The sequence below is a fragment of the Enterobacter sp. 237C8 genome (assembly GCF_034106865.1).
Lineage (GTDB): Bacteria > Pseudomonadota > Gammaproteobacteria > Enterobacterales > Enterobacteriaceae > Enterobacter > Enterobacter asburiae_B.
Genome location: NZ_JAWNDF010000004.1, coordinates 1 through 57,671, shown reverse-complemented (window position 1 = coordinate 57,671; position 57,671 = coordinate 1). Strand labels below are relative to the sequence as shown.

Annotated in this window: 51 protein-coding genes (1 of these 51 running past the window's edge); 35 read left to right on the top strand and 16 right to left on the bottom strand. The window is 55.5% G+C overall.

Annotation, left to right across the window (positions count from 1 at the left end; genetic code table 11):
- From hrpB to fhuB, 6 genes are all read left to right on the top strand, one after another.
- Positions 1-723 carry the 3' end of an ATP-dependent helicase HrpB gene (gene hrpB, locus USF70_RS13760; protein WP_320735706.1) on the top strand. The gene continues 1,707 nt to the left of window position 1, outside the view, so the window shows 723 of its 2,430 coding nt (coding positions 1,708-2,430); its start codon lies off the left edge, out of view; its stop codon occupies positions 721-723.
- A 188-nt stretch (positions 724-911) separates the two neighbouring features.
- A complete protein-coding gene (gene mrcB, locus USF70_RS13755) occupies positions 912-3,437 on the top strand; it encodes a bifunctional glycosyl transferase/transpeptidase (protein WP_033144661.1) in 2,526 nt (841 codons plus the stop codon).
- Between the two features lie 235 nt (positions 3,438-3,672).
- Entirely contained in the window at positions 3,673-5,922 is a 2,250-nt protein-coding gene (gene fhuA, locus USF70_RS13750; protein ID WP_033144662.1) for a ferrichrome porin FhuA, read from the top strand.
- A 50-nt stretch (positions 5,923-5,972) separates the two neighbouring features.
- Positions 5,973-6,770: a Fe3+-hydroxamate ABC transporter ATP-binding protein FhuC gene (gene fhuC / locus USF70_RS13745; RefSeq protein WP_033144663.1), complete on the top strand. Its 798-nt coding sequence runs from the start codon at positions 5,973-5,975 to the stop codon at positions 6,768-6,770.
- A complete protein-coding gene (gene fhuD / locus USF70_RS13740; protein WP_033144664.1) occupies positions 6,770-7,660 on the top strand; it encodes a Fe(3+)-hydroxamate ABC transporter substrate-binding protein FhuD in 891 nt (296 codons plus the stop codon). Before fhuC ends, fhuD begins: the two co-directional genes overlap by 1 nt.
- Entirely contained in the window at positions 7,657-9,639 is a 1,983-nt protein-coding gene (fhuB, locus tag USF70_RS13735; RefSeq protein WP_033144665.1) for a Fe(3+)-hydroxamate ABC transporter permease FhuB, read from the top strand. Before fhuD ends, fhuB begins: the two co-directional genes overlap by 4 nt.
- 96 nt (positions 9,640-9,735) lie before the next feature.
- Here fhuB and hemL read toward each other — a convergent pair whose 3' ends face one another.
- The gene (gene hemL / locus USF70_RS13730; RefSeq protein WP_320735705.1) at positions 9,736-11,016 is read right to left on the bottom strand and encodes a glutamate-1-semialdehyde 2,1-aminomutase; all 1,281 of its coding nucleotides are present in this window, start codon (positions 11,014-11,016) and stop codon (positions 9,736-9,738) included.
- Positions 11,017-11,193: 177 nt separating this feature from the next.
- On the opposite strand from hemL, the gene clcA reads away from it, so the two are divergent.
- Positions 11,194-12,594 (top strand): H(+)/Cl(-) exchange transporter ClcA, encoded by a 1,401-nt coding sequence (gene clcA / locus USF70_RS13725; RefSeq protein ID WP_033144667.1) that lies wholly within the window; start codon positions 11,194-11,196, stop codon positions 12,592-12,594.
- Between the two features lie 79 nt (positions 12,595-12,673).
- A complete protein-coding gene (gene erpA / locus USF70_RS13720) occupies positions 12,674-13,021 on the top strand; it encodes an iron-sulfur cluster insertion protein ErpA (protein ID WP_023310446.1) in 348 nt (115 codons plus the stop codon).
- Positions 13,022-13,114: 93 nt separating this feature from the next.
- Here the strand turns inward: erpA and USF70_RS13715 are convergent, their stop codons facing one another.
- From USF70_RS13715 to mtnN, 3 genes are read right to left on the bottom strand one after another with little or no spacing between them, the layout of a single operon-like run.
- On the bottom strand, positions 13,115-13,738 hold the full coding sequence (locus tag USF70_RS13715) for a TRIC cation channel family protein (RefSeq protein WP_023310447.1): 624 nt from the start codon (positions 13,736-13,738) through the stop codon (positions 13,115-13,117).
- 27 nt (positions 13,739-13,765) lie between these two features.
- A complete protein-coding gene (gene btuF / locus USF70_RS13710; protein ID WP_232938607.1) occupies positions 13,766-14,566 on the bottom strand; it encodes a vitamin B12 ABC transporter substrate-binding protein BtuF in 801 nt (266 codons plus the stop codon).
- Entirely contained in the window at positions 14,559-15,257 is a 699-nt protein-coding gene (mtnN, locus tag USF70_RS13705; RefSeq protein WP_069303677.1) for a 5'-methylthioadenosine/S-adenosylhomocysteine nucleosidase, read from the bottom strand. Before mtnN ends, btuF begins: the two co-directional genes overlap by 8 nt.
- A gap of 82 nt (positions 15,258-15,339) precedes the next feature.
- On the opposite strand from mtnN, the gene dgt reads away from it, so the two are divergent.
- From dgt to cdaR, 3 genes are all read left to right on the top strand, one after another.
- Complete coding sequence (gene dgt, locus USF70_RS13700; protein ID WP_214579969.1) at positions 15,340-16,854, top strand: dGTPase; 1,515 nt, start codon at positions 15,340-15,342, stop codon at positions 16,852-16,854.
- 131 nt (positions 16,855-16,985) lie between these two features.
- Positions 16,986-18,422, top strand: coding sequence for a serine endoprotease DegP (gene degP, locus USF70_RS13695; protein ID WP_024907518.1), 1,437 nt, complete (start codon positions 16,986-16,988; stop codon positions 18,420-18,422).
- A gap of 146 nt (positions 18,423-18,568) precedes the next feature.
- Positions 18,569-19,726 (top strand): DNA-binding transcriptional regulator CdaR, encoded by a 1,158-nt coding sequence (cdaR, locus tag USF70_RS13690; protein ID WP_023310452.1) that lies wholly within the window; start codon positions 18,569-18,571, stop codon positions 19,724-19,726.
- Between the two features lie 92 nt (positions 19,727-19,818).
- On the opposite strand, the gene USF70_RS13685 is transcribed toward cdaR, so the two are convergent.
- From USF70_RS13685 to map, 4 genes are all read right to left on the bottom strand, one after another.
- The gene (locus tag USF70_RS13685) at positions 19,819-20,205 is read right to left on the bottom strand and encodes a DUF3461 family protein (protein WP_014168696.1); all 387 of its coding nucleotides are present in this window, start codon (positions 20,203-20,205) and stop codon (positions 19,819-19,821) included.
- Positions 20,206-20,316: 111 nt separating this feature from the next.
- On the bottom strand, positions 20,317-21,141 hold the full coding sequence (gene dapD / locus USF70_RS13680; protein ID WP_119915990.1) for a 2,3,4,5-tetrahydropyridine-2,6-dicarboxylate N-succinyltransferase: 825 nt from the start codon (positions 21,139-21,141) through the stop codon (positions 20,317-20,319).
- 32 nt (positions 21,142-21,173) lie between these two features.
- Positions 21,174-23,849, bottom strand: a complete 2,676-nt coding sequence (gene glnD / locus USF70_RS13675; RefSeq protein WP_029741204.1) for a bifunctional uridylyltransferase/uridylyl-removing protein GlnD — start codon at positions 23,847-23,849, stop codon at positions 21,174-21,176.
- Between the two features lie 63 nt (positions 23,850-23,912).
- Positions 23,913-24,707 carry a type I methionyl aminopeptidase gene (gene map, locus USF70_RS13670; RefSeq protein WP_033144670.1) on the bottom strand — a complete coding sequence of 265 codons (795 nt, stop codon included), beginning with the start codon at positions 24,705-24,707 and terminating at the stop codon, positions 23,913-23,915.
- A gap of 321 nt (positions 24,708-25,028) precedes the next feature.
- Between map and rpsB the strand changes: the two genes are divergently transcribed.
- From rpsB to tilS, 20 genes are all read left to right on the top strand, one after another.
- Positions 25,029-25,754: a 30S ribosomal protein S2 gene (gene rpsB / locus USF70_RS13665; protein ID WP_003856207.1), complete on the top strand. Its 726-nt coding sequence runs from the start codon at positions 25,029-25,031 to the stop codon at positions 25,752-25,754.
- A 117-nt stretch (positions 25,755-25,871) separates the two neighbouring features.
- Entirely contained in the window at positions 25,872-26,723 is an 852-nt protein-coding gene (gene tsf / locus USF70_RS13660; RefSeq protein WP_014882627.1) for a translation elongation factor Ts, read from the top strand.
- Between the two features lie 150 nt (positions 26,724-26,873).
- Positions 26,874-27,599, top strand: coding sequence for a UMP kinase (gene pyrH / locus USF70_RS13655; protein WP_008501910.1), 726 nt, complete (start codon positions 26,874-26,876; stop codon positions 27,597-27,599).
- A 167-nt stretch (positions 27,600-27,766) separates the two neighbouring features.
- Positions 27,767-28,324 carry a ribosome recycling factor gene (frr, locus tag USF70_RS13650; RefSeq protein WP_003856180.1) on the top strand — a complete coding sequence of 186 codons (558 nt, stop codon included), beginning with the start codon at positions 27,767-27,769 and terminating at the stop codon, positions 28,322-28,324.
- Between the two features lie 95 nt (positions 28,325-28,419).
- The gene (gene ispC / locus USF70_RS13645) at positions 28,420-29,619 is read left to right on the top strand and encodes a 1-deoxy-D-xylulose-5-phosphate reductoisomerase (RefSeq protein WP_069303680.1); all 1,200 of its coding nucleotides are present in this window, start codon (positions 28,420-28,422) and stop codon (positions 29,617-29,619) included.
- Between the two features lie 186 nt (positions 29,620-29,805).
- Positions 29,806-30,564 carry a (2E,6E)-farnesyl-diphosphate-specific ditrans,polycis-undecaprenyl-diphosphate synthase gene (ispU, locus tag USF70_RS13640; protein ID WP_024907522.1) on the top strand — a complete coding sequence of 253 codons (759 nt, stop codon included), beginning with the start codon at positions 29,806-29,808 and terminating at the stop codon, positions 30,562-30,564.
- A gap of 12 nt (positions 30,565-30,576) precedes the next feature.
- Complete coding sequence (gene cdsA / locus USF70_RS13635) at positions 30,577-31,434, top strand: phosphatidate cytidylyltransferase (RefSeq protein ID WP_023310457.1); 858 nt, start codon at positions 30,577-30,579, stop codon at positions 31,432-31,434.
- Positions 31,435-31,445: 11 nt separating this feature from the next.
- Positions 31,446-32,798 carry a sigma E protease regulator RseP gene (gene rseP, locus USF70_RS13630; RefSeq protein ID WP_320735704.1) on the top strand — a complete coding sequence of 451 codons (1,353 nt, stop codon included), beginning with the start codon at positions 31,446-31,448 and terminating at the stop codon, positions 32,796-32,798.
- Between the two features lie 29 nt (positions 32,799-32,827).
- Positions 32,828-35,245, top strand: a complete 2,418-nt coding sequence (gene bamA, locus USF70_RS13625; RefSeq protein WP_033144673.1) for an outer membrane protein assembly factor BamA — start codon at positions 32,828-32,830, stop codon at positions 35,243-35,245.
- 122 nt (positions 35,246-35,367) lie between these two features.
- Entirely contained in the window at positions 35,368-35,862 is a 495-nt protein-coding gene (gene skp / locus USF70_RS13620; protein ID WP_032644135.1) for a molecular chaperone Skp, read from the top strand.
- Positions 35,863-35,865: 3 nt separating this feature from the next.
- Positions 35,866-36,891 carry a UDP-3-O-(3-hydroxymyristoyl)glucosamine N-acyltransferase gene (gene lpxD, locus USF70_RS13615; protein ID WP_032644136.1) on the top strand — a complete coding sequence of 342 codons (1,026 nt, stop codon included), beginning with the start codon at positions 35,866-35,868 and terminating at the stop codon, positions 36,889-36,891.
- A 102-nt stretch (positions 36,892-36,993) separates the two neighbouring features.
- On the top strand, positions 36,994-37,449 hold the full coding sequence (gene fabZ / locus USF70_RS13610; protein WP_010426706.1) for a 3-hydroxyacyl-ACP dehydratase FabZ: 456 nt from the start codon (positions 36,994-36,996) through the stop codon (positions 37,447-37,449).
- Between the two features lie 3 nt (positions 37,450-37,452).
- Positions 37,453-38,241: an acyl-ACP--UDP-N-acetylglucosamine O-acyltransferase gene (lpxA, locus tag USF70_RS13605; protein WP_023310462.1), complete on the top strand. Its 789-nt coding sequence runs from the start codon at positions 37,453-37,455 to the stop codon at positions 38,239-38,241.
- Positions 38,241-39,389 carry a lipid-A-disaccharide synthase gene (gene lpxB / locus USF70_RS13600; protein ID WP_023334578.1) on the top strand — a complete coding sequence of 383 codons (1,149 nt, stop codon included), beginning with the start codon at positions 38,241-38,243 and terminating at the stop codon, positions 39,387-39,389. Before lpxA ends, lpxB begins: the two co-directional genes overlap by 1 nt.
- Entirely contained in the window at positions 39,386-39,982 is a 597-nt protein-coding gene (rnhB, locus tag USF70_RS13595) for a ribonuclease HII (RefSeq protein WP_024907528.1), read from the top strand. Before lpxB ends, rnhB begins: the two co-directional genes overlap by 4 nt.
- A gap of 38 nt (positions 39,983-40,020) precedes the next feature.
- Positions 40,021-43,503, top strand: a complete 3,483-nt coding sequence (gene dnaE, locus USF70_RS13590; RefSeq protein ID WP_033144674.1) for a DNA polymerase III subunit alpha — start codon at positions 40,021-40,023, stop codon at positions 43,501-43,503.
- A gap of 12 nt (positions 43,504-43,515) precedes the next feature.
- Entirely contained in the window at positions 43,516-44,475 is a 960-nt protein-coding gene (gene accA / locus USF70_RS13585; protein ID WP_023310466.1) for an acetyl-CoA carboxylase carboxyl transferase subunit alpha, read from the top strand.
- 100 nt (positions 44,476-44,575) lie between these two features.
- Complete coding sequence (locus tag USF70_RS13580) at positions 44,576-46,708, top strand: lysine decarboxylase LdcC (protein WP_320735703.1); 2,133 nt, start codon at positions 44,576-44,578, stop codon at positions 46,706-46,708.
- Between the two features lie 65 nt (positions 46,709-46,773).
- Positions 46,774-47,163 (top strand): VOC family protein, encoded by a 390-nt coding sequence (locus tag USF70_RS13575; RefSeq protein WP_023334583.1) that lies wholly within the window; start codon positions 46,774-46,776, stop codon positions 47,161-47,163.
- Between the two features lie 58 nt (positions 47,164-47,221).
- Positions 47,222-48,511 carry a tRNA lysidine(34) synthetase TilS gene (gene tilS / locus USF70_RS13570; protein ID WP_087823347.1) on the top strand — a complete coding sequence of 430 codons (1,290 nt, stop codon included), beginning with the start codon at positions 47,222-47,224 and terminating at the stop codon, positions 48,509-48,511.
- A gap of 28 nt (positions 48,512-48,539) precedes the next feature.
- Here the strand turns inward: tilS and rof are convergent, their stop codons facing one another.
- Entirely contained in the window at positions 48,540-48,800 is a 261-nt protein-coding gene (rof, locus tag USF70_RS13565; RefSeq protein ID WP_008501890.1) for a Rho-binding antiterminator, read from the bottom strand.
- Positions 48,787-48,987, bottom strand: coding sequence for a YaeP family protein (locus tag USF70_RS13560; protein WP_006173580.1), 201 nt, complete (start codon positions 48,985-48,987; stop codon positions 48,787-48,789). Before USF70_RS13560 ends, rof begins: the two co-directional genes overlap by 14 nt.
- A gap of 196 nt (positions 48,988-49,183) precedes the next feature.
- Here USF70_RS13560 and USF70_RS13555 point away from each other — a divergent pair, with 196 nt between their 5' ends.
- The 3 genes from USF70_RS13555 to nlpE are packed head-to-tail and all read left to right on the top strand — an operon-like array spanning position 49,184 to position 50,881.
- Positions 49,184-49,729 carry a YaeQ family protein gene (locus USF70_RS13555; protein ID WP_033144678.1) on the top strand — a complete coding sequence of 182 codons (546 nt, stop codon included), beginning with the start codon at positions 49,184-49,186 and terminating at the stop codon, positions 49,727-49,729.
- Positions 49,726-50,148 carry an alternative ribosome rescue aminoacyl-tRNA hydrolase ArfB gene (gene arfB / locus USF70_RS13550; RefSeq protein WP_048978981.1) on the top strand — a complete coding sequence of 141 codons (423 nt, stop codon included), beginning with the start codon at positions 49,726-49,728 and terminating at the stop codon, positions 50,146-50,148. Before USF70_RS13555 ends, arfB begins: the two co-directional genes overlap by 4 nt.
- Positions 50,149-50,182: 34 nt before the next feature.
- Positions 50,183-50,881, top strand: a complete 699-nt coding sequence (gene nlpE, locus USF70_RS13545; protein WP_069303685.1) for an envelope stress response activation lipoprotein NlpE — start codon at positions 50,183-50,185, stop codon at positions 50,879-50,881.
- A gap of 46 nt (positions 50,882-50,927) precedes the next feature.
- Here nlpE and proS read toward each other — a convergent pair whose 3' ends face one another.
- From proS to metN, 6 genes are all read right to left on the bottom strand, one after another.
- Entirely contained in the window at positions 50,928-52,646 is a 1,719-nt protein-coding gene (proS, locus tag USF70_RS13540) for a proline--tRNA ligase (protein WP_087823345.1), read from the bottom strand.
- Between the two features lie 112 nt (positions 52,647-52,758).
- Entirely contained in the window at positions 52,759-53,466 is a 708-nt protein-coding gene (gene tsaA / locus USF70_RS13535; RefSeq protein ID WP_023310474.1) for a tRNA (N6-threonylcarbamoyladenosine(37)-N6)-methyltransferase TrmO, read from the bottom strand.
- Positions 53,463-53,867: an Rcs stress response system protein RcsF gene (gene rcsF / locus USF70_RS13530; protein WP_008501883.1), complete on the bottom strand. Its 405-nt coding sequence runs from the start codon at positions 53,865-53,867 to the stop codon at positions 53,463-53,465. Before rcsF ends, tsaA begins: the two co-directional genes overlap by 4 nt.
- 106 nt (positions 53,868-53,973) lie before the next feature.
- A complete protein-coding gene (gene metQ / locus USF70_RS13525) occupies positions 53,974-54,789 on the bottom strand; it encodes a methionine ABC transporter substrate-binding lipoprotein MetQ (RefSeq protein ID WP_014168729.1) in 816 nt (271 codons plus the stop codon).
- 40 nt (positions 54,790-54,829) lie between these two features.
- Complete coding sequence (locus USF70_RS13520; RefSeq protein WP_014168730.1) at positions 54,830-55,483, bottom strand: methionine ABC transporter permease MetI; 654 nt, start codon at positions 55,481-55,483, stop codon at positions 54,830-54,832.
- Complete coding sequence (gene metN, locus USF70_RS13515) at positions 55,476-56,507, bottom strand: methionine ABC transporter ATP-binding protein MetN (protein ID WP_023310475.1); 1,032 nt, start codon at positions 56,505-56,507, stop codon at positions 55,476-55,478. Before metN ends, USF70_RS13520 begins: the two co-directional genes overlap by 8 nt.
- 188 nt (positions 56,508-56,695) lie before the next feature.
- Here metN and gmhB point away from each other — a divergent pair, with 188 nt between their 5' ends.
- A complete protein-coding gene (gene gmhB, locus USF70_RS13510) occupies positions 56,696-57,262 on the top strand; it encodes a D-glycero-beta-D-manno-heptose 1,7-bisphosphate 7-phosphatase (RefSeq protein ID WP_029741186.1) in 567 nt (188 codons plus the stop codon).
- The last annotated feature ends 409 nt before the right edge of the window (positions 57,263-57,671 follow it).

Sequence of the window (57,671 nt, the reverse complement as noted above, 5' to 3'; positions counted from 1 at the left end):
TCTGATACCGTGGAATGGGATGACGCCCAGGGCACGCTGAAGGCCTTTCGTCGCAGCCAGATTGGCAAGTTGACGCTTGGGACGAAGCCGCTGGCGAAGCCGTCGGAAGACGAGCTTCATCAGGCGATGCTGAACGGAATTCGGGAAAAAGGGCTGAGCGCCCTGAACTGGACGCCGGAAGCGGAGCAGTACCGCATTCGTCTGCACTGCGCCGCGAAGTGGCTACCGGAATACGGTTGGCCTGCGGTGGATGACGAGACGCTGCTCGCTACGCTTGAGCGCTGGCTACTGCCGCAAATGAGCGGCGTACACTCTCTGCGAGCCCTTAAGGCGCTTGATGTTAAGACCGCGTTACAGAATTTACTGGACTGGTCATTACGTCAACGTCTGGATAGTGAACTGCCAGGGCATTACACTGTGCCGACCGGAAGCCGGATTGCCATCCGTTATCATGAGGATAATCCGCCGGCGCTGGCGGTTCGGATGCAGGAGATGTTTGGTGAAGCCACCACGCCGTCCATTGCGGAAGGGCGTGTGCCGTTAGTGCTTGAGCTGCTGTCGCCTGCGCATCGTCCATTACAAATCACCCGAGATTTGGGAGCGTTCTGGGCGGGAAGCTACCGTGAAGTGCAGAAAGAGATGAAGGGGCGATATCCCAAACATGTCTGGCCGGACGATCCGGCGAATACGGCGCCGACGCGGCGAACGAAGAAATATTCGTAGGTTAGGTGAAAGAGGGAGTGCGGCCTGATGCCCTCACCCCGGCCCTCTCCCACGGGGAGAGGGAGAAAACACTAAAGACTTTCCTGACAGGAAAGTCTTGCTGTTTATTTTGAGAGATTTCTTCTTTCACAGGCCTGTGAAAGAAAAGAAAATCTGGCCTTTGCGCCTGAAAGTTGCGGAGAAAAAGCATGGCGGGGAATGACCGCGAGCCAATAGGACGTAAGGGAAAACCAACGCGTCCGGCGAAAGAAAAGGTAAGCCGTCGTCGCCTCAGAGATGAGGACTATGACGATGACTATGAAGACGATTATGAGGATGAAGAACCGATGCCGCGTAATGGAAAAGGCAAAGGGCGTAAGCCTCGGGGCAAGCGCGGCTGGTTCTGGCTGCTGCTGAAGCTGTTTATTGTTTTTGTTGTCCTGATGGCGATTTACGGCGTGTATCTGGATCAGAAGATCCGTAGCCGTATCGACGGTAAAGTCTGGCAGCTCCCTGCGGCAGTGTATGGCCGTATGGTGAACCTTGAGCCAGATATGTCCATCACCAAGAACGAGATGGTTAAACTGCTGGAAGCCACCCAGTATCGTCAGGTATCAAAAATGACGCGGCCTGGCGAATTTACCGTGCAGTCCAACAGCATTGAGATGATTCGTCGTCCGTTTGATTTCCCGGACAGCAAAGAGGGGCAGGTGCGCGCGCGTCTGACCTTTGACGGCGATCGTCTGGACACCATCGAGAACATGGATAACAACCGTCAGTTCGGTTTCTTCCGTCTCGATCCGCGTCTGATCACCATGCTTTCGTCAGCAAACGGCGAGCAGCGCCTGTTCGTGGCGCGTAACGGCTTCCCGGATCTGCTGGTAGATACCCTGCTGGCAACCGAAGACCGTCACTTCTACGAGCACGATGGCATCAGCCTCTACTCGATTGGCCGTGCGGTACTGGCTAACCTGACTGCCGGTCGCACCGTGCAGGGAGCGAGTACGCTGACCCAGCAGCTGGTGAAAAACCTGTTCCTCTCCAGCGAACGCTCTTACTGGCGTAAAGCGAACGAAGCCTACATGGCCGTGCTGATGGATGCGCGCTACAGCAAGGATCGTATCCTTGAGCTGTACATGAACGAGGTGTACCTTGGTCAGAGCGGCGATAACGAAATCCGCGGCTTCCCGCTGGCGAGCCTGTACTACTTTGGCCGTCCGGTGGAAGAGCTGAGCCTGGACCAGCAGGCGCTGCTGGTGGGCATGGTGAAAGGGGCGTCCATTTATAACCCGTGGCGTAACCCGAAACTGGCGCTGGAGCGTCGTAACCTCGTTCTGCGTCTGCTGCAACAGCAGCAGGTGATTGACCAGGAGCTGTACGACATGCTGAGCGCGCGTCCACTCGGCGTTCAGCCGCGCGGCGGCGTGATTTCGCCTCAGCCTGCGTTTATGCAGCTGGTGCGTCAGGAGCTGCAAAGCAAGCTCGGCGATAAGGTCAAAGATCTCTCCGGCGTGAAGATCTTCACCACCTTTGACTCCGTGGCGCAGGATGCGGCCGAAAAAGCGGCTGTGGAAGGCATTCCGGCGCTGAAGAAACAGCGTAAGCTCTCCGATCTTGAAACCGCGATGGTGGTGGTTGACCGTAACACCGGCGAAGTGCGCGCGATGGTGGGCGGGGCCGAGCCGCAGTTTGCAGGCTACAACCGTGCGATGCAGGCGCGTCGCTCAATCGGCTCTCTGGCAAAACCGGCAACCTACCTCACAGCCCTGAGCCAGCCAAATCAGTATCGCCTGAATACCTGGATTGCGGATGCGCCGATCTCCCTGCGCCAGCCTAACGGCCAGGTCTGGTCACCGCAGAACGATGATAAACAGTTCAGCGGCCAGGTCATGCTGGTGGATGCGTTGACCCGTTCCATGAACGTGCCAACGGTGAACCTGGGCATGTCGCTGGGACTGCCGGCGATTGTCGATACCTGGCAAAAGCTGGGCGTGGCGAAAGATCAGCTGCACCCGGTGCCGGCGATGATCCTCGGTGCGCTTAACCTGACGCCGATCGAAGTGGCGCAGGCGTTCCAGACCATTGCCAGCGGGGGCAACCGCGCGCCGCTGTCTGCCCTGCGCTCAGTGATTGCCGAAGATGGTTCCGTGCTGTATCAGAGCTTCCCGCAGGCGGAGCGTGCCGTTCCTGCTCAGGCCGCCTATATGACGCTGTGGACGATGCAGCAGGTCGTGCAGCGCGGTACCGGCCGTCAGCTGGGCGCGAAGTATCCGGGTCTGCATCTGGCGGGTAAAACCGGGACCACCAACAACAACGTCGATACCTGGTTCGCCGGTATTGATGGCCGTGAAGTGGTGATCACCTGGGTAGGCCGCGACAACAACCAGCCGACCAAACTGTACGGGGCGAGCGGGGCGATGTCGATTTACCAGCGCTATCTGGCAAATCAGTCTCCTGTGCCGCTGAATCTGGTTGCGCCGGAAGATATCGTCGATATGGGCGTGGACAGCTCCGGTAACTTCGTCTGCGGCGGCGGGATGCGTACGCTGCCTGTCTGGACCGCAAACCCGGACTCGCTGTGCCAGCAAAGCCAGCCAGAACAGCCAACGGGTAACCCGTTCGACCAGTCTTCTCAGCCACAGCAGCCGCAGCAGCAACAGCCGCAGCAGCAGAATGAGAAGAAAGACAGCGACGGTGTCGCGGGCTGGATTAAAGACATGTTCGGCGGTAACTAACCTTTTAAAGCCCTCTTCCCTGGAAGGGGGCTTTTTTTACCCGTAAACCTCATTTCGTTAACCCTCGCTTTAACTCTGATTAACCCTTCGTTTTCTCTTGATGATTTCTTAAACCCTTAATTCTCATAGGGCCGCTTACTGCTTGCTATGCAACCAGCGTTTCGCATATTATTCTGGCGCTCATAATAATAATTCTCGTTTACGTTATCATTCACTTTCACATCAGAGATTCAACATGGCGCTTTCCAATACTGCTCAGCCAATGAACACGTCGCTGCGTAAGCTCGCGGTCGTCGTCGCCACAGCGGTTGCCGGCATGTCTGCTTATGCTCACGCGGCCGAAACCCCGAAAAAAGAAGAAACCATTACGGTTACCGCAGCACCTGCGGCACAGGAAAGTGCCTGGGGGCCTGCTGCGACCATCGCCGCACGGCAATCCGCGACCGGAACCAAAACGGATACCCCTATTCAAAAGGTTCCGCAGTCTATTTCTGTGGTCACGGCCGAAGAGATGGCGCTGCATCAGCCGCGCTCGGTGAAAGAAGCCCTGAGCTACACGCCGGGCGTTGCGGTAGGCACGCGCGGCGCGTCTAACACCTATGACTATTTGATCATTCGCGGCTTCGCGGCCGATGGCCAGACGCAGAATAACTACCTCGACGGCATGAAAATGCAGGGGAACTTCTATAACGACGCGGTGATTGATCCTTATATGCTGGAGCGCGCCGAAATCATGCGCGGTCCGGTTTCCGTTCTGTACGGCAAAAGCAGCCCGGGCGGTTTGCTGAACATGGTCAGTAAGCGCCCAACAACCGAGCCGCTGAAAGAGATCCAGTTCAAAGTCGGCACGGATAGCCTGTTCCAGACCGGGTTTGACTTTAGCGATGCGATCGACGACGACGGCGTTTACTCTTATCGATTAACGGGCGTTGCGCGTTCTAATAACGCTCAGCAGGAGCGTGCGGAAGAGCAGCGTTACGCCATCGCGCCATCGTTCTCATGGCGTCCGGATGATAAAACCACCTTCACGTTCCTCTCCTACTTCCAGAACGAGCCTGAAACGGGCTACTACGGCTGGTTGCCAAAAGAGGGAACGGTTGAGCCGCTGCCGAACGGCGATCGTCTGCCGACGAACTTCAACGAAGGCGCGAAGAACAATACCTATTCCCGTAACCAGAAAATGGTGGGATACAGCTTCGACCACGAGTTCAACGATACCTTTACCGTGCGTCAGAACCTGCGCTTTGCCGAGAACAAAACCTCGCAAAACAGCGTATACGGCTATGGCGTCTGTACCGATCCGGCAAACAGCGGCAACAAACAGTGCGCCGCGCTAGCGCCATCGGACAAAGGCCATTATCTGGCGCGTAAATACGTTGTCGATAATGAAAAGCTGCAGAACTTTACCGTTGATACCCAGCTGCAGAGCAAATTCTCAACCGGCGAGGTGGACCACGTCCTGCTGACCGGCGTTGACTTTATGCGCATGCGGAATGACATCAACTCCTGGTTCGGTTACGACGACTCTGTTCCGCTGCTGGATCTCTACAACCCGGTGAACAGCGATTTTGATTTCGGCTCAAAAGATCCCGCGACCTCCGGCCCATATCAGATCCTCAACCGTCAAAAACAGACGGGTCTGTACGTTCAGGATCAGGCGCAGTGGGATAAAGTGCTGGTAACCCTGGGCGGCCGTTATGACTGGGCCGATCAGGAATCCTACAACCGCGTGACGAACACCACCTCCAAACGTGATGATACCCAGTTCACCTGGCGCGGTGGCGTTAACTATCTGTTTGATAACGGCGTAACTCCGTACTTTAGCTACAGCGAATCGTTTGAACCGGCTTCGCAGACCGATGCCCAGGGCAAGCTGTTCTCGCCGTCTAAAGGCAAACAGTACGAAGCGGGCGTGAAATACGTGCCGAACGATCGTCCGATCGTCGTCACCGGTGCGTTGTACCAGCTGACCAAAACCAACAACCTGATGGCGGACCCGGCGGGCTCCTTCTTCTCGGTTCAGGGCGGTGAAATCCGCGCGCGTGGCGTAGAACTGGAAGCGAAAGCGGCCCTCTCTGCGAGCGTCAACCTGGTGGGTTCTTATACCTATACCGATGCGGAATACACCACGGACACCACCTACAAAGGCAACACGCCTGCTCAGGTGCCAAAACACATGGCATCGTTGTGGGGCGATTACACCCTGTTTGACGGTGCGCTGTCAGGTCTGACGCTGGGTACCGGCGTGCGTTACACGGGCTCAAGCTATGGCGATCCGGCGAACTCCTTCAAGGTGGGCAGCTACACCGTTGTCGATGCGCTGGTCAGATACGATCTGGCACGCGTTGGCATGGCGGGCTCAAACGTGGCGCTGCACGTGAACAACCTGTTCGATCGTGAGTACGTTGCCAGCTGCTTCAATACCTACGGCTGCTTCTGGGGTGCTGAACGTCAGGTTGTTGCCACCGCGACCTTCCGCTTCTAATCTCTCTTCGGGCACGGTTCGCCGTGCCCTTTTTATTTAAGTTGGCTGATATGCAGGATATTCAAACGCAACCCGACACCACCTTTACGCTCAACCATCTCTCCTTTCGCGTACCCGGGCGCACGCTGCTGCATCCGCTCTCTCTGACGTTCCCTGCCGGTAAAGTGACGGGCCTGATTGGTCACAACGGTTCCGGTAAATCCACGCTTCTCAAGATGCTGGGGCGCCATCAGCCGCCTTCAGAAGGCGATATTCTGCTGGATGACCAACCGCTGGAGAGCTGGAGCAGTAAAGCCTTTGCCCGCAAAGTGGCCTATCTGCCGCAGCAGCTGCCGCAGGCGGAAGGGATGACGGTGCGCGAGCTGGTGGCGATTGGGCGTTATCCGTGGCACGGTGCGCTTGGGCGCTTCGGCGTCGCCGACAGAGAGAAGGTGGAAGAGGCGATTGCGCTGGTCGGGCTAAAACCGCTGGCGCACCGTCTGGTGGATAGCCTGTCCGGCGGCGAACGTCAGCGCGCGTGGATCGCGATGCTGGTGGCGCAGGACAGCCGCTGTCTGCTGCTGGATGAACCGACCTCTGCGCTGGATATCGCCCATCAGGTCGACGTCCTGGCGCTGGTGCATCGCCTGAGCCAGCAGCGTGGCCTGACGGTCATCGCGGTTCTGCACGATATCAACATGGCCGCGCGCTATTGTGACTACCTCGTCGCGCTGCGCGGGGGCGAGATGATTGCCCAGGGGACACCGGCAGAGCTGATGCGCAGCGAAACGCTGGAACATATTTACGGTATTCCGATGGGTATTCTGCCTCACCCGGCCGGGGCTGCACCGGTGAGCTTTGTCTACTGATGCTGAATAACACACGCATTAGCCGCCGTCGCCTGCTGACGGCGATGGCGCTCTCGCCGCTGCTGTTAAAAATGAATACGGCGCGTGCCGCCGCCGTCGATCCGCACCGTATTGTGGCCCTGGAGTGGCTGCCGGTCGAACTGATGATGGCGCTCGGCGTCACGCCCTATGGCGTGGCGGACATTCCTAACTATAACCTCTGGGTGAACGAGCCAAAGCTGCCGGACTCGGTGATCGACGTCGGCCTGCGTACGGAGCCAAACCTCGAGCTGCTCACCCAGATGAAACCCTCGTTCCTGTTCTGGTCCGCGGGCTACGGCCCGTCAGAGGAGACCATGGCGCGCATTGCGCCGGGACGTGGATTTGCTTTCAGCGACGGTAAAAAACCGCTGGCCGTGGCGAAAAACTCGATTAACGAGATGGCGCATTTCCTCAACCGCGAAGCGGAGGCCAAAAAGCATCTCGACGAATTTGATGCCCTGATAGACTCCCTGAAGCCGCGCTTTGCTCACCGGGGCGATCGTCCGCTGCTCATGGTGACGCTGCTGGATGCCCGCCATATGCTGGTCTTCGGTAAAAACTGTCTGTTCCAGGAGGTGCTGGACAGCTTCGGCATTCGCAACGCCTGGGAAGGGGAGATGACCTTCTGGGGCAGTACCGCCGTGGGTATCGACCGCCTGGCGGCGTTTCGCGATGTGGACGTGCTCTGTTTCGACCACGGTAATGAACGCGACATGCAAACCCTGATGGCGACCCCGCTCTGGCAGGCGATGCCGTTTGTACGCGAGAAGCGCTTCCAGCGCGCCCCGGCAGTCTGGTTCTACGGCGCGACGCTGTCGGCCATGCATTTTGCCCGCGTGCTGGATAACGCCCTGGGAGGTAAAGCATGAGTACGCGTATCGCCCGCTTCCCGGCGCTGCTGTTATCCCTGCTTTTTCTGGTTGCGCTGGTATTAACCGGCTTCAATCTCTCCGCGGCCTTACCGCGCGCGCAGTGGGGGGCCGCTCTGGCCTCGCCGGGTATCGACAATATTCAGCAGATGCTGTTCCACTACAGCCTGCTGCCGCGTCTGGCGATCTCCCTTTTGGTCGGGGCCGGCTTAGGGCTGGTGGGCGTGCTGTTCCAGCAGGTTTTACGTAACCCGCTGGCAGAGCCAACCACGCTCGGCGTCGCGACCGGCGCGCAGCTTGGGATCACCATCACCACGCTGTGGGCGCTGCCGGGAGCGTTAACCTCGCAGTTTGCGGCACTCGCGGGGGCGTGCGTGGTGGGCGCGCTGGTCTTTGGCGTGGCCTGGGGCAAGCGCCTTTCTCCTGTGACGCTTATTCTGGCCGGGCTGGTGGTGAGCCTGTACTGCGGGGCGATTAACCAGCTGCTGGTGCTGTTCCATCACGATCGGCTGCAAAGCATGTTCCTGTGGAGTACCGGCACGCTCACCCAGACCGACTGGAGCGTTGTAGAGCACCTCTGGCCGCAGCTGGCTGGCGGCGTCGTGCTGACGCTGCTGCTCCTGCGCCCTCTGACGCTCATGGGGCTGGATGATGGCGTGGCGCGTAACCTGGGGCTGGCGCTGTCGCTGGCTCGTCTGGCGGCGCTGACGCTGGCGATTGTATTGAGTGCCCTGCTGGTCAACGCGGTCGGCATCATCGGATTTATCGGCCTGTTTGCGCCGCTGCTGGCGAAAATGCTCGGGGCGCGTCGCCTGCTGGCGCGTCTGATGCTGGCGCCGCTGATTGGGGCGCTGATCCTCTGGCTTTCCGATCAGCTTATTCTCTGGCTGGCGCAGGTCTGGAGGGAAGTGTCCACCGGCTCTGTGACCGCGCTTATCGGGGCGCCGCTGCTGCTGTGGCTGCTGCCGCGCCTGCGCAGCATGAGCGCACCGGCGATGGACGCCGGCGATAAAGTCTACGCTGAACGTCAGTCGGTGCTGTGGTTTAGCCTTGCCGGTCTGGCGGTGCTGATTATCGCCTCGTTCGCGGCGCTCTCATTCGGACGCGATGCCATGGGCTGGCACTGGGCAACGGGTGATTTACTCAATGAACTGGTGCAGTGGCGCTGGCCGCGTATCTTCTCCGCGCTGATCGCAGGGGTGATGCTGGCGGTGGCGGGGTGCATTATTCAGCGTCTGACCGGCAACCCGATGGCAAGCCCTGAAGTGCTCGGGATCAGCTCTGGCGCCGCCTTTGGCGTGGTGCTGATGCTGTTCTTTGTGCCGGGGAATGCGTTTGGCTGGCTGATGCCTGCTGGCAGTATCGGCGCGGCAGTCACGCTGATGATTATCCTGATTGCCGCCGGTCGCGGCGGATTTTCGCCGCACCGCATGCTGCTGGCCGGGATGGCGCTCAGCACCGCATTTACCATGCTGCTGATGATGCTGCAGGCCAGCGGCGATCCGCGTATGGCGAAGATCCTGACCTGGATTTCCGGCTCGACGTACAACGCCACCGGCAGCCAGGTGGTCTGGTCCGGGATCGTGATGCTCGTGCTGCTGGCGATGGTGCCGCTGTGCCGCCGCTGGATGACCATTCTGCCGCTTGGCGGCGAAACCGCGCGCGCGGTGGGAATGGCGCTGACGCCAGCGCGCGTGGCCCTGCTGCTGCTGGCGGCGTGCCTGACGGCTGTGGCAACCCTGACGATTGGACCGCTGAGTTTTGTCGGATTAATGGCGCCGCACATTGCCAGAATGATGGGATTCCGCCGGACGATGCCGCATATCGTCATGTCGGCCCTGACGGGCGGGGTGATGCTGGTGTTCGCGGACTGGTGCGGAAGAATGGTGCTGTTCCCGTATCAGATCCCGGCGGGTCTGCTGTCGACCTTTATCGGTGCGCCGTACTTTATTTATCTGTTGAGAAAGCAGAGTCGGTAGTCAGGTGCGGCCTGTTGCCCTCACCCCGACCCTCTCCCACGGGGAGAGGGAGAACATCGTAGGCCGGGTAAGCGTTAGCGCCACCCGGCAATGCCCTTACAGCTTCGCAAACACCTTGCGCGCCGCGTCGATGGTGTTGTTGATATCTTCTTCGCTGTGCGCAACGGACATAAAGCCCGCTTCGAACGCGGACGGCGCCAGGTACACGCCTTCGTCCAGCATCAGGTGGAAGAAGCGCTTGAAGCGTTCAACGTCGCACTTCACCACGTCCTGATAGCAGGTCACGGTTTTCGCATCGGTGAAGAAAATCCCGAACATCCCGCCCACGTGGTTAACCACCAGCGGAATACTCGCTTCTTCTGCCGCTTCCAGCAGACCGTTTGCCAGCTGCGAGGTCAGGTCGGTCAGGGTTTCGTGAATACCCGGCTGTGCCACTTCGGTCAGGCAGGCAAAGCCCGCCGCCATGGCGATAGGGTTACCGGAAAGCGTGCCCGCCTGGTAAACCGGGCCGGTTGGCGCCAGGGCTTCCATCACGTCCTTACGACCACCGAATGCGCCGACCGGCATGCCGCCGCCGATGATTTTGCCGAGGCAGGTCAGGTCCGGCACGACGTCGTAGTAAGACTGGGCACCCGCCAGCGCCACGCGGAAGCCGGTCATGACTTCATCGATGATCAGCAGCGCGCCGAACTCGTCGCACAGGGCACGCAGGCCCGGCAGGAAGTCAGGCTGCGGTGGGATACAGTTCATGTTGCCTGCAACCGGCTCAACGATGATGCAGGCGATCTCCTGCGGATACTGCTCGAACGCCGCGCGAACGGTAGCAAGATCGTTGTAGGTGCAGGTCAGGGTGTGCTTCGCGAAATCTGCCGGTACGCCAGGCGAGTTCGGCTGGCCGAGCGTCAGAGCGCCGGAACCGGCTTTCACCAGAAGACAGTCGGCGTGACCGTGGTAACAGCCTTCAAACTTGATGATTTTATCGCGACCGGTAAAACCGCGTGCCAGGCGGATGGCGCTCATGGTCGCTTCGGTACCGGAGTTCACCATACGCACCATGTCCATGGTCGGCACCAGCTCGGTCACCAGTTCCGCCATTTTCACTTCCATTTCGGTTGGCGCACCGAAGCTCAGGCCGCGCTGGGCGGCTTCAATTACCGCGTTACGAATGGCCGGGTGGTTGTGCCCCAGCACCATCGGCCCCCAGGAACCCACATAATCGATATAGGCTTTGCCATCGACATCATACAGATACGCGCCGTCAGCACGTTCGATAAACAGCGGCGTACCGCCCACGCCGGTGAAGGCGCGCACAGGTGAGTTCACGCCACCCGGAATAAGCTCGCGGGCTGCACTGTAGAGGTTTTCAGACTTGCTCATGGCGTCGTTCCTGGTTCGAATAAAATGGTTAAGCCCACTATTCTATGTGATTCGGGGAAGGTTATGAAATTTTTAGCCGGGCAATGCTTTAAGATTTGTTAAGTAATTTTCAGGAGACGGTGGGGCCGTCTCTGGTAAAATCCTCGCGGCTTTTTGTGTGACAAATAAGAACAGGACATGAAATCAGATTCTCCGTCTTTTGAAGAACAACAGTTTACGCGCGTCCAGCACCGAATCAGCATTCGGCGGCTGCTCAATCGCGATAAAACGCCGCTGGCGATCCTGCTGGCCGCTGCCGTGGTGGGTACTCTCGCGGGCCTGGTTGGCGTGGCGTTTGAAAAAGCGGTTAATGCCGTACTCAACTGGCGAGTGGGCACCGTGGCCGGTTTCGCCGACAGCGAATGGCTGGTCTGGGTGTGGGCATTCGGGCTGTCCGCGCTGTTTGCCATGGTGGGGTATTTTCTGGTGCGAAAATTCGCGCCGGAAGCGGGGGGATCGGGCATCCCGGAAATTGAAGGAGCGCTGGAGGAGCTGCGTCCGGTGCGCTGGTGGCGGGTGATTCCGGTTAAGTTTATCGGCGGCATGGGGACTCTGGGCGCGGGAATGGTGCTTGGACGGGAAGGACCCACGGTACAGCTGGGGGGGAACGTGGGCCGCATGGTGGGCGATCTGTTTCGGATGCGAAGCGCCGAGGCGCGCCATACGCTGCTGGCAACCGGCGCGGCGGCGGGACTTTCCGCCGCGTTTAACGCGCCGCTGGCGGGCATTTTGTTCATTATTGAAGAGATGCGCGCGCAGTTCCGCTACAACCTGATCTCAATTAAAGCGGTATTCACCGGCGTCATTATGTCGAGCATCGTGTTTCGCATCTTTAATGGCGAGGGCGCGGTCATTGAGGTGGGGAAACTGACCAACGCGCCGGTCAACACCCTGTGGCTTTACCTGATCCTCGGCATGATTTTTGGCGTGGTGGGGCCGCTGTTTAACACCTTTATCCTGCGCGCTCAGGATATGTTCCAGCGCATTCATGGCGGCAACACCACGAAATGGGTGCTGATGGGCGGCCTGCTGGGCGGAATGTGCGGCGTACTCGGGTTTATCGAGCCGAATGCCGCAGGCGGCGGGTTCGGGCTGATTCCCATTGCGGCGGCGGGGAATTTCAGCGTGGGTCTGCTGCTGTTTATGTTTATCTCCCGGGTTATCACGACGGTACTGTGCTTCTCTTCCGGCGCGCCCGGCGGGATTTTTGCCCCGATGCTGGCGCTGGGTACGCTGCTCGGGACCGCGTTTGGTATGGCGGCTGAAGTGGGCTTTCCCGCCTATCATCTTGAAGCCGGTACCTTTGCGGTGGCCGGAATGGGGGCGCTGCTGGCCGCGTCCCTGCGTGCGCCCTTGACCGGGATCGTGCTGGTGCTGGAAATGACGGACAATTACCAGCTCATTTTGCCAATGATCATCACCTGTCTCGGCGCGACACTATTAGCCCAGTTCCTGGGTGGAAAACCGCTATACTCCACCATCCTCGCGCGTACCCTGGCGAAACAAGAGGCTGAGCGGGCCGCCACGCAGAATACTTGAATGAATTACCAGGGTATTAGATAATGAGACAAAGAATTGGGTGAATTTTACCCAATAGCAGTATTCATGGGAGCATAAGATGAGTGATGACGTAGTAGCTGTACCGCTCGAATTTACCGAAGCAGCAGCCAACAAAGTGAAAGTCCTGATTGCCGACGAAGACAATCCGGATCTGAAACTGCGTGTTTATATTACCGGTGGCGGCTGCAGCGGCTTCCAGTATGGTTTTACCTTTGACGATCAGGTTAACGATGGCGATATGACCATCGAGAAACAGGGCGTCGCGCTGGTGGTTGACCCGATGAGCCTGCAATATCTGGTGGGTGGTTCGGTGGATTACACCGAGGGTCTGGAAGGTTCGCGCTTTGTGGTCACGAACCCGAATGCGACAAGCACCTGCGGGTGTGGATCTTCGTTCAGCATCTAAGAGAGTGCGGGCTGATGCCGTTACTCCGTCCCTCTCTCACAGGGAGAGGGAGAAAAGACTAAAAACGGTAACCTTGCGGTTACCGTTTTGCTTTTACCTGCCATTATCATCCAGCGCAAACGTCGGCAGCTTCAGGTGCCAGCGTATCGCCGCTAAGCGTATCACCAGCGTCACGACCATCCCCAGCATCGCGGCATTTTCCAGCGGGAGGGCGAAGGTATAGTACGCGGTAGCGTGAACAATTCCGCCCACAATGCAGGCCGTTGCGTAAATTTCAGTACGCAGGATCATCGGCACTTCACGCGCCAGAATGTCGCGAATGATCCCACCGCCCACGCCGGTTAATACGCCCATGCAGATTGCCACCATCGGACCGGTACCCGCATTAAACGCCTTATTAACGCCGATACCCACAAACACGGCCAGACCGACGGCATCCAGTACCGGCAATATCCACTTGGGTAAGCGGCGGGGCTGGCGAACCAGCACAATGGTTAACAGGCATGTGACCATCGCGACCACCAGATCGGTAGGATCTTTCACCCAAAACACCGGCCCATTTGCCAGCGCCATATCGCGGATAGTCCCCCCGCCGACGGCGGTCACGACGCCCAGCACCAGCACGCCAAATGGATCCATGCGTAGTTTTCCGGCGAGCAGAACGCCGGAGATAGCAAAAACGGCTGTGCCAAGAATATCCAGCCAATAAACGAGCATCGTTAAATCCTCGAAAAGGGTCTTATGTTAGTGACTCTCTGCCAGCGCGGCACAGAGCTGTTTTGCGGCGAGGATAATACGCGGGCTGGCGCGTTCAAACCAGTCGCTGTTGAGTGGGATCACCGGAATTTTTAGCTGCCTTTGCCAGAATTGTTCAATTTTAGGAATCTCGCTCGCATTTCCGACCACGACGATGGCCTGCGGCTGGCGTGCCAGCACCTGTTCGCGGCTCACCTGAGGCCACGGCACCCGGCTGGCAGCAAAGATATTTTCACCGCCGCAGACTTCCAGCACCTGGTTCTGAATCGACCCTTTTCCGGTGGTGAACAGCGGCTGGCTGCCAAACTGCAGGAAGATGCGCTTTTTAACAGGGGTATCGTATCGGGATTTCAGCGCGGCATAGTCGCTCAGCATCTGTTTCGCCGCAGACTCGGCTTTTTTGGGCGTCGGGCTGTAGGGTGCCAGGGCGCGTAGCGCCTGAGCGACCTGCTCAATACTGACGGCATCAATCCACATGACCTTTATGCCAAGCGAGGTGAGCTGGTTGACCTGCCGCTCGGCGTTGCCGCCGCGCCAGGCCAGCACGAGATCCGGTTTAAGCGCCACGATGCGCTCAATGTTCATCCCCTGCCAAGTTGCCACCTGTTCAATACCCGCGGCTTGCGGTGGGTAATCCGAATAACTACTCACGCCAACGGGCGTGATCCCGGCGGCAAACGCCAGTTCCGTATTTGCGGGAGAGAGGGTAATCACGCGCGGTAACGCATAGAGCCACAGCGGTGCGAGAAGAAGCAGGGCGGCCAGCGCCCTGACGGTATGTTTAGCCACGTACCAGATTCTGCACCAGGCGCTCCACCATCACGGTGGACTGTTTTGCCGCAACGGTCAGGAACTCGTCGAAGCTGATGTGGGACTGCTGGTCTGCCACGTCAGAGATGGCGCGAACCACCACGAAGGGTACGCTGAAGTTATGGCAAACGTGAGCGATCGCGGTCGCTTCCATCTCAACGGCAACCGCCTGAGGGAAGTTATGACGGATTTTCGCCAGCCCAACGGAGCCGTTGATAAAGGCATCACCGCTGACAATCAGACCGCGTACCGCGTTGAGGTTGAGTTCTGCGATGCAGGTCTCTGCCGCCGCAATCAGTTTGTCGTCAGCTTTAAAACCAGCAGGGCAGCCCGGGAGCTGGCCGTACTCGTAACCGAACGCGGTGACGTCGGCATCGTGGTAACGCGCTTCGTCGGAAACAACGATATCGCCCACTTTCAGCGTCGGCGCCAGGCCACCCGCAGAGCCGGTATTCACGATCACGTCCGGCTTGCAGCGCTCAAGCAGCAGGGTTGCACCCAGCGCAGCAGCCACTTTACCGATGCCTGATTTCAGCAGAGCCACGTCAACACCGTTCAGCTGGCCGGTATAGATCTCACAACCTCCCAGAGAGAGGGTCTGACGGTTCTCAATTTTGTCACGCAGCAGCGTAACTTCTTCTTCCATTGCACCAATAATGCCGATTTTCATAGATTTACTCGCGATGTGCCTTGTTAAGATGCATAGTCTATCATGCGGTTAAGGGGAAACGCATTCTCACGCGGGGGAGCACATGTCACCAATCGATTTTCGCACCAAAATAAACTGGCACCGACGTTTCCGTTCGCCGCAGGGCGACAAGAGCGAACATGAGATCCTGCGTATCTTCGAAAGCGATCGCGGGCGGATCGTTAACTCGCCTGCCATCCGCCGTCTGCAGCAAAAAACTCAGGTGTTCCCGCTGGAGCGTAACGCCGCGGTGCGCACGCGCTTAACCCACTCGATGGAAGTGCAGCAGGTCGGGCGCTACATTGCCAAAGAGATTTTGAGCCGTCTCAAAGAGCAGCGTTTACTGGAAACCTATGGTCTGGACGAGCTGACGGGGCCCTTCGAGAGCATCGTTGAGATGGCCTGCCTGATGCATGACATCGGCAACCCGCCTTTCGGCCACTTTGGTGAGGCGGCTATCAATGACTGGTTTAAGCAGCGGCTTTATCCTTCGGATGCGGTAAGCCAGCCCCTCAGCGATGATCGCTGCATCGTACGCGATTTACGCCTGCGTGAAGGTGAAGAGGGGCTGAACGATCTGCGCCGCAAAGTGCGCCAGGATTTGTGTCACTTCGAGGGCAACGCGCAGGGGATCCGGCTGGTTCATTCCCTGATGCGCATGAACCTGACCTGGGCACAGGTCGGCTGCATTCTGAAATATACGCGTCCCGCGTGGTGGATGGGGGATACGCCCGCGTCCCACAGCTATTTAATGAAAAAACCGGGCTATTACCTTTCCGAAGAGGTCTATATTGAACGGTTACGTAAAGAACTTTCATTGACGCCAAACGGCCGCTTTCCATTGACGTGGATTATGGAAGCCGCCGATGATATTTCCTATTGCGTGGCCGATCTGGAAGATGCCGTGGAGAAAAGAATCTTCAGCGTCGAGGAGCTTTATCAACATCTTTATGCGTCCTGGGGTACCCATGAAAAAGGTTCGCTGTTTGCGCAGGTTGTCGAAAATGCCTGGGAAAAATCGCGCTCAAATACATTAAGCCGCAGTACGGAAGACCAGTTCTTTATGTATTTGCGGGTCAATACATTAAATAAACTGGTGCCGTATGCGGCGTCGCGTTTTATTGATAATTTGCCGCTCATTTTCAGCGGGGAATTCAACCACGCGCTGCTGGAAGATGACAGTAGTTTCAGTCAACTCCTTGAGCTTTATAAACATGTGGCGATGCGGCATGTATTCAGCCATCCGGATGTCGAGCAGCTGGAATTGCAGGGCTATCGGGTAATCAGTGGGTTACTGGAAATTTATTCCCCGTTGCTCCAGCTGTCGGTCGACGAGTTCAGCGAACTGGTGGAACACGAGCGCGTGCGCAGAATACCCATCGAATCGCGGCTTTATCAGAAACTTTCTACCCGGCATCGTCTGGCGTATGTCGAAGCGATTGGCAAGCTGGAACGCCACTCTCCCCAATGGCCGGTGATGGAATATTATTATCGCTGCCGTCTTATCCAGGACTATATCAGCGGCATGACGGATTTGTATGCCTGGGATGAATACCGCAAGCTGATGGCGGTGGAATAATTCCGGAGTTTTGTAAAGACGGCCAATAAATTTTTACCTTTTCCATAAACTTATCGCCGGAACTAAGCGGTATAAAACGAATCTGAGTTACACAGCAATTTTGCGTTACCTGTAAATCGAGATTGAGAAACATGAAAAAAACCACATTAGCAATGAGTGCACTGGCTCTGAGTTTAGGTTTAGCGCTGTCTCCTCTGACTGCTACTGCAGCCGAGACCGCGTCGTCGGCAGCAACCGCGCAGCAGATGCCAAGCCTGGCACCGATGCTCGAAAAAGTGATGCCATCGGTGGTGAGTATTAACGTTGAGGGCAGCACGACCGTCAATACGCCGCGTATGCCGCGTAACTTCCAGCAGTTCTTCGGCGACAACTCGCCGTTCTGCCAGGACGGTTCGCCATTCCAGAGCTCTCCGTTCTGTCAGGGCGGCGGTGCCGGGGATGACAGCCAGGGCGGCGGCCAGCAGCAGAAATTCATGGCGCTTGGCTCGGGGGTAATTATTGATGCGGCGAAAGGCTACGTCGTCACTAACAACCACGTTGTCGATAACGCGAACAGCATTAAGGTTCAGCTGAGCGATGGCCGCAAGTTCGATGCCAAAGTGGTGGGTAAAGACCCGCGTTCCGACATCGCGCTGATCCAGATTCAGGATCCGAAAAACCTGACGGCGATTAAAATTGCCGACTCCGATGCGCTGCGCGTGGGCGACTATACCGTGGCGATCGGTAACCCGTTCGGTCTGGGTGAAACCGTGACCTCGGGTATCGTCTCTGCGCTGGGCCGTAGCGGCCTCAACGCTGAGAACTATGAAAACTTCATCCAGACGGATGCGGCGATCAACCGCGGTAACTCCGGCGGTGCGCTGGTGAACCTGAACGGTGAGCTGATCGGTATCAACACCGCTATACTGGCACCGGACGGCGGCAACATCGGCATCGGTTTTGCTATCCCGAGTAACATGGTGAAAAACCTGACCGCGCAGATGGTGCAGTATGGCCAGGTGAAACGCGGCGAGCTGGGTATCCTCGGTACGGAGCTGAACTCCGAACTGGCTAAGGCGATGAAAGTTGACGCTCAGCGCGGGGCATTCGTCAGCCAGGTGATGCCGAATTCTTCTGCGGCGAAAGCGGGCATTAAAGCGGGGGATGTGATCACCTCCCTGAACGGTAAACCGATCAGCAGCTTTGCCGCCCTGCGTGCCGAAGTGGGCTCGATGCCGATTGGCAGTAAAGTGACCCTCGGCCTGCTGCGCGACGGTAAGCCGGTTAACGTGAGCCTGGAGCTGCAGCAGAGCAGCCAGAATCAGGTGGATTCCAGCACCATCTTCAGCGGTATTGAAGGTGCCGAGATGAGCAATAAAGGCGCAGACAAAGGCGTGGTGGTGAACAACGTGAAAGCGAATTCACCGGCAGCCCGTATCGGCCTGAAAAAAGGCGATGTGATCATGGGCGCTAACCAGCAGCCGGTGAAAAATATCGCTGAACTGCGCAAAATTCTCGACAGCAAGCCTTCCGTGCTGGCGCTGAATATCCAGCGTGGTGATACCTCTCTTTATCTGCTGATGCAGTAATCCTCTGAAGCCCCTGTTCGCGGGGGCTTTCTCGTTTCTGTGATTCTTGCCACAACTCCATACTTCTTCCTCTCTCTTTGTGCATTCGCACAATGCAGTCGTCGCTGAACTTCCCTATGCTTGAGCTCTGCTCACGGGAGGGTTACATGGCTGGCTGGCATCTTGATACCAAAATGGCGCAGGATATCGTGGCGCGCACCATGCGCATCATTGATACCAATATCAACGTGATGGATGCCCGCGGGCGCATTATTGGCAGCGGCGATCGCGAGCGTATTGGGGAATTGCACGAAGGCGCGCTGCTGGTGCTTTCTCAGGGGCGGGTCGTGGATATCGACGATGCGGTAGCGAAACACCTGCACGGCGTACGTCAGGGCATCAATTTACCGCTGCGTCTTGAAGGCGAAATTGTGGGGGTAATCGGCCTCACCGGCGAGCCCGAGTCACTGCGAAAATACGGTGAGCTGGTCTGTATGACGGCAGAGATGATGCTGGAGCAGTCGCGCCTGATGCACCTGCTCGCTCAGGACAGCCGCCTGCGTGAAGAGCTGGTAATGAACCTTATTCAGGCGGAAGAGCATACGCCTGCGCTCAGCGAATGGGCGCAGCGTCTGGGGATCGATTTAAACCAGCCGCGCGTGGTGGCGGTCATTGAGGTCGATAGCGGCCAGCTTGGCGTGGACAGCGCGATGGCCGAGCTGCAGCAGCTGCAAAATGCGCTGGCGACGCCGGAGCGCGATAACCTGGTGGCGATCGTTTCTCTGACGGAAATGGTGGTCCTCAAACCGGCGCTCAATGCGTTCGGCCGCTGGGATGCCGACGATCATCGTCGTCGCGTGGAGCAGCTGATCTCCCGGATGGAGGAGAACGGCCAGCTGCGTTTTCGCGTTGCGCTGGGCAACTACTTTACCGGGCCGGGCAGTATCGCCCGCTCCTGGCGTACCGCGCGCACCACCATGATGGTGGGCAAGCAGCGGATGCCGGAGAGCCGCAGCTATTTCTATCAGGATCTGATGCTGCCGGTGCTGCTCGACAGCCTGCGCGGGGGCTGGCAGGCCAATGAGCTGGCGCGGCCATTAGCGCGTCTGAAAGCCATGGACAACAATGGCCTGCTGCGCCGGACGCTGCAGGCGTGGTTCCGCCATAACGTGCAGCCGCTGGCGACCTCGAAGGCGCTGTTTATTCACCGCAATACGCTTGAGTATCGGTTAAACCGGATTTCAGAGCTGACGGGTCTGGATCTGGGAAACTTTGACGACAGGCTGCTGCTGTATGTGGCGCTGCAGCTGGACGAACAGAGATGACTGAGTGCGGTCTGGTGCCCTCACCCCATCCCTCTCCCACTGGGAGAGGGCGCAAACACTAAAAACGGCAATCAAAGATTGCCGTTTTGCTTTTATTTCCGCGTTAATTTCTCAAGATCCGCTTCAATCTCGCTGATCTTATTTGTTACAACGCTTTCAAGGTGACGCAGATCGTCAAGGATCTTACGCTTGAGATCGACTTCGGTGCGGTCGCGCTGGCAGATCTGATCGAGTTCATCGATCACATAGCGCAGGTTAGGGCTGATTTCCTGTACTTCTTTGTAGCCCTGTCCTACACCGTCAGCCACAACGGTCTTACGCTGGCGTGGATATTTAAACTTCACGCTTTTGGCGAAAAACTCTCCTTTGTCCTTGTGAAAATAGATTTTCAGAATATCGTTATTGGCTTCCTGACGGAGGCTGTAACGATCAATTTCATCAGGATTGGTAATGCCCAGACTTTTCAGATTATCGTACATAGCGGTACCCTTGATCTCAACATAACCTTTGAATAATTAACGAAAAAATCTATTTTCGCCACCCTCAGATATAAAAAAAGCGGGGTTGCCCCCGCTTTTTGTTATACCCGATTAATCGATGGTGCGCAGCAATTCGTTGATGCCCACTTTACCGCGCGTTTTCGCATCCACTTTCTTCACGATAACCGCACAGTACAGGCTGTATTTGCCATCTTTTGACGGCAGGTTGCCGGAAACCACCACGGAGCCCGCCGGAACGCGACCGTAGTGAACTTCACCGGTTTCACGGTCGTAAATACGGGTGCTCTGACCGATGTAAACGCCCATGGAGATCACGGAGCCTTCTTCAACGATCACGCCTTCAACCACTTCAGAGCGCGCGCCGATGAAGCAGTTGTCTTCGATGATGGTCGGGTTAGCCTGCAGTGGCTCCAGAACACCACCGATGCCCACGCCGCCGGAAAGGTGAACGTTTTTACCAATCTGCGCGCAGGAACCGACGGTCGCCCAGGTATCAACCATGGTGCCTTCGTCAACGTAGGCACCGATGTTCACGTAGGATGGCATCAGCACGGTGTTGCGTGAGATAAACGCGCCCTGACGAACCGCCGCAGGCGGTACCACGCGGAAGCCTTCCTTCTGGAAACGCGCTTCGTCGTAGTCAGCGAATTTCATTGGCACTTTATCGAAGTAGCGGCTTTCTGCTCCGTCGATAACCTGGTTATCGTTGATACGGAAAGAGAGCAGCACGGCTTTCTTCAGCCATTGATGAGTGACCCACTGACCGTCGATTTTTTCTGCCACGCGCAACGCGCCGGAATCCAGAAGGGAAATTACCTGGTTTACCGCTTCACGGGTCACGGTATCCACATTTGCCGGGGTAATCTCGGCGCGACGCTCAAAAGCGGACTCAATAACGTTCTGTAACTGCTGCATTGTTTACTCTTTCCATTTCACTAAAAAACATATCACCCTTTATCGTTTGGATTGAGGGCTGCTGTCAACCGTTGTTGCACTTCAAGCTGCAGGTCATTATTAAGGGCACGCCGGTCCGCTGTCGCGATTATAAATAAATCTTCTACTCGCTCGCCAATCGTTGTAATTCGGGCCCCATGGAGCGAAATTCCCAGATCGGCAAAAACCTGGCCGACGCGGGCAAGCAGCCCTGGCTGGTCGAGCGCGATCAGCTCCAGGAACGATTTACGGTCGGTGTGGGTCGGCAGGAAATTGACCTCGGTATCGACGGTAAAGTGGCGCAATTTCGCCGGCTGGCGACGCGGCTGCGGGGGCTGCCAGCTGCGCTGGGTAATCGCCTGTTCCAGACCAAAACGTATCCCTTCATGCCTGTCCGACGAGAGCGGGCTGCCGTCCGGCTCAAGCACGATAAAGGTGTCCATCGCCATGCCGTCGCGGGTGGTGAAAATCTGCGCGTCGTGAACGCTCAGGTTACGCCTGTCCAGCTCGGCGCAGACCGCAGCAAACAGGTAAGGTCGGTCCGGGCTCCAGATGAAAATCTCCGTCCCGCCGCGGGTGGCCTGCGGGCTCAGCAGGATCATCGGCTGGGACAGATCGTGCTTGAGCAGATGCCGTGCGTGCCACGCAAGCTGGTTTGGGCTATGGCGGACAAAATAGTTGGCGCGGCAGCGGGCCCAAATCTGATGCAGTGCCTCTTCATCAATATTATCCATCCGCAGCAGCGCCAGCGCCTGCAGCTGGTGATGGCGCACGCGCTCGCGCATGTCCGGGGTGTTTTGCATCCCGCGACGCAGCTGTTTTTCGGTGGCGAAGTACAGCTCGCGCAGCAGGCTCTGCTTCCAGCTGTTCCACAGGGTCTCGTTGGTGGCGCAGATATCGGCCACCGTCAGGCAGACCAGATAGCGCAGACGATTTTCCGTCTGAACCTCTTCCGCGAACTGCTTGATCACTTCCGGATCCTGAATGTCACGACGCTGCGCGGTGACCGACATCAGCAGGTGATGGCGCACCAGCCAGGCCACCAGCTGCGTTTCACGCGAGTTCAGGCCGTGCAGTTCGGCAAATTTCAGCACGTCCTGCGCGCCCAGCACCGAATGGTCACCGCCGCGACCTTTGGCGATGTCGTGGAACAGGGCGGCAATCAGGATCAGCTCCGGATGGGTCAGGCGCGGCCACAGCTCCACGCACAGCGGGTGGCGGGAGCGCGTCTCTTCTTTCGCAAAGCTTTCCAGCTTGAGCATCACGCGGATCGTGTGTTCATCCACCGTGTAGGCGTGGAACAGATCGAACTGCATTTGCCCGACAATGTGCGACCACTGCGGCATATAGGCCCACAGCACGCTGTGGCGGTGCATCGGCAGCAGGCCGCGGCTGACGGCGCCCGGGTGGCGGAGCATGCTCAGGAACAGCGAACGCGCTTCCGGGATATAGCACAGCGGCTGCGTCAGATGACGGCGCGCATGGCGCAGATGGCGAAGGGTGGTGGAGTAGATCCCGGTGATGGTGCTGTTGCGCACCATGGTATAGAACATCCGCAGAATCGCTTCCGGCTCGCGGATGAACAGCGTTTCGTCGCGCAGGTCGATAAGCGTGCCGCGCAGCTGGAATTCGTCATCAATCGGGCGCGGTTTTTCGTCCGCCGTCAGGGCCAGAATGGCCTCGTCGAACAGCTGCAACAGCATCTGGTTCAGCTCGGTCACCCGGCGGGTGACGCGGAAGAAATCCTTCATCATGTGCTCAACCGGCTCGTTGCCTTCGCCCTGATAATTCAGACGCTGAGCCACGCTGAGCTGGCGGTCAAACAGCAGGCGGTTATCGTAGCGGGTGACTTCCAGATGCAGGGCAAACCGGATGCGCCACAGCAGGTGCAGGCACTCGTTCAGCTCGTTACGCTCGGCCTCGGTTAAAAAGCCGAAGCCGACCATCTCGTCCATTGAAGTGGCGCCAAAATGGCGGCGGGCGACCCACTGCAGGGTGTGGATGTCGCGCAGGCCGCCGGGGCTGCTTTTAATATCGGGTTCAAGATTATAGCTGGTGCCGTGGTAGCGCTGGTGGCGCTGATTTTGCTCCTCGACCTTCGCGGCGAAGAACTTTTCTGACGGCCAGAAGCCGTCGCTGAAGATGTGTTTTTGCAGCTCCAGGAACAGGGCGACGTCACCAATCAGCAGGCGGGTTTCAATCAGGTTGGTGGCGACGGTCAGGTCCGATAACCCTTCCAGCAGACACTCTTCCAGGGTACGCACGCTGTGGCCGACTTCCAGCTTTACGTCCCAGAGCAGCGTCAGCAGTTCGCCAATTTTTTGCGCCTGTTCGTCCGGCAGCTTTTTGCGGCTTAAGATCAGCAGATCGATATCGGAAAGCGGATGCAGCTCACCGCGGCCATAGCCCCCGACGGCAACCAGCGCAACATCACTGATTTGCCCAAACCCGTAATCGATCCACAGGCGCTGCAGCAGCTGGTCGATAAATTCGGTGCGCGCTTCAATGAGCTGCTCGGCCGACACGCCTGCGTCAAACGCGCTGCCCAGCCAGCGATGGAAAACATCCATATGGGCTTTAATATGCGCGCAGGTCAGCTCGTGCGACGGCCAGACGCCCGGGTTATCGGGCTGGTCGGGGAGGGTGGGAAGTGCTGTGTTAGCATACTGTTCGGGTAAAAGATTACTCATCGTGCGCCACCCATAAGAAAAAGCTATAGCCATTAAAAAAGCCGGCATTTGCCGGCTTTTTTATCATTCATCGTGCGTCAGTATCGCCGGGATGGTGTCATCCTTGCGCAACGTCATAATTTCGCAGCCGTTGTCTGTTACCACAATAGTATGCTCGTACTGCGCAGACAAGCTTCTGTCTTTGGTTTTCACCGTCCAGCCGTCTTTCATGGTGCGGATGCGGTAATCACCCGCGTTGACCATCGGCTCAATGGTAAAGGTCATGCCTTTTTGCAGCACCACGCCGCCGTCATCTGCATCATAGTGCAGGACCTGCGGTTCTTCATGGAAGACGCGACCAATGCCGTGTCCGCAGTACTCGCGCACCACGGAGAAACCTTCCGCTTCCACAAACTTCTGGATTGCCGCACCGAGGGTACGCAGGCGAATACCCGGTTTAACCATTTTCAGCGCCAGGTAGAGGCTCTCTTGCGTCACTTTGCACAGACGCTCGCCGAGAATCGTCGGCTTGCCAACGATGAACATTTTTGAGGTGTCACCGTGGTACTCGTCTTTAATGACGGTTACGTCGATGTTGACGATGTCGCCATCTTTCAGCAGTTTTTCATCGTCCGGGATGCCGTGACACACCACTTCATTAATGGAGATGCAGACGGATTTCGGGAAACCGTGGTAGCCGAGGCAGGCGGAAACCGCGTGCTGCTCGTTCACGATATAGTCGTTACAGATACGGTCCAGTTCACCGGTGCTGACGCCCGGCTTCACGAACGGCTCGATCATTTCCAGCACTTCCGCGGCCAGACGACCGGCGATGCGCATCTTTTCAATTTCTTCAGGTGTCTTAATAGAGATAGCCATGTAATCTGTCCATCGGTGTCGATTTTTTCGACAATACTAGTCTAAGTGTCGTCAATGGTATCAGTCAGGCACGCTCCGTGCCAAATTGAGAATCATTAACAGCACACTCCGCCAACAACTGTTGGTTTCTGGTCGTGTTTTGTGGTATAAAGCGCGCCGGACTTCCGATCCATCTCAGATACACAGGCTGGACGGAAGCGACAAATCTCACTTTGTGTAACAACACACACGTATCGGCACATATTCCGGGGTGCCCTTCGGGGTCGGTAATATGGGATACGTGGAGGCATAACCCCAACTTTCAATATAGAGGTTTTAAACATGGCAACTGTTTCCATGCGCGACATGCTCAAGGCTGGTGTTCACTTCGGTCACCAGACCCGTTACTGGAACCCGAAAATGAAGCCTTTCATCTTCGGCGCGCGTAACAAAGTTCACATCATCAACCTTGAGAAAACTGTACCAATGTTCAACGAAGCCCTGGCTGAGCTGAACAAGATCTCTTCCCGTAAAGGTAAGATTCTGTTCGTTGGTACTAAGCGCGCTGCAAGCGAAGCTGTGAAAGATGCTGCTAACAGCTGCGACCAGTTCTTCGTGAACCATCGCTGGTTGGGCGGCATGCTGACCAACTGGAAAACTGTTCGTCAGTCCATCAAACGCCTGAAAGATCTGGAAACCCAGTCTCAGGACGGTACTTTCGACAAGCTGACTAAGAAAGAAGCGCTGATGCGCACTCGTGAACTGGACAAGCTGGAAAACAGCCTGGGCGGTATCAAAGATATGGGCGGCCTGCCAGACGCGCTGTTCGTAATCGATGCAGACCACGAGCACATCGCAATCAAAGAAGCTAACAACCTGGGTATCCCGGTATTCGCTATCGTTGATACCAACTCCGATCCGGACGGTGTTGACTTCGTTATCCCGGGTAACGACGACGCAATCCGTGCTGTTAGCCTGTACCTGAGCGCTGTAGCTGCTACCGTTCGTGAAGGCCGTTCCCAGGATCTGGCTTCTCAGGCGGAAGAAAGCTTCGTAGAAGCTGAATAATAAGGTTTTACCCCTTATTAGTACCGTGTATGAATAGGGGCCCATTACCGGCCCCTTTTTTCAATTTACACTGTTTGGCCCCCGGCCGGGCAGTTCACATCTCCCGAGGATTTAAGAATGGCTGAAATTACCGCATCCCTGGTAAAAGAGCTGCGCGAGCGTACTGGCGCAGGCATGATGGATTGCAAAAAAGCGCTGACTGAAGCGAACGGCGACATCGAGCTGGCAATCGAAAACATGCGTAAATCCGGTGCGATCAAAGCAGCTAAAAAAGCAGGCAACGTTGCTGCTGACGGCGTGATCATCACTAAGATCGACGGCAACTACGGCATCATTCTGGAAGTTAACTGCCAGACTGACTTCGTTGCTAAAGATGGCGGTTTCCAGGCATTTGCTAACAAAGTTCTGGACGCAGCTGTTGCGGGTAAAATCACTGACGTTGAAGTTCTGAAAGCACAGTTCGAAGAAGAACGTGTTGCGCTGGTTGCTAAAATCGGTGAGAACATCAACATCCGTCGCGTATCTTCTCTGGAAGGCGACGTTCTGGGCTCTTACCAGCACGGTGCACGTATCGGTGTTCTGGTTGCGGCTAAAGGCGCTGACGAAGAGCTGGTTAAACAGCTGGCTATGCACATCGCTGCAAGCAAACCAGAATTCGTTAAGCCAGAAGACGTGTCTGCTGAAGTAGTAGAGAAAGAGTACCAGGTTCAGCTGGACATCGCGATGCAGTCTGGTAAGCCAAAAGAAATCGCAGAGAAAATGGTTGAAGGCCGCATGAAGAAATTCACCGGCGAAGTTTCTCTGACTGGCCAGCCATTCGTAATGGACCCAAGCAAGTCTGTTGCTCAGCTGCTGAAAGAGCACAACGCTGACGTAACTGGCTTCATCCGCTTCGAAGTGGGCGAAGGCATCGAGAAAGTTGAGACTGACTTCGCAGCAGAAGTTGCTGCAATGTCCAAGCAGTCTTAATGATTGAAAAGGAGCCGCCTGAGGGCGGCTTCTTTTTGTCACCCGTCACAGGAAATCAGACAGGCTCCAGTATCGCTGTGCTGATTTGCGGCATATCATGTCGCCAGAATTAACCCCCATCTTAATCGTTGACAGTCTCAGGAAAGAAACATGGCTACCAATGCAAAACCCGTGTACAAACGCATTCTGCTTAAGCTGAGTGGCGAAGCGCTGCAGGGATCAGAAGGCTTCGGTATTGACGCAAGCATCCTTGATCGCATGGCACAGGAAATCAAAGAACTGGTCGAACTGGGTATCCAGGTTGGCGTGGTCATTGGCGGTGGCAACCTTTTCCGTGGTGCTGGTCTGGCGAAAGCGGGGATGAACCGCGTTGTGGGCGACCACATGGGTATGCTGGCAACCGTCATGAATGGCCTGGCGATGCGTGATGCCCTGCACCGCGCCTATGTGAATGCCCGCCTGATGTCCGCGATTCCGCTGAATGGCGTTTGCGATAATTACAGCTGGGCAGAAGCCATCAGCCTGCTGCGCAATAACCGCGTGGTGATCCTCTCCGCCGGTACGGGTAACCCGTTCTTTACAACCGATTCCGCTGCCTGCCTGCGCGGTATCGAGATCGAAGCCGATGTGGTACTGAAAGCGACCAAAGTAGACGGCGTGTTTACTGCCGATCCGGCAAAAGATCCTTCTGCCACCATGTACGATCAGCTGAGCTACAGCGAAGTGCTGGATAAAGAGCTGAAAGTGATGGATCTTGCCGCCTTCACGCTGGCTCGCGACCACAAACTGCCGATCCGTGTCTTCAACATGAACAAACCTGGCGCACTGCGTCGCGTGGTCATGGGCGAAAAAGAAGGCACTTTGATCACGGAATAATTTCCGTTGACGATAAATACAGGTAAGATTCCGCTTTATTTTGTAGTGGTATCTTACCCGGGCGCGCCTTTGGCGTTGTCATGAATTAAACGCGACTATACTTAGCACACCTGTAGCGCTGTGCTGGCGGATAGTCTGCCTGAGACAAGTTTTCAAGGATTCGTAACGTGATTAACGACATCAGAAAAGATGCTGAAGTACGCATGGACAAATGCGTAGAAGCGTTCAAAAACCAAATCAGCAAAATCCGTACTGGCCGTGCTTCCCCAAGCCTGCTGGATGGCATCATCGTAGAATATTACGGTACGCCAACCCCTCTGCGCCAGCTGGCGAGCGTGACGGTTGAAGATACCCGTACGCTGAAAATCAACGTCTTCGACCGCTCTATGAGCCCGGCCGTTGAGAAAGCGATTATGGCCTCTGACCTCGGACTGAACCCAAGCTCTGCGGGCGCAGACATCCGCGTTCCACTGCCTCCGCTGACGGAAGAACGTCGTAAAGATCTTATCAAAGTGGTTCGTGGCGAAGCTGAGCAGGGTCGTGTATCCGTGCGTAACGTCCGTCGCGACGCGAACGATAAAGTGAAAGCACTGCTGAAAGAAAAAGAGATCAGCGAAGATGACGATCGTCGTTCTCAGGACGACATTCAGAAAATGACCGACGCGGCCATCAAGAAAATTGATGCGGCGCTGGCAGAAAAAGAAGCGGAACTGATGCAGTTCTGATTTCTGTCGTACACTGATAAACGCCGTTCAGAAGGACTTCGGGTCTTGCTGGCGGCGTTTTGCTTTTATCTGGTCTAACTTTTTTCGGGCATCTCATGAAGCATTTAACACTCCTCGGCTCAACCGGCTCTATCGGTTGCAGCACTCTCGACGTCGTTCGCCATAATCCTGAACTTTACACCGTGACAGCGCTGGTGGCCGGTAAGAATGTGCAGCGAATGGTCGAACAGTGCCTGGAGTTTGCGCCCCGCTATGCGGTGATGGATGACGAAGAGAGCGCGCGTCTGCTAAAAGCACAGCTGCGTGAAAAGGGCAGCCGAACCGAAGTGCTGAGCGGCCAGCAGGCGGCCTGCGAGATGGCGGCGCTGGATGAGGTGGATCAGGTCATGGCGGCCATTGTCGGCGCGGCAGGGCTGCTGCCCACGCTTGCTGCGATTGATGCCGGTAAGGATGTTTTGCTGGCCAATAAAGAGTCGCTGGTCACCTGTGGACGCCTGTTTATGGATGCGGTGAAGCAGCGCGGCGCGCGTCTTCTGCCGGTCGACAGCGAACACAACGCGATTTTTCAGAGTTTACCGCAACCTTTTCAACAGAACCTGGGGTACGCTGACCTGGAGCAGAATGGCGTGGTGTCTATTCTGCTTACCGGGTCTGGTGGCCCGTTCCGTGAAACGCCACTGTCTGAACTGCGTGCGATGACACCGGATCAGGCGTGCCGTCATCCGAACTGGTCGATGGGGCGTAAAATCTCCGTTGATTCTGCCACCATGATGAACAAAGGTCTGGAATACATTGAAGCGCGCTGGCTGTTTAATGCGTCAGCGAAACAGATGGAAGTACTGATTCACCCGCAATCGGTGATTCACTCGATGGTGCGTTATCAGGATGGCAGCGTGCTGGCACAGCTGGGCGAGCCGGACATGCGTACGCCGATTGCCCATTCAATGGCGTGGCCAAATCGAGTGAAATCCGGCGTGAAGCCGCTTGATTTCTGCAAGCTAAGTTCCCTGACGTTCAGTGAACCAGACTACGACCGCTATCCTTGTCTGAAGCTTGCGATGAATGCCTTTGATCAGGGGCAGGCGGCGACGACGGCACTTAATGCAGCTAATGAAATTACCGTTGAGGCATTTCTGAATCAGCAAATTCGTTTTACCGATATCGCGTCGCTTAATTTATCGGTACTTGAGATGATGGATTTGCGCGAACCACAAAGCGTGGAAGAGGTGCTGGCGGTGGATGCAGCTGCGCGTAATATTGCGCGCCAACAGGTGACACGTCTCGCAAGCTGGTGATAAAGCAAGCACTAGTCGTCGTGCTATTTGTTAGCGTTGGGCTTCAGTGATATAGTCTGCGCCACCTGATCGCAGGTATTTGACTTAATGTGGTCAGGTGAGCCGTGGTTTGACACGGCTTTTTTATGTATAGGCTTCAGTATTCCTGAGTACCGTTAAATCCTTTTCAGGGACAAAAAACGCGTTATGTTGTCTGCGAATCAACCAATAAGCGAAAATTTGCCAGCTCATGGCTGCCGTCATGTAGCAATCATTATGGATGGCAATGGCCGCTGGGCGAAAAGACAAGGGAAGATACGAGCCTTTGGGCATAAAGCGGGGGCGAAATCCGTTCGTCGCGCCGTTTCTTTTGCCGCCAACAACGGCATTGATGCGTTAACGCTCTATGCTTTTAGCAGTGAAAACTGGAATCGACCTCTGCAGGAAGTGACTGCGTTGATGGAATTGTTTGTGTGGGCGCTAGACAGCGAAGTAAAAAGCCTGCACCGCCACAACGTCCGCCTGCGTATCATTGGCGATACCAGTCGTTTTAACTCACGTTTGCAGGAACGGATTCGCAAAGCTGAAGCGCTGACGGAAAATAATACCGGTTTGACGCTGAATATTGCGGCGAATTACGGCGGACGCTGGGATATTATCCAGGGCGTTCGGCATCTGGCCGAACAGGTTCAGGAAGGGCTGTTGAGACCCGACCAAATTGATGAAGAGGCGCTGAGCAAGCAAATCTGCATGAATGAACAGGCACCTGTGGATTTGGTAATTAGGACAGGGGGGGAACATCGCATAAGTAACTTTTTGATATGGCAAATTGCCTATGCCGAACTTTACTTTACGGATGTTCTTTGGCCCGATTTTGATGAACAAGACTTTGAAGGTGCGCTGCATGCCTTTGCCAATCGAGAGCGTCGTTTCGGCGGCACCGAGCCTGGTGGCGACAAAGCCTGATGGGGGTAGCTTTTGCTGAAGTATCGCCTGATTTCCGCTTTTGTATTAATACCCATTGTCATTGCGGCGCTGTTTTTACTGCCCCCGGTGGGATTCGCTATTGTCACGCTGGTGGTGTGCATGCTCGCCGCGTGGGAATGGGGACAGTTTAGCGGCTTTACCTCGCGCACTCAGCGAGTATGGCTTGCGGTACTTTGTGGCTTTATCCTGGCCATAATGCTGTTTACGTTGCCTGAATATCACCATGATATTCATCAGCCCCTGGTTGCCGGTTCTTTATGGATATCGCTGGCCTGGTGGGTTGCCGCGCTGTTGCTGGTTCTTTTTTATCCGGGTTCCGCGGCATTGTGGCGTAATTCAAAAGTGCTGCGACTGATTTTTGGCTTGCTCACAATTATTCCTTTTTTCTGGGGTATGGTTGCGCTGCGAGCCTGGCACTACGACGAAAACCACTACAGCGGTGCGATCTGGCTGCTTTATGTGATGATTCTGGTCTGGGGGGCTGACTCCGGGGCCTATATGTTTGGTAAACTGTTTGGCAAACATAAGCTGGCACCGAAGGTTTCTCCGGGCAAAACCTGGCAAGGATTCATCGGCGGCCTGTTTACGGCAGCGATCATCTCCTGGGGCTACGGCGTCTGGGCGAATCTTGAAGTGGCACCGTCAATACTGCTGGTGTGCTCGATTTTTGCTGCGCTTGCCTCCGTGCTCGGTGATTTAACCGAAAGTATGTTTAAGCGTGAAGCAGGGATTAAGGACAGCGGACACCTGATTCCAGGGCATGGCGGTATACTGGATCGCATTGATAGCCTGACAGCGGCTGTTCCAGTGTTTGCGTGTTTGCTTTTACTGGTATTCGGGACGATTTAACGGAAGGTTTTATGCTGAGCATTCTCTGGAATCTGGCGGCGTTCATTGTTGCACTGGGTGTACTGATTACCGTGCATGAATTTGGCCATTTCTGGGTTGCTCGCCGCTGTGGCGTGCGCGTAGAGCGATTTTCCATCGGTTTTGGTAAATCACTCTGGATGCGCACCGACCGCCACGGCACGGAATTTGTCATCGCCCTTATCCCGCTGGGCGGCTACGTCAAAATGCTCGACGAACGCGTCGAGCCTGTCGCTCCTGAGCTGCGACACAGCGCATTCAACAATAAAACCGTTGGACAACGCGCCGCCATCATTGCTGCCGGACCGGTAGCCAACTTCATCTTTGCGATTTTCGCTTACTGGCTGGTGTTTATCATCGGCGTCCCTGGCGTACGTCCGGTGGTGGGTGAAATTGCCCCCAATTCCATCGCGGCGAGTGCGCAAATTACATCCGGGATGGAACTTAAAGCGATTGATGGCATCGAAACCCCTGATTGGGATGCCGTGCGACTGCAGCTGGTAGCCAAAATTGGCGATGCGCAGACCACCATCAGCGTATCGCCGTTTGGTTCAGATACGCGTCAGGACAAAGTACTCGATTTACGTCACTGGCGTTTCGAGCCAGACAAAGAGGATCCCGTCGCTGCGCTGGGCATTCGTCCACGCGGCGCGCAGATTGAGCCGGTATTAGCCGAAGTACAGGCAAATTCGGCGGCGAGCAAAGCGGGTTTGCAAGCGGGCGACAGGATCGTTAAAGTCGATGGTCAACCATTAACAGAGTGGATGACCTTTGTTACTCTGGTGCGCGATAATCCGGGAACGTCTCTCGCGCTGGAAGTTGAAAGGCAGGGCAGTCCGCTTTCGCTGACGCTGATCCCGGATACGAAGTCGGTCGGCAAAAAGGCAGAAGGGTTTGCAGGCGTTGTGCCAAAAGTGATCCCGCTGCCAGATGAGTACAAGACAATACGCCAGTATGGGCCGTTCAGCGCCATCCTTGAAGCCACGGATAAAACATGGCAACTGATGAAGCTGACGGTCAACATGTTGGGGAAATTGATAACCGGTGATGTGAAACTGAACAACCTCAGTGGGCCAATTTCGATTGCTCAGGGGGCTGGGATGTCAGCGGAATTCGGGGTGATTTACTATCTCATGTTCCTCGCGCTCATTAGCGTGAACCTTGGGATAATCAACCTGTTCCCGCTTCCCGTTTTAGACGGGGGTCATCTGCTGTTTTTGGCGATTGAAAAGCTAAAAGGCGGACCGGTATCCGAGCGAGTTCAAGACTTTAGTTATCGCATTGGCTCGATTTTGCTGGTGCTGTTAATGGGGCTTGCACTTTTCAATGATTTCTCTCGGTTGTAAGAGAGTGTTAGGAAGAACGCATAATAACGATGGCGATGAAAAAGTTGCTCATAGCGTCGCTGCTGTTTAGCAGCGCCACCGTATACGGTGCTGACGGGTTCGTAGTGAAAGACATTCATTTCGAAGGCCTCCAGCGTGTCGCCGTTGGTGCGGCCCTCCTCAGTATGCCTGTACGCCCCGGCGATACGGTTAATGATGATGATATCAGTAACACCATCCGTGCTCTGTTTGCCACCGGCAACTTTGAGGACGTCCGCGTCCTGCGCGATGGTGATACGCTGCTGGTACAGGTAAAAGAACGTCCGACGATCGCCAGTATCACTTTCTCCGGTAACAAGTCGGTGAAAGATGACATGCTCAAGCAGAACCTTGAAGCATCTGGTGTTCGTGTGGGTGAGTCCCTGGACCGCACAACCCTTTCAGACATTGAAAAAGGTCTGGAAGACTTCTACTACAGCGTCGGTAAATACAGCGCCAGCGTGAAAGCGGTTGTCACTCCGCTGCCACGTAACCGTGTTGACCTGAAGCTGGTCTTCCAGGAAGGTGTTTCTGCGAAGATCCAGCAGATCAACATTGTCGGCAACCACGCGTTCAGCACCGACGAACTGATCTCCACCTTCCAGCTGCGCGATGAAGTGCCATGGTGGAACGTGGTGGGCGATCGCAAATACCAGAAACAGAAACTGGCGGGCGACCTCGAAACCCTGCGCAGCTACTATCTCGATCGTGGCTATGCGCGTTTCAACATCGACTCGACTCAGGTCAGTCTGACTCCGGACAAGAAAGGTATCTACATTACGGTTAACATCACTGAAGGCGAGCAGTACAAGCTTTCTGGTGTTGAAGTGAGTGGTAACCTGGCGGGGCATTCTGCTGAAATCGAATCGCTGACCAAAATTCAGCCGGGCGATCTGTATAGCGGTTCCAAGGTAACCAAAATGGAAGACAGCATTAAGAAGCTGCTCGGCCGCTACGGTTATGCCTATCCGCGCGTACAGACTCAGCCGGAAATCAATGACGCGGATAAAACCGTTAAGCTGCACGTGAATGTTGATGCGGGCAACCGTTTCTACGTGCGTAAGATCCGCTTCGTCGGTAACGACACCTCCAAAGATTCCGTTCTGCGTCGCGAAATGCGTCAGATGGAAGGCGCATGGTTGGGAAGCGACCTCGTTGATCAGGGTAAAGAGCGTCTGAACCGTCTGGGCTATTTTGAAACGGTGGATACCGATACCCAGCGCGTACCGGGCAGCCCGGATCAGGTTGATGTCGTTTATAAAGTGAAAGAGCGCAACACCGGTAGCTTCAACTTCGGTGTGGGTTACGGTACTGAAAGCGGCGTCAGCTTCCAGGTCGGCGTACAGCAGGATAACTGGCTGGGTACGGGTTACTCTGTCGGTATTAACGGCACCAAAAACGACTACCAGACCTACTCTGAGTTCTCTGTGACTAACCCATACTTCACCGTAGACGGTGTGAGCCTGGGCGGTCGTATCTTCTATAACGACTTTAAAGCAGATGACGCGGACCTGTCTTCATACACCAACAAGAGTTACGGTGTAGACGGTACGCTTGGCTTCCCGGTTAACGAATACAACACCCTGCGTGCAGGCTTGGGTTACGTGCATAACGACCTGTCCAACATGCAACCGCAGGTGGCGATGTGGCGTTATCTGGACTCTATCGGCCAGTCAACCAGTAAAAATGGTAATGACAATGGCTTCGCGGCGGATGACTTCACCTTTAACTACGGCTGGACCTATAACCGTCTCGACCGTGGTTACTTCCCAACGGAAGGTTCTCGCGTCAACCTGAACGGTAAAGTTACCGTGCCGGGTTCCGATAACGAGTTCTATAAGGTCACGCTGGATACCGCGTCCTACTTCCCGATCGATGACGATCATAAGTGGGTGGTTCTGGGTCGTACCCGTTGGGGCTATGGCGATGGTCTGGGTAGCAAAGAACTGCCGTTCTATGAAAACTTCTATGCGGGTGGCTCCAGCACCGTTCGTGGTTTCCAGTCCAACAACATTGGTCCGAAAGCGGTTTACTACGGCGGAAACGACAAAGATAACTGTGATAAGTCTTCCTCGTCAGAAGTCTGTAGCTCCAATGACGCGGTGGGCGGTAACGCCATGGCCGTTGCCAGCCTGGAGTTCATCACGCCAACGCCGTTTATCAGTGATAAATATGCGAACTCGGTCCGTACGTCCTTCTTCTGGGATGCCGGTACCGTGTGGGATACCAACTGGCAGAATACTGCCCAGATGCGCGCAGAAGGCATTCCTGACTACAGCGATCCGAGCAATATTCGCATGTCTGCCGGTATCGCATTACAATGGATGTCACCGCTGGGGCCGTTGGTCTTCTCCTACGCCCAGCCGTTTAAGAAATATGATGGAGACAAAGCGGAGCAATTCCAGTTTAACATTGGTAAAACCTGGTAATAATCCGCTGCAAAGGAATGCGTTGGCAGTGTAGCGCTGACAACTGGCGATCGGTTACACGGTCGCCTTGCCACGCAAAGAACGGTACCTTCTGGTGCCAATGGGATGGTAAGGAGTTAATTGTGAAAAAGTGGTTATTAGCTGCAGGTCTCGGTTTAGCGATGGCAACTTCTGCTCAGGCAGCAGACAAAATTGCAATCGTCAACATGGGTAATTTGTTCCAGCAGGTTGCACAGAAAACGGGTGTTTCTGCGACTCTGGAAAACGAATTCAAAGGCCGTGCAAGCGAACTGCAGGGTATGGAAAACGATCTTCAGTCCAAAATGCAGCGTCTGCAGCGTGATGGTTCTACCATGAAAGCAAGCGACCGTAGCAAGCTGGAAAAAGACGTAATGGCTCAGCGCCAGACGTTCTCCCAGAAAGCGCAGGCTTTCGAGCAGGATCGTCAGCGTCGTTCTAACGAAGAACGCGGCAAGCTGGTAACTCGCATTCAGACTGCTGTTAAAGCAGTGGCTGCCGATCAGAGTATCGATCTGGTTGTAGATGCGAACGCCGTTGCTTATAACAGCAAAGATGTTAAAGACATCACTGCTGATGTTCTGAAACAGGTTAAATAAGTAATGCCTTCAATTCGACTGGCTGATTTAGCTCAGCAGTTGGATGCAGAATTACACGGTGATGGCGATATCGTCATCACCGCTGTTGCGTCCATGCAATCTGCTAAAGCTGGCACGATTACCTTCATGGTAAGCCCTAAGTACCGTGAGCAACTGGCTCAATGCCAGGCGTCAGCTGTTGTACTGACGCAGGACGATCTTCCATTTGCCACTGTAAGCGCGCTGGTAGTGAAAAACCCCTACCTGACGTATGCACGCATGGCTCAAATTCTTGATACCACGCCGCAGCCGGCCCAGAACATTGCGGCCAGTGCAGCGATTGATGCGACGGCCAGGCTTGGTAACAACGTCGCCGTTGGCGCGAATGCAGTTATCGAATCCGGCGTTGTGCTGGGCGATAACGTCGTCATTGGCCCGGGCTGCTTCGTTGGGAAAAATACGAAAATCGGCGCCGGGACCCGTTTATGGGCCAATGTGTCCGTTTATCATGATGTTGAAATTGGCGAAAATTGCCTCGTCCAGTCCAGCACCGTTATTGGTTCTGATGGCTTTGGTTACGCTAACGATCGTGGTAACTGGGTTAAGATCCCGCAGCTTGGTCGCGTTATTATTGGCGATCGCGTAGAGATCGGCGCCTGTACCACCATTGACCGTGGCGCGCTTGACGACACGATCATTGGCAATGGTGTTATCATCGATAACCAGTGCCAGATTGCGCATAACGTCGTGATTGGCGACAATACCGCGGTTGCGGGTGGCGTCATCATGGCAGGCAGCCTGAAAATTGGCCGTTATTGCATGATTGGCGGCGCGAGCGTTATTAATGGCCATATGGAAATATGCGACAAGGTGACTGTGACGGGAATGGGCATGGTAATGCGTCCTATCACTGAACCTGGCGTCTATTCCTCAGGTATTCCGCTACAACCCAACAAGGTATGGCGTAAAACAGCAGCTCTGGTGATGAACATTGATGATATGAGCAAGCGCCTCAAGTCTCTTGAGCGTAAGATCGATCAACAAGATTAAGCGTCATCCGTTGAACGCTATTTTTCCCGGCCTGTCGGCTTTCTAATAAACCGGCAGGCCGTGTTATTATTGTTATCAGTACATTTTGACAGGAAGAGTATTTTGACTACTGACACTCATACTCTGCATATTGAAGAGATTTTAGAACTTCTGCCGCACCGCTACCCGTTTCTGCTGGTAGACCGTGTGCTGGATTTTGAAGAAGGTCGTTTTCTGCGCGCAGTGAAAAATGTTTCCGTGAACGAGCCGTTTTTCCAGGGACACTTCCCTGGTAAGCCTATCTTCCCGGGTGTGTTGATTCTGGAAGCGATGGCTCAGGCTACCGGTATTCTGGCGTTTAAAAGCGTTGGCAAACTGGAGCCAGGTGAGCTGTATTACTTCGCGGGTATTGATGAAGCGCGCTTTAAGCGCCCTGTCGTGCCTGGTGATCAGATGATCATGGAAGTCACTTTTGAAAAAACGCGTCGTGGCCTGACTCGCTTCAAAGGCGTAGCGCTGGTTGACGGCAAAGTTGTTTGCGAAGCGACGATGATGTGTGCTCGTAGCCGGGAGTCCTGATACGTGATTGATAAATCCGCCTTTATTCATCCTACCGCTATTGTGGAAACCGGTGCCATCATTGGCGCTAACGTCCACATTGGCCCGTTTTGTATTGTTGGACCCCATGTCGAAATTGGTGAGGGTACAGTACTGAAATCTCACGTTGTCGTGAATGGTCACACGACCATTGGCTGCAATAACGAGATCTATCAGTTCGCTTCCATCGGCGAAGTTAACCAGGATCTGAAATATGCTGGTGAGTCGACCCGTCTGGAAATTGGCGATCGTAACCGTATTCGCGAAAGCGTCACTATTCATCGTGGAACAGTACAGGGTGGTGGGTTGACGAAGGTGGGCAGCGATAACCTGTTTATGGTTAATGCGCACATCGCGCACGACTGTACCGTGGGTGACCGCTGTATTCTTGCCAACAACGCAACGCTGGCAGGACACGTATCGGTTGATGACTTCGCAATTATTGGCGGCATGACCGCAGTCCATCAGTTCTGCATCATTGGTGCGCACGTGATGGTTGGCGGATGCTCCGGTGTGGCGCAGGACGTCCCACCCTATGTGATTGCGCAGGGCAACCATGCCACGCCGTTTGGCGTGAACATCGAAGGCCTCAAGCGTCGTGGTTTTAGTCGCGAAGCGATTACTGCCATCCGCAACGCGTACAAACTGCTGTACCGTAGCGGTAAAACGCTGGAAGAGGCGAAGCCGGAAATTGCCGAGCTGGCGAATAAGCACCCGGAAGTGAACGCGTTCATGGAATTCTTTGACCGTTCAACAAGGGGTCTGATTCGTTAATGGTCGACAGTCGTCCGCTTACGATAGCCCTGGTCGCCGGAGAAACCTCCGGCGATATTCTTGGTGCCGGTCTCATTCGCGCGCTTAAGGCGCGTGTACCCAATGCTCGCTTTGTCGGCGTTGCTGGCCCGCTGATGCAGGCCGAAGGCTGTGAAGCCTGGTATGAAATGGAAGAACTCGCCGTGATGGGCATCGTCGAGGTGCTGGGACGGCTACGCCGTTTGCTGCACATCCGCGCCGATCTCACCCGCCGTTTTACCGAACTCAAACCCGATGTGTTTGTCGGTATTGATGCACCTGATTTCAACATTACCCTCGAAGGGAATCTGAAAAAGCAGGGTATCAAAACAATTCACTACGTCAGTCCGTCCGTCTGGGCGTGGCGACAGAAACGCGTTTTCAAAATCGGACGGTCCACCAACCTGGTGCTGGCTTTCCTGCCTTTCGAAAAAGCGTTTTACGACAGATTTAATGTTCCGTGCCGTTTTATCGGTCATACCATGGCGGATGCGATGCCATTGGATCCGGATAAAAACGCGGCGCGCGACGCGCTGGGCATCCCGCACGATGTGCACTGTCTGGCACTGCTGCCGGGCAGCCGTGGCGCAGAAGTTGAGATGCTGAGCGCCGATTTCCTCAAAACTGCGCAAATTCTTCGCCAGACCTATCCGGATCTTGAAGTGGTTGTTCCGCTGGTAAATGCGAAACGCCGCGAGCAGTTTGAGCGCATCAAAGCGGAAGTCGCCCCGGATCTTCACGTCCGTCTTCTGGACGGGAAAGGGCGGGAAGCGATGTATGCGAGCGATGCCGCGCTGCTGGCCTCCGGCACGGCGGCGCTGGAATGCATGCTGGCGAAATGCCCGATGGTGGTCGGTTATCGCATGAAGCCGTTCACTTTCTGGCTGGCAAAACGTCTGGTTAAAACGGATTATGTCTCCCTGCCAAACCTGCTTGCCGGGCGCGAGCTGGTGAAAGAGCTGCTGCAGGATGAGTGCCAGCCGCAGGCGCTTGCCGATGCACTACTGCCGCTGCTCGCCAACGGCAAGACCAGCCACCAGATGCACGATACCTTCCGCGAACTGCATCAACTGATCCGCTGTAATGCTGATGAGCAAGCGGCTGATGCGGTGCTGGAGTTAGCAAAATGATGGAATTTGTTTATCCTCACACTCGCCTTGTGGCGGGCGTGGACGAAGTGGGTCGTGGCCCGTTGGTCGGGGCTGTGGTGACTGCCGCGGTGATCCTCGATCCGGCTCGCCCGATTATCGGGCTGAACGACTCAAAAAAATTGTCTGAAAAACGCCGTCTGGCGCTGTTCAGTGAGATTCAGGAGAAGGCGCTGGCCTGGAGCCTGGGGCGCGCTGAACCGCATGAAATAGACGAGCTGAATATTTTGCATGCCACGATGCTGGCGATGCAGCGTGCGGTAGCAGGTCTGAAAATTTCCCCGGAATATGTCCTGATTGACGGCAACCGCTGTCCGGCATTGCCCATGCCTTCAATGGCGGTCGTCAAAGGCGATAGTCGGGTCGCAGAAATTAGCGCAGCTTCTATCATTGCCAAAGTGACGCGCGACGCCGAAATGGCCGCGCTGGACCTCACTTATCCTCAGTATGGTTTCGCCCAGCATAAGGGGTATCCCACACCTTTCCATCTGGAAAGGCTGGCTGAACATGGCGCAACCGAACACCACCGGCGCAGTTTTGGCCCGGTGAAACGCGCGCTGGGACGGGTGTCCTGAATCAATACGCAAGCAATTAAGTAACGCGGAATCTGAAGATGGCTGAACCACGTTTCGTACACCTGCGGGTGCATAGCGACTACTCCATGATCGATGGGCTGGCGAAGACCGGGCCGCTGGTAAAAAAGGCTGCCTCCCTTGGCATGCCCGCGCTGGCGATCACCGATTTTACCAACCTGTGTGGCCTGGTGAAGTTCTACGGAACGGCGCACGGTGCGGGAATGAAGCCTATCGTCGGTGCAGATTTTCATGTCCAGAGCGATCTCGTCGGCGATGAAATGACGCAAATCTCCGTGCTGGCGATGAACAACACGGGCTATCAAAACCTCACTCTGCTTATCTCAAAAGCTTATCAGCGCGGATATGGTGCGCTGGGCCCGTGGATCGACAGGGACTGGCTGGCTGAGCTGAACGAAGGGCTGCTGCTGATCTCTGGCGGCCGTATGGGCGATGTCGGTAAATGTCTGCTGCGCGGCAATAGCGCGCTGGTGGATCAGTGCGTCTCGTTCTATGAGGAGTATTTCCCGGATCGTTATTATCTGGAGTTGATCCGCACCGGTCGCCAGGACGAAGAGAGCTATCTCCATGCGGCGGTCGCACTTGCGGAAGAACGCGGGCTGCCCGTCGTCGCGACAAACGATGTACGCTTCCTCGAGCCGGGAGATTTTGACGCTCACGAAATTCGCGTGGCGATCCACGATGGCTTCACGCTCGACGATCCGAAACGGCCGCGTAATTACTCCGCTCAACAGTACATGCGCAGCGAGGAGGAGATGTGTGAACTCTTCTCTGATATCCCCGAAGCGCTGGAAAACAGCGTAGAGATCGCCAGGCGCTGTAACGTTACCGTCCGCCTCGGTGAATACTTCCTGCCGCAGTTCCCGACGGGTGACATGACCACGGAAGATTTCCTGGTCGTGAAATCAAAGGAAGGTCTGGAAGAGCGTCTGGAATTCCTGTTCCCGGATGAGGCCGTTCGCAAAGAGAAGCGGCCGCCGTACGATGAACGCCTGGATATTGAACTCCAGGTAATCAACCAGATGGGCTTCCCGGGCTACTTCCTGATCGTAATGGAGTTTATCCAGTGGTCGAAGGATAACGGCGTTCCGGTCGGACCGGGGCGTGGCTCCGGTGCAGGATCGCTTGTGGCCTATGCGCTTAAAATTACCGACCTCGATCCGCTGGAATTCGACCTGCTGTTCGAACGTTTCCTTAACCCGGAACGTGTCTCCATGCCCGACTTTGACGTCGACTTTTGCATGGAGAAACGTGACCAGGTGATCGAGCACGTCGCCGATATGTACGGCCGTGACGCGGTTTCGCAGATTATTACGTTCGGTACGATGGCGGCGAAGGCGGTTATTCGTGACGTCGGCCGCGTGCTGGGCCACCCGTACGGGTTTGTCGATCGTATTTCGAAGCTGGTGCCGCCCGATCCGGGCATGACGCTGGCAAAAGCGTTTGAAGCCGAACCTCAGCTGCCGGAAATCTACGAAGCTGACGAAGAAGTGAAAGCACTGATCGACATGGCGCGTAAGCTGGAAGGCGTCACGCGTAACGCCGGCAAGCATGCGGGGGGCGTGGTTATCGCCCCGACCAAAATTACCGACTTCGCGCCGCTCTACTGCGATGAAGCGGGTGAGCATCCGGTTACTCAGTTTGATAAGAACGACGTAGAATACGCCGGGCTGGTGAAGTTTGACTTCCTCGGCCTGCGTACGCTGACGATCATCGACTGGGCGCTGAAGATGATCAACCCACGCCGGGAAAAGCAGGGCCTTGAGCCGATAGACATTGCCGCCATCCCGCTGGATGACAAGAAAAGTTTCGACATGCTGCAGCGCTCGGAGACGACGGCCGTCTTCCAGCTTGAATCCCGCGGCATGAAAGATCTGATTAAACGCCTGCAGCCCGACTGCTTCGAAGATATGATCGCACTGGTCGCCCTGTTCCGTCCGGGCCCACTGCAGTCAGGGATGGTAGATAACTTTATCGACCGTAAGCACGGTCGCGAAGAGATTTCTTACCCGGACGTTCAGTGGCAGCATGAAAGCCTGAAGCCGGTGCTGGAGCCAACCTACGGCATTATCCTGTATCAGGAACAGGTCATGCAGATTGCTCAGGTGCTTTCCGGCTATACGCTCGGCGGCGCGGACATGCTGCGTCGTGCGATGGGTAAGAAAAAGCCGGAAGAGATGGCCAAGCAGCGCTCCATCTTTGAAGACGGGGCGAAGAAAAACGGCGTTGACGGCGAGCTGGCGATGAAAATCTTCGACCTGGTGGAGAAATTCGCCGGGTACGGATTTAACAAATCCCACTCCGCCGCCTATGCTTTGGTGTCGTATCAAACGCTGTGGCTGAAAGCGCACTATCCTGCTGAATTTATGGCGGCGGTAATGACGGCCGATATGGATAACACCGAGAAGGTGGTTGGCCTGGTGGATGAGTGCTGGCGCATGGGGCTTAAGATCCTGCCGCCGGATATTAACTCAGGGCTCTACCACTTCCACGTTAACGACGACGGAGAGATCGTTTACGGGATCGGCGCGATCAAAGGCGTGGGCGAAGGTCCGATCGAGGCGATCATCGAAGCGCGTAACAACGGCGGGTATTTCCGCGAGCTGTTCGATCTTTGCGCCCGTACCGATACCAAAAAACTGAACCGTCGCGTGCTGGAAAAACTGATCATGTCCGGCGCGTTTGACAGGCTGGGGCCGCACCGCGCCGCGCTGATGAATTCCCTCGGCGACGCCCTGAAAGCGGCGGATCAGCACGCAAAAGCGGAAGCCATTGGTCAGGCGGATATGTTCGGCGTGCTGGCGGAAGAGCCAGAGCAGATCGAGCAATCTTATTCCAACTGCCAGCCGTGGCCAGAACAGGTGGTACTGGATGGGGAGCGTGAGACCTTAGGCTTGTACCTGACGGGGCACCCGATCAACCAGTACATCAAAGAAATTGAGCGCTATGTCGGCGGCCACAGGCTTAAAGACATGCATCCGACAGAACGTGGTAAAATCACCACGGCTGCGGGGCTCGTGATTGCCGCAAGGGTTATGGTCACCAAGCGCGGCAATCGTATCGGCATCTGTACGTTGGATGACCGTTCCGGGCGTCTGGAGGTGATGTTGTTCACCGACGCGCTGGATAAATACCAGCAATTGCTGGAAAAAGACCGCATACTTATCGTCAGCGGACAGGTCAGCTTTGATGACTTCAGTGGGGGGCTTAAAATGACCGCCCGCGAAGTGATGGACATTGACGAAGCCCGGGAAAAATATGCTCGCGGGCTTGCTATCTCGCTGACGGACAGGCAAATTGATGACCAGCTTTTAAACCGACTCCGTCAGTCTCTGGAACCCCACCGCTCGGGGACAATTCCAGTACATCTCTACTATCAGAGGGCGGATGCACGTGCGCGGTTGCGCTTTGGTGCAACGTGGCGTGTCTCTCCGAGCGATCGTTTACTGAACGATCTCCGTGGCCTCATTGGTTCGGAGCAGGTGGAACTGGAGTTTGACTAATACAGGAATACTATGAGTCTGAATTTCCTTGATTTCGAACAGCCGATTGCTGAGCTGGAAGCGAAAATCGATTCTCTTACAGCGGTAAGCCGTCAGGATGAAAAACTGGATATTAACATCGACGAAGAAGTGCATCGTCTGCGCGAGAAAAGCGTAGAGCTGACGCGCAAAATCTTTGCCGATCTCGGCGCATGGCAGGTGGCCCAGCTGGCTCGCCATCCACAGCGTCCGTACACCCTGGATTATGTCCGCCTGGCGTTTGACGAATTTGACGAACTGGCAGGCGATCGCGCATACGCTGACGATAAAGCTATCGTTGGTGGTATCGCGCGTCTGGACGGACGCCCGGTGATGATCATTGGTCATCAGAAAGGTCGTGAAACCAAAGAGAAAATCCGTCGTAACTTCGGTATGCCAGCACCAGAAGGCTACCGTAAAGCCCTGCGTCTGATGGAGATGGCTGAGCGTTTCAACATGCCAATCATCACCTTCATCGACACCCCAGGTGCATACCCTGGCGTGGGCGCGGAAGAGCGCGGTCAGTCTGAAGCTATCGCGCGCAACCTGCGCGAGATGTCTCGTCTGAAGGTGCCGGTCATCTGTACCGTCATCGGTGAGGGTGGTTCCGGCGGTGCGCTGGCGATTGGCGTGGGCGATAAAGTGAATATGCTGCAGTACAGCACCTATTCCGTTATCTCCCCGGAAGGCTGTGCGTCCATTCTGTGGAAAAGCGCCGACAAAGCGCCGCTGGCTGCAGAAGCAATGGGCATCATTGCGCCACGCCTGAAAGAGCTGAAGCTGATCGACTCCATCATTCCGGAACCGCTGGGTGGTGCGCATCGTAAGCCGGAAGTAATGGCGGCTTCTCTGAAAGCGCAGCTGCTGGCTGACCTGGCAGATCTGGACGTGCTGAGCAAAGACGATCTGCTCAACCGCCGCTACCAGCGTCTGATGACCTACGGTTACGCGTAAGCTTCACAATTATCTGAAAAGCCGCACAATGTTGCGGCTTTTTTTATACCTGCGGTTTAGCCGGACTATGCTTAGCTAATGTTTTTTAAGGAGGAAGCCCATGAATATCATTGCCATTATGGGGCCACACGGCGTCTTTTATAAAGATGAGCCGATTAAGGAGCTGGAGCAATCCCTGCAGTCACGCGGGTATCAGCTAATCTGGCCGCACAACAGCGCCGACCTGCTTAAGTTCATCGAGCATAACCCGCGTATCTGCGGCGTGATCTTCGACTGGGACGAATACGATCTCGAACTGTGCAGCGATATCAACAAGCTGAACGAATACCTTCCGCTGTACGCGTTTATTAATACTCACTCAACCATGGACGTCAGCGCCAATGATATGCGTATGGCGCTGTGGTTCTTTGAATATTCGCTCGGCGTGGCGGAAGATATTGCGACCCGCATTCAGCAATACACGAATGAATATCTCGATAACATCACACCCCCCTTTACCCGCGCGCTCTTCACCTACGTGAAGGAGGGCAAATATACCTTCTGTACGCCAGGTCATATGGCGGGAACGGCCTATCAAAAAAGCCCGGTGGGCTGCCTGTTCTATGATTTCTTCGGTGGCAACACGCTGAAAGCGGACGTGTCGATTTCAGTCACCGAACTAGGCTCTCTGCTGGATCACACCGGCCCGCATCTTGAAGCCGAAGAGTATATCGCCCGCACCTTTGGCGCCGAGCAGAGCTATATGGTGACCAACGGCACCTCGACCTCGAACAAAATTGTCGGGATGTACGCTGCGACTGCTGGCAGCACCTTGCTGATTGACCGTAACTGCCATAAATCGCTGGCACACCTGCTGATGATGAGCGACGTCGTACCGCTCTGGCTGTCGCCCACGCGTAACGCGCTCGGTATTCTTGGCGGCATTCCGCGCCGGGAGTTCACCCACGAAGCCATTGAAAGTAAGGTCGCGGCAATTCCTGGCGCAAGCTGGCCTGTCCATGCGGTGATCACCAATTCCACCTACGACGGTTTGCTGTACAACACGAACTGGATCAAACAGACGCTGGACGTGCCGTCGATCCACTTCGATTCCGCATGGGTGCCTTACACTAATTTCCATCCGATTTACGCAGGCAAAAGCGGCATGAGCGGTGAACGGGTGCCGGGGAAAGTGTTCTTCGAAACGCAGTCGACGCATAAAATGCTGGCGGCGTTTTCCCAGGCTTCGCTTATTCACATCAAAGGCGAGTACGACGAAGACACGTTCAACGAAGCCTTTATGATGCACACCACCACCTCGCCGAGCTACCCGCTGGTGGCCTCTATTGAAACGGCCGCGGCGATGCTGCGCGGCAATCCCGGTAAGCGTCTCATCAATCGTTCGGTGGAACGCGCGCTGCATTTCCGTAAAGAGGTGCAGCGGCTGAAAGACGAAGCCGACGGCTGGTTCTTTGATATCTGGCAGCCGGAAGAGATTGATGAAGCAGAATGCTGGCCCGTCTCGCCCGGCGAAGGCTGGCATGGCTTCCGGGATGCCGATAGCGACCATATGTTCCTCGACCCGGTAAAAGTGACGATCCTGACGCCGGGCATGGATGAGCAGGGCAAGATGAGCGATGAAGGTATTCCGGCCGCGCTGGTCGCGAAATTCCTTGATGAACGTGGCGTGGTGGTAGAGAAAACCGGCCCCTATAACCTGCTGTTCCTGTTCAGCATCGGGATCGACAAAACCCGCGCGATGGGGTTGTTGCGCGGCCTGATGGAGTTTAAGCGCGCCTACGATCTCAACCTGCGGGTGAAGAACATGCTGCCGGATCTCTACGCGGAGGATCCTGACTTCTATCGAAATATGCGCATTCAGGATCTGGCCCAGGGGATCCACAGGCTGATCCGTCAGCACGATCTGCCGCGTCTGATGCTTCAGGCGTTCGATGTCTTACCGGAGATGAAGTTTACCCCGCACAAGGCATGGCAGCGCCAGGTGAAAGGGGAGGTCGAAACCGTCGAGCTGGAAAACCTGGTCGGCCGCGTATCGGCTAACATGATCCTGCCTTATCCGCCGGGCGTTCCGCTCCTGATGCCGGGAGAGATGATTACCGAAGAGAGTCGGGCGGTGCTTGATTTCCTGCTGATGCTCTGTTCGGTAGGGCGGCACTATCCCGGTTTTGAGACGGATATCCACGGTGCGAAGCGCGACGAGAGCGGCGTTTACTGGGTGCGAGTCCTAAAATAAGGGTGACCGCTTGCCAGGCGCGGGTTTTCGGTTGTAACGTTCAGGCATCATAAAAAGGAGAAGCTATGCTGGGTTTAAAAGCTGTTCATCATATTGCGATCATTGCGACCGATTACGCGAAAAGTAAGGCCTTCTACTGCGACATCCTGGGCTTTACGCTCATGAGCGAGGCCTACCGCGAGGAGCGCGATTCATGGAAGGGCGATCTGGCGTTAAACGGGCAATATGTGATTGAGCTGTTCTCTTTTCCTTTTCCGCCTGCGCGTCCCTCCCGCCCGGAAGCCTGCGGCCTGCGTCATCTTGCCTTCAGCGTCGATGACCTGGATAGCGCAGTTAAGCATCTGGAAGCGCACGGCGTGACGTGCGAAGCGATACGCGTCGATCCGTTCACCGACAAGCGCTTTACCTTTTTCAACGATCCGGACGGCCTGCCGCTGGAGCTTTATCAGCAGTAATGGTTGTCCTGTGTGATAATGCCCGCTCAGTTCGGGCATTTTTTATGTGTAATCTCCTATGACCTCACCCGCTATCGCACAAGCCGTTTCACCGTACCGCCAGCTGCTGGTGGGGTTTAGCGGTGGCCTGGATTCTACCGTGTTGCTGCATCGCCTTAAGCTTTGGCGCGATCGGGAACCTGACGTCCAGCTTCGGGCTATGCATATTCACCACGGATTAAGTCCTCACGCAGAGGCGTGGGTGGTGCACTGTGAAGCCTTGTGTGCGGCCTGGGCGATCCCGCTCATCGTTGAGCGCGTCACGCTTGCGGAGGAGGGGCTGGGCATCGAAGCGCAGGCGCGGAAAGCCCGCTATGCCGCATTTGCCGGGGCGTTACGTCCTGGAGAAGCGCTGGTCACGGCCCAGCATCTGGACGATCAGTGTGAAACCTTTCTGCTGGCCCTTAAGCGGGGCAGCGGCCCGGCGGGACTTTCTGCCATGCCGACGCGTTCTGAATTTGCCGGCACAACGTTACTGCGTCCGCTGCTTGGCGAGACGCGTGCCTCACTGGAAGCCTGGGCGCGAGAACATCAGCTGAACTGGATCGAAGATGAGAGTAACCAGGATGACGGCTATGACCGTAACTTCCTGCGTCTGCGCGTCCTCCCGCTTTTAGGCGAGCGCTGGCCGCATTTCGCCGACGCGACGGCAAGAAGCGCCATGCTGTGCGCCGAACAGGAATCGTTGCTGGATGAACTGTTGAGCGACGAGCTGGCTGCACTCATTTCTGCCGACGGGGCGTTGGCGATCGCACCGATGAAAGCGATGAGCCCGGTACGTCGCGCCGCGCTGTTACGGCGCTGGCTGGCCTTTCATCGCGCCGCGATGCCGTCGAGGACAATGCTGAGCCGTCTCTGGGACGAAGTCGCACTGGCGCGGGATGATGCTTCTCCGTGCGTCCACCTGAACGGTTTTGAGGTGAGACGTTATAAAGGGGAGCTCTGGTGGATAAAATCCATGCCCTCGCTGACCGATGTGGTGCTCGACTGGCTTTCTCCTGACGCGCCCCTGATATTGCCCTGTGAGGCAGGACGCGTTTCTCTTCTGTCGTCTGGTCATGTGCGGCTGCCTAAGCCCGATGAACCTGTCACCGTGCGCTTTAAGGCTGGCGGCCTGCTGCATATCGTCGGGCGCAACGGGGGACGGAAGCTGAAGAAAATATGGCAGGAGTGTAACGTGCCGCCGTGGCTGCGCGACACCACGCCGCTACTGTTCTACGGTGAAACGCTTATCGCTGCGGCAGGGGTGTTCATCACGGAAGAGGGGTGGTCAGAAGAGGGCGTTCGTTTTGAGTGGCAGAAAGCGTAACGGGCAGCCAGGCTGCCCGTTAGTGTCATCAGGATTCGCTCACCACGACGGTGCCGATTTGCGGGTGGCTGAAGCTGGCTATTTTGTCCAGACGCAGCTCACGCGTCGCCCCGGCGTCTTCCACTATCAGGTATTCCACATTCTTTCGTGAAACCAGATCGCTGGCTTTCGCCTTCAACACTTCGCCATCTTTTAGCTCCAGCGTCAGTAATAAATGATGCTGGCAGGCGAGTTCGAGGTTGTCATAGTCATCACAATTGATGGGTTGATAAGTATCATTCATCGACATAATCGCTCACCAGTAAATTCGCCGCAGCATACGCTGCTTTTTCCCTGACCGACTCTGAAAGGCTCTCATCAGAGGCCACTTCATTAAGCACCTTCAATACACAGCCCAACGCGTCCGGGATATACCCCAGATCTCCGCTGGCGATTTCCGCATACCGTTTGCGAATTAACTCACAATAATTATTCACATCCCCTCCCGCCAGCGCACTGACTTACTGTGAGATATCATTAAGCCTACGAAGATAAACTCGGTTTAGCAAGGTGACTATACCATACTCATTTAAGCAATATCAGAGCCTTGATAGCGGTGTATTTAACACCCTGTAACAGCCTTTTGCCGCGGTTTTCGCTACAATGTGCGCCTGATTCGAATGGAGTTCTCTCATGGCGCTGAAAGCGACAATTTATAAAGCAGTGGTCAATGTGGCCGATCTGGATCGCAACCAGTTCCTCGATGCGTCGCTTACGCTGGCACGCCACCCCTCCGAAACCCAGGAGCGCATGATGCTGCGCCTGCTGGCGTGGATTAAGTATGCCGACGAGCGTCTGCAGTTTTCCCGTGGGTTAAGCGCAGAAGACGAGCCTGAAGCCTGGCTGCGCAACGATCATCTGGGTATCGATTTGTGGATCGAACTCGGCCTACCTGACGAGCGCAGAATTAAGAAGGCCTGCACCCAGTCCGCTGAAGTGGCCTTATTCGCGTATAATCAGCGCGCTGCGGAGATCTGGTGGCAGCAAAACAAGAGCAAGTGCGGACAGTTTAAAAATCTCACGGTCTGGTATCTGGATGATGAGCAGCTGGCGCAGTTGAGCGAATTTGCCAGCCGGACCATGGTTTTGCAGGCGACGATTCAGGATGGCGCCATCTGGCTCTCTGATTCTCAGAATAATCTGGAAATTCATTTAACGGCGTGGCAACCCGCGTCATGATCGTCTTGTCCCGAAACGTCAGCATCCCTGACAGCGAGCTGGAGATCACCGCCATCCGTGCGCAGGGAGCAGGCGGGCAGCACGTCAACAAGGCGTCGACGGCTATCCATTTGCGTTTTGACATTCGGGCCTCAAGCCTGCCAGAGTATTATAAAGAAAGCCTGCTTGCCGCCAGCCATCACCTGATCACCAGCGATGGCGTGATTGTGATCAAAGCCCAGGAGTACCGCAGCCAGGAGCTCAACCGGGAAGCGGCGGTAGCCAGGCTGGTGGCGGTCATCAAAGAGCTAACGGCAGTACAAAAAAGCCGCCGGGCAACGCGGCCAACCCGCGCATCGAAAGAGCGTCGGTTGTCCTCGAAGGCCCAAAAATCCACAGTGAAAGCACTACGCGGTAAAGTTCGTCGCCCGACAGAGTGACGAAAGGGAACACACTTTTCATAAGGAATTCATTGTGAAAAAAGCATTATGGTCAGCGCTGGCAGTGAGTACGCTGTTTGCGCTTTTTGGGTGTAACAACCGCTCCGAAACGCAGGTTTTACAACCCACGCAAACGGAAGAATTAAAACCGATGCAGCAAAGCTGGCGCGGCGTATTGCCTTGCGCGGACTGCGAAGGCATTGAAACGTCTCTGTTCCTGCAAAAAGATGGCACCTGGGTGATGAATCAGCGCTATCAGGGCGCTAAAGAGCCTTCTTCTTTTGCCACTTATGGAACCTGGGCGCGTACGGCGGAGAAGCTGGTCCTGACGGATACCTCCGGTGAGAAAACCTTTTTCCGCGCCAAAGGTGAGGGAATGGAGATGCTTGACCGCGAAGGCAACCCGATTGAATCCCAGTTCAACTACACGCTGGCGCCGGTAAAAGCGGCTCTGCCTGCCACGCCGATGGCAATGCGGGGGATGTACTTCTATATGGCGGATGCGGCGATCTTTACCGACTGCGCAACCGGCAGGAAGGTCAGCGTGGCAAACAATGCGCAGCTTGAACGTGATTACGCTGTGGCACGCGGCAATGACAGTAAGCCGGTACTGCTGACGGTTGACGGTCACTTTACGCTGGAGCCAAACCCGGATAGCGGGGAGATGGTGAAAACGCTGGTGGCAGATAAAGACGCGAAGTTTGTTGCGGGTAAAGACTGTAACAGTAAATAAGCCGACGCTGAGCCATTAAAAAACCCCGCCTGAGCGGGGTTTTTGTTTAGCCTTTGATGGCTTTCACCAGGTAATCAAGAATGTCGCCTGTCTTGATCATCTGTTTCTCGCCGTTGCGACGGTATTTGTATTCAATCTCATCGCTGTCGAGGTTACGGTCACCGATGACGACGGTGTGCGGGATACCGATCAGTTCCATATCGGCAAACATCACGCCCGGACGCTCTTTACGGTCATCCATCAGCACTTCGATACCCTGAGCGCGCAGCTCGGCATACAGCTTCTCGGCCAGCTCCTGCACGCGGTAAGACTTGTGCATGTTCATTGGCAGAATGGCCACCTGGAACGGCGCAATATTGTCCGGCCAGACGATGCCGCGTTCGTCGTAGTTCTGCTCAATCGCCGCAGCCACCACGCGCGTCACCCCGATACCGTAGCAACCCATGGTCAGGATCTGGTTACGGCCATCTTCACCCTGAACGGCCGCGTTCAGCGCGCGAGAGTATTTATCACCCAGCTGGAAGATATGACCCACTTCGATGCCGCGCTTAATCATCAGGGTACCCTGGCCGTCCGGGCTTGGATCGCCTGCAACCACGTTACGGATGTCAGCCACTTCCGGCGTCGCCACGTCGCGATCCCAGTTGATGCCGAAGTAATGTTTACCGTCGATGTTCGCACCTGCGGAGAAGTCGCTCATTGCCGCAACCGTGCGGTCAATGACAACAGGCACCGGTAGATTGACTGGACCCAGTGAACCTGGACCCGCATTCACCACGGCGCGGATTTCCGCTTCCGTTGCGAAGGTCAGCGGGCTGGCTACCTGCGGCAGCTTCTCGGCTTTCACTTCGTTCAGCTCATGATCGCCACGCACCAGCAGGGCAACCAGCGGATAAGCGCTACCTTCGGTAGATTTCACCAGCAGGGTTTTCACGGTTTTTTCGACTGGCAGATTGAACTGCTCAACCAGCTCGGCGATGGTTTTCGCGTTTGGCGTATCAACCAGCGTCATCTCTTGCGTTGCCGCGCCGCGTGGCTCTTTTGGCGCCAGCGCTTCTGCAAATTCGATGTTCGCCGCGTAGTCTGAAGAGTCAGAGAAGATCACATCGTCTTCACCGCTCTGCGCCAGTACCTGGAACTCATGGGATGCGCTACCGCCGATGGAGCCGGTATCTGCCTGCACAGCGCGGAAATCCAGACCCATGCGGGAGAAGATCTTGCTGTACGCCGCGTACATTGCGTCGTAAGTCTCTTGCAGTGATTCCTGAGAGGTATGGAAAGAGTAAGCATCTTTCATCAGGAATTCGCGAGAGCGCATGACGCCGAAACGTGGGCGAACTTCGTCACGGAACTTGGTCTGGATCTGGAAGAAGTTCAGCGGCAGCTGTTTGTAAGAGCTCAGCTCGTTACGAATCAGGTCGGTAATGACTTCTTCATGCGTTGGGCCGAGAACGAAAGGACGCTCGCCGCGATCGACAAAGCGCAGCAGTTCAGGACCATATTGCTCCCAACGGCCGCTCTCCTGCCACAGGTCAGCGGGCTGAACCACAGGCATGGACACCTCGATAGCACCGGCGTTGTTCATCTCTTCACGCACGATGTTTTCGACTTTTTTCAGGACGCGCACGCCGGTCGGCAGCCAGGTGTATAACCCGGAGGCCAGCTTGCGGATCATCCCGGCGCGCAGCATCAGCTGATGGCTGATCACTTCGGCGTCGGCAGGCGTCTCCTTCAGAGTGGAGAGCAGATATTGGCTAGTACGCATGTTGTTACGGTTCCATTTCGACGATTGGAACAGGCTGAAACACCAGCCTGACACAAAAAAAGTGGTTTAGTTTACCAGTGTGGCAAAGATGCCAAAAGAGAGGAGAACAAAATTACCTGGGTTCAAGGGCAAACACTTCAAAACCTGCCCCGGTGACGCGCCAGCGAACGTTGAAATCGAGCAGCCAGACGGCGTACGTTTTTCCTTCTTCCTCTTCTTTACGGTAGGCCGGACGCGGGTCCTGTGCCAGAACTTCAGTGATGAAATCCCGTAAGCGAGGATAGCGTTTCTCCAGCTGACCGAGCTGAGCGGTTATCTCTGGCGTAAAATAAACAGGCATGTCCGCCTGCGGCGCGTCCTGAGCATAACTTGCACGCGCGTCCGGGAGCGCTTCGGCGAAGGGCAAATAGGGTTTGATGTCGATTACCGGCGTGCCGTCCACCAGGTCCAGGCTACCTAACTCCAGTATCACCCGATCTTTCTGGCAGCGTATGCCTTTCAGTTCAACCAGCGACATTCCAACCGGGTTTGGGCGGAAGGTCGAGCGAGTTGCAAACACGCCCATTCTCGCATTTCCGCCAAGACGAGGAGGGCGCACGGTAGGACGCCAGCCGCCTTCCATCGTCTGGTGAAACACGAACACCACCCATAAATGGCTGAAAGCCTCGAGCCCGCGTACCGCATCGGCCTGATTGTAAGGCGCAATCAGGTGAAGCTCACCGCTTCCGCTGGTCACAAGACCGGGCTGGCGGGGGACGGCGAACTTCTCTTTATAAGGAGAGTGGATAACGCCTATCTGCTCGAACTGAAATGCACTCATTTCGCCGTGATGTTCAGCGCAGAACCGATGCAAACCGCCTGACGATAGCAGCCCGGCGTGCCGCTGGTGACTTCGCAGCTGTGCAGCAGAACCGCGTTGGCTTTCATTTTTGCGGCATTAATCTGCATACGTTTACGCGCTGTCGGAATATTTGGTGGTGAGTCCTGATTGGTCGCCTGACAGGATTCGCCGCTCACTTCGCCCAGTTCACGGAACGGTTTACCGACGAGTTCGTCTGCTTTCGTGATAATGCGAACCGGCGCAGGGCGAACCACTTTCGGTTTTGCAGGCTCGGTTTTTGGCGGGGTTGCCGTGCTTTGAACAGGTTCAACGGGAGATCTGCTTAGCATAGAACAGCCGCTCAGCATGAGTGCTAAAAGACAGATCGGTAAAGCACGCATAATAGTTCCTCAATGGATAATCAAAACGTCAGATATTGAATCAGTTGACTGCACAAATGACAAGACGGGCATAAGCCCGTCCTGATGATATTACACTGAGGTGAGATTACCAGCCTTTAACAGCGCCGCCGTTAAACACTTTGTTGGCTTCCTGGTAAACTTCATCAGACTGATAAGCCTGAACGAATTTCTTCACGTTTTCCGCGTCCTTGTTGTCTTCGCGAGTCACGATCAGGTTAACGTACGGGGAGTCTTTATCTTCAACGAAGATACCGTCTTTAGCTGGCGTCAGGCCAATCTGGCTGGCATAGGTGGTGTTGATCACGGCCAGGGCAATCTGCGCATCGTCCAAAGAACGTGGCAGCTGCGGTGCTTCCAGTTCAACAATTTTCAGATTTTTCGGGTTCTCGGTGACATCCAGAACGGTTGGCAGCAGGCCAACACCGTCTTTCAGTTTGATCAGGCCCACTTTCTGCAGCAGCAGCAGGGAACGGCCAAGGTTGGTTGGGTCGTTAGGCACGGCAACCTGAGAACCCGGCTGCAGCTCGTCCAGCGATTTAATTTTCTTAGAGTAACCGGCAATTGGATAAACGAAGGTGTTACCAACACCCACCAGTTTATAGCCACGATCTTTGATCTGCTGATCCAGGTATGGCTTATGCTGGAAGGCGTTAGCGTCGATATCGCCTTTGCTCAGCGCTTCGTTCGGCAGAACGTAATCGTTGAAGGTCACCAGCTCAACGTCCAGGCCATACTTCTCTTTCGCCACTTTCTGAGCAACTTCAGCAACCTGTTGTTCTGCACCCACGATAACGCCCACTTTGATGTGGTTTGGATCTTTTTCGTCCTGACCGCAACCCACCAGTGCCAGAGAGCCGATCAGCGCGCCTACTGCTGCAAAGGTCTTTAATTTAAACGCCATGTTTTATCCTTAACTCGTAGAGTTTGTGTTGTGTGTAACGTTATTTGTGAGTAACGGTCCGGACGATGCGATCGCCGGAGAACTGGATTAAATAAACCAGAACAACCAGCAATACCAGAACGGTATTCATCACGGTAGCGTTATATCCAATATAGCCGTACTGGTAACCAATCTGGCCTAAACCGCCAGCGCCAACTGCGCCACCCATTGCGGAATAACCGACCAGCGTGATGAGCGTGATGGTTGCCGCGTTCACCAAGCCTGGCAGTGCTTCCGGGAGCAGGACTTTGCGGACGATCTGCATCGGCGTTGCGCCCATCGCGCGTGAGGCTTCGATCAAACCGGTTGGGATCTCCAGCAGGGCGTTTTCCACCATACGGGCGATAAACGGCGCAGCCCCCACGGTCAGCGGAACAATGGCCGCCTGCAGACCGATAGACGTTCCGACGATCACGCGGGTAAATGGAATCATCCACACCAGCAGAATAATGAAGGGAATAGAACGGAAGATGTTCACCAGCGCTGAGAGCGTACGGTACAGTTTCGCGTTCTCAATGATTTGACCCGGACGCGTCACGTACAGCAGTACGCCGACCGGCAGGCCAATCACAAAACCAAAGAAGCCAGAGACAAAGGTCATTGCCAGCGTTTCCCAAACGCCGCGAACCAGCAGCCACATCATCGGCTCAGACATAACCCAGTACCTCTACTTTTACGTGGTGTTCTTGCAGCCAGGCAATCGCGGCCTGGGTTTCTTCTTGTGTGCCGTGCATTTCTGTCAGCATGATGCCGAACTTCACGCCACCGGCGTAATCCATCTGCGCGCTGATAATGTTGTTGTTCACGTTAAAGCGACGCGCGGTTTCGGAAAGCAGGGGAGCGTCAACGGACTGACCGGTGAACTCCATGCGCAGCATCGGGACGCTGTCTGCTGCGGGTTCGGTTTTCAAACGCTCCAGATAATCTTCCGGAATATCCAGATGCAGCGTGGACTGGATGAACTGCTGTGCCAGCGGCGTCTTCGGATGCGAGAACACTTCACTTACCGTGTCCTGCTCGATCAGTTCACCGTTGCTGATGACCGCCACGCAGTCGCAGATGCGTTTCACCACGTCCATCTCATGTGTAATAAGGAGGATCGTCAGGCCCAGGCGACGGTTAATGTCTTTCAGCAGTTCCAGAATCGAACGCGTGGTTGCCGGATCCAGTGCGCTGGTGGCTTCATCACACAGCAGTACCTTAGGATTGCTTGCCAGCGCGCGGGCAATGGCCACACGCTGCTTTTGCCCACCGGACAGATTTGCCGGGTAGCTATCATGCTTGTCGCCCAGACCCACGAGATCGAGCAGTTCGGTGACGCGACGCTTCACTTCTTCTTTTGGCGTGTTATCCAGCTCAAGCGGCAGGGCAACGTTGCCGAATACGGTGCGGGAAGCCAGCAGGTTAAAGTGCTGGAAGATCATGCCAATCTGACGACGCGCTTTGGTGAGTTCTTTCTCTGAGAGGGCGGTAAGTTCCTGGCCGCCAACTTCTACGCTGCCCTGGGTTGGGCGCTCAAGCAGGTTAACACAACGAATCAGCGTGCTTTTACCTGCACCCGATGCGCCAATGACGCCATAAATTTGACCAGCAGGAACATGCAGGCTGACGTTGTTCAGCGCCTGAATGGTTCGGTTCCCCTGCTGGAACACTTTGGTGATATTGGAAAGTTTAATCATTAGATTATTTTTATCGTATGTAAGTTAGCCGTGGCATTTTCTTCTGCCAGATACGGGTGATGACCGTAAACAAAACGGATGTTAAGGCATCCAGACGTCTAAATCAATCCAACTCTGTACGATGAGCACTTTATTGCGCTGCGATTCATGAGATACTAGTCGAACATGCCTTTTTCAGGAGCAAACCGGTGGCAAAATCAGTACCCGCAATTTTTCTCGATCGTGACGGCACTATTAATGTGGATCACGGTTATGTTCATGAGATTGATGAGTTCGAGTTTATCGAGGGCGTAATAGATGCCATGCGCCAGCTGAAAGAGATGGGTTATGCGCTGGTGGTTGTGACGAACCAGTCCGGTATTGCACGCGGTAAATTCACCGAGGCGCAGTTCGAGACGCTGACGGAATGGATGGACTGGTCGCTAGCCGACCGCGGTGTGGATCTCGACGGCATCTACTATTGTCCGCACCACCCGCAGGGAACCGTTGAAGCGTATCGTCAGACCTGTGACTGCCGTAAGCCGCATCCCGGGATGTTCATCTCTGCACAGGAGTTCCTGCACATTGATATGTCTGCTTCTTATATGGTGGGCGATAAACTGGAAGATATGCAGGCAGCCGCCGCAGCGGGTGTAGGAACCAAAATATTAGTTCGCACCGGTAAGCCAGTGACGCCAGAAGCAGAAAATGCAGCGGATTGGGTGATTAATAGTCTGGCCGATCTGCCAAAAGAGATTAAAAAGCACCAAAAATAGCCTTTTTGGTGAAAAGATGAGCGGTTGAAATAAAAATGCATTTTTCCGCTTGTCATTCCTCGGCGGCCCCCTATAATGCGCCTCCATCGACACGGCGGATGTGAATCACTTCACACAACAGCCGGTTCGGTTGAAGAAAAAAACCCTGAAATAACGGGTTGACTCTGAAAGAGGAAAGCGTAATATACGCCACCTCGCAACGGTGAGCGAAAGCCGTGTTGCACTGCTCTTTAACAATTTATCAGACAATCTGTGTGGGCACTCAAAGTGACATGGATTCTTAACGTCGCAAGACGAAAAATGAATACCAAGTCTCTGAGTGAACATACGTAATTCATTACGAAGTTTAATTCACGAGCATCAAACTTAAATTGAAGAGTTTGATCATGGCTCAGATTGAACGCTGGCG

Bases quoted from the DNA above. Each gene is read 5' to 3' on its own strand.
- mrcB (WP_033144661.1), top strand. From the start codon at position 912: ATGGCGGGGAATGACCGCGAGCCAATAGGACGTAAGGGAAAACCAACG.
- fhuA (WP_033144662.1), top strand. From the start codon at position 3,673: ATGGCGCTTTCCAATACTGCTCAGCCAATGAACACGTCGCTGCGTAAG.
- fhuC (WP_033144663.1), top strand. From the start codon at position 5,973: ATGCAGGATATTCAAACGCAACCCGACACCACCTTTACGCTCAACCAT.
- fhuD (WP_033144664.1), top strand. From the start codon at position 6,770: ATGCTGAATAACACACGCATTAGCCGCCGTCGCCTGCTGACGGCGATG.
- fhuB (WP_033144665.1), top strand. From the start codon at position 7,657: ATGAGTACGCGTATCGCCCGCTTCCCGGCGCTGCTGTTATCCCTGCTT.
- hemL (WP_320735705.1), bottom strand. From the start codon at position 11,016: ATGAGCAAGTCTGAAAACCTCTACAGTGCAGCCCGCGAGCTTATTCCG.
- clcA (WP_033144667.1), top strand. From the start codon at position 11,194: ATGAAATCAGATTCTCCGTCTTTTGAAGAACAACAGTTTACGCGCGTC.
- erpA (WP_023310446.1), top strand. From the start codon at position 12,674: ATGAGTGATGACGTAGTAGCTGTACCGCTCGAATTTACCGAAGCAGCA.
- USF70_RS13715 (WP_023310447.1), bottom strand. From the start codon at position 13,738: ATGCTCGTTTATTGGCTGGATATTCTTGGCACAGCCGTTTTTGCTATC.
- mtnN (WP_069303677.1), bottom strand. From the start codon at position 15,257: ATGAAAATCGGCATTATTGGTGCAATGGAAGAAGAAGTTACGCTGCTG.
- dgt (WP_214579969.1), top strand. From the start codon at position 15,340: ATGTCACCAATCGATTTTCGCACCAAAATAAACTGGCACCGACGTTTC.
- degP (WP_024907518.1), top strand. From the start codon at position 16,986: ATGAAAAAAACCACATTAGCAATGAGTGCACTGGCTCTGAGTTTAGGT.
- cdaR (WP_023310452.1), top strand. From the start codon at position 18,569: ATGGCTGGCTGGCATCTTGATACCAAAATGGCGCAGGATATCGTGGCG.
- USF70_RS13685 (WP_014168696.1), bottom strand. From the start codon at position 20,205: ATGTACGATAATCTGAAAAGTCTGGGCATTACCAATCCTGATGAAATT.
- dapD (WP_119915990.1), bottom strand. From the start codon at position 21,141: ATGCAGCAGTTACAGAACGTTATTGAGTCCGCTTTTGAGCGTCGCGCC.
- glnD (WP_029741204.1), bottom strand. From the start codon at position 23,849: ATGAGTAATCTTTTACCCGAACAGTATGCTAACACAGCACTTCCCACC.
- map (WP_033144670.1), bottom strand. From the start codon at position 24,707: ATGGCTATCTCTATTAAGACACCTGAAGAAATTGAAAAGATGCGCATC.
- rpsB (WP_003856207.1), top strand. From the start codon at position 25,029: ATGGCAACTGTTTCCATGCGCGACATGCTCAAGGCTGGTGTTCACTTC.
- tsf (WP_014882627.1), top strand. From the start codon at position 25,872: ATGGCTGAAATTACCGCATCCCTGGTAAAAGAGCTGCGCGAGCGTACT.
- pyrH (WP_008501910.1), top strand. From the start codon at position 26,874: ATGGCTACCAATGCAAAACCCGTGTACAAACGCATTCTGCTTAAGCTG.
- ispC (WP_069303680.1), top strand. From the start codon at position 28,420: ATGAAGCATTTAACACTCCTCGGCTCAACCGGCTCTATCGGTTGCAGC.
- ispU (WP_024907522.1), top strand. From the start codon at position 29,806: ATGTTGTCTGCGAATCAACCAATAAGCGAAAATTTGCCAGCTCATGGC.
- rseP (WP_320735704.1), top strand. From the start codon at position 31,446: ATGCTGAGCATTCTCTGGAATCTGGCGGCGTTCATTGTTGCACTGGGT.
- bamA (WP_033144673.1), top strand. From the start codon at position 32,828: ATGGCGATGAAAAAGTTGCTCATAGCGTCGCTGCTGTTTAGCAGCGCC.
- lpxD (WP_032644136.1), top strand. From the start codon at position 35,866: ATGCCTTCAATTCGACTGGCTGATTTAGCTCAGCAGTTGGATGCAGAA.
- lpxB (WP_023334578.1), top strand. From the start codon at position 38,241: ATGGTCGACAGTCGTCCGCTTACGATAGCCCTGGTCGCCGGAGAAACC.
- rnhB (WP_024907528.1), top strand. From the start codon at position 39,386: ATGATGGAATTTGTTTATCCTCACACTCGCCTTGTGGCGGGCGTGGAC.
- dnaE (WP_033144674.1), top strand. From the start codon at position 40,021: ATGGCTGAACCACGTTTCGTACACCTGCGGGTGCATAGCGACTACTCC.
- accA (WP_023310466.1), top strand. From the start codon at position 43,516: ATGAGTCTGAATTTCCTTGATTTCGAACAGCCGATTGCTGAGCTGGAA.
- USF70_RS13580 (WP_320735703.1), top strand. From the start codon at position 44,576: ATGAATATCATTGCCATTATGGGGCCACACGGCGTCTTTTATAAAGAT.
- USF70_RS13575 (WP_023334583.1), top strand. From the start codon at position 46,774: ATGCTGGGTTTAAAAGCTGTTCATCATATTGCGATCATTGCGACCGAT.
- tilS (WP_087823347.1), top strand. From the start codon at position 47,222: ATGACCTCACCCGCTATCGCACAAGCCGTTTCACCGTACCGCCAGCTG.
- rof (WP_008501890.1), bottom strand. From the start codon at position 48,800: ATGTCGATGAATGATACTTATCAACCCATCAATTGTGATGACTATGAC.
- USF70_RS13555 (WP_033144678.1), top strand. From the start codon at position 49,184: ATGGCGCTGAAAGCGACAATTTATAAAGCAGTGGTCAATGTGGCCGAT.
- arfB (WP_048978981.1), top strand. From the start codon at position 49,726: ATGATCGTCTTGTCCCGAAACGTCAGCATCCCTGACAGCGAGCTGGAG.
- proS (WP_087823345.1), bottom strand. From the start codon at position 52,646: ATGCGTACTAGCCAATATCTGCTCTCCACTCTGAAGGAGACGCCTGCC.
- tsaA (WP_023310474.1), bottom strand. From the start codon at position 53,466: ATGAGTGCATTTCAGTTCGAGCAGATAGGCGTTATCCACTCTCCTTAT.
- rcsF (WP_008501883.1), bottom strand. From the start codon at position 53,867: ATGCGTGCTTTACCGATCTGTCTTTTAGCACTCATGCTGAGCGGCTGT.
- metQ (WP_014168729.1), bottom strand. From the start codon at position 54,789: ATGGCGTTTAAATTAAAGACCTTTGCAGCAGTAGGCGCGCTGATCGGC.
- USF70_RS13520 (WP_014168730.1), bottom strand. From the start codon at position 55,483: ATGTCTGAGCCGATGATGTGGCTGCTGGTTCGCGGCGTTTGGGAAACG.
- metN (WP_023310475.1), bottom strand. From the start codon at position 56,507: ATGATTAAACTTTCCAATATCACCAAAGTGTTCCAGCAGGGGAACCGA.